The 56,999-nt window shown below is 58.4% G+C and carries 56 protein-coding genes (1 of these 56 cut by a window edge); 18 read left to right on the forward strand and 38 right to left on the reverse strand.

All coding sequences use genetic code 11. The features are described from left to right. The 6 genes from hslO to GTQ55_RS01030 form a co-directional block, all read right to left on the reverse strand. Positions 1-756, reverse strand: partial view of an Hsp33 family molecular chaperone HslO gene (gene hslO, locus GTQ55_RS01005; protein ID WP_161857038.1) — the 5' portion only. 123 nt of this gene lie to the left of the window's left edge; 756 of the gene's 879 nt are visible here — the first part of the coding sequence; the start codon lies at positions 754-756; its stop codon lies off the left edge, out of view. Between the two features lie 109 nt (positions 757-865). Beyond that, positions 866-1,318 (reverse strand): DUF4124 domain-containing protein, encoded by a 453-nt coding sequence (locus GTQ55_RS01010; protein WP_161857039.1) that lies wholly within the window; start codon positions 1,316-1,318, stop codon positions 866-868. Positions 1,319-1,355: 37 nt separating this feature from the next. Next, on the reverse strand, positions 1,356-2,879 hold the full coding sequence (locus tag GTQ55_RS01015) for a S1C family serine protease (RefSeq protein ID WP_161857040.1): 1,524 nt from the start codon (positions 2,877-2,879) through the stop codon (positions 1,356-1,358). A gap of 120 nt (positions 2,880-2,999) precedes the next feature. Further along, positions 3,000-3,380 (reverse strand): RNA-binding S4 domain-containing protein, encoded by a 381-nt coding sequence (locus GTQ55_RS01020; protein ID WP_161857041.1) that lies wholly within the window; start codon positions 3,378-3,380, stop codon positions 3,000-3,002. A gap of 208 nt (positions 3,381-3,588) precedes the next feature. Continuing rightward, complete coding sequence (gene yrfG, locus GTQ55_RS01025) at positions 3,589-4,251, reverse strand: GMP/IMP nucleotidase (protein ID WP_161857042.1); 663 nt, start codon at positions 4,249-4,251, stop codon at positions 3,589-3,591. A 61-nt stretch (positions 4,252-4,312) separates the two neighbouring features. After that, positions 4,313-5,002, reverse strand: coding sequence for a lysoplasmalogenase (locus GTQ55_RS01030; protein WP_161857043.1), 690 nt, complete (start codon positions 5,000-5,002; stop codon positions 4,313-4,315). Positions 5,003-5,170: 168 nt separating this feature from the next. On the opposite strand from GTQ55_RS01030, the gene cysK reads away from it, so the two are divergent. The 5 genes from cysK (at position 5,171) to GTQ55_RS01055 (ending at position 8,531) form a co-directional block, all read left to right on the forward strand. Then, positions 5,171-6,088, forward strand: a complete 918-nt coding sequence (cysK, locus tag GTQ55_RS01035; RefSeq protein ID WP_161857044.1) for a cysteine synthase A — start codon at positions 5,171-5,173, stop codon at positions 6,086-6,088. Between the two features lie 99 nt (positions 6,089-6,187). After that, positions 6,188-7,024 (forward strand): 3'(2'),5'-bisphosphate nucleotidase CysQ, encoded by an 837-nt coding sequence (gene cysQ / locus GTQ55_RS01040; RefSeq protein ID WP_161857045.1) that lies wholly within the window; start codon positions 6,188-6,190, stop codon positions 7,022-7,024. A gap of 94 nt (positions 7,025-7,118) precedes the next feature. Next, a complete protein-coding gene (locus GTQ55_RS01045) occupies positions 7,119-7,337 on the forward strand; it encodes a hypothetical protein (protein WP_161857046.1) in 219 nt (72 codons plus the stop codon). A 242-nt stretch (positions 7,338-7,579) separates the two neighbouring features. Next, entirely contained in the window at positions 7,580-7,855 is a 276-nt protein-coding gene (locus GTQ55_RS01050; RefSeq protein ID WP_161857047.1) for a type II toxin-antitoxin system HicB family antitoxin, read from the forward strand. A gap of 85 nt (positions 7,856-7,940) precedes the next feature. Then, the gene (locus tag GTQ55_RS01055) at positions 7,941-8,531 is read left to right on the forward strand and encodes an outer membrane protein (RefSeq protein WP_161857048.1); all 591 of its coding nucleotides are present in this window, start codon (positions 7,941-7,943) and stop codon (positions 8,529-8,531) included. Positions 8,532-8,563: 32 nt separating this feature from the next. Here the strand turns inward: GTQ55_RS01055 and GTQ55_RS01060 are convergent, their stop codons facing one another. From GTQ55_RS01060 to GTQ55_RS01090, 7 genes are all read right to left on the reverse strand, one after another. After that, a complete protein-coding gene (locus tag GTQ55_RS01060) occupies positions 8,564-9,892 on the reverse strand; it encodes a DUF58 domain-containing protein (RefSeq protein ID WP_161857049.1) in 1,329 nt (442 codons plus the stop codon). After that, the gene (locus GTQ55_RS01065; protein ID WP_161857050.1) at positions 9,889-10,908 is read right to left on the reverse strand and encodes an AAA family ATPase; all 1,020 of its coding nucleotides are present in this window, start codon (positions 10,906-10,908) and stop codon (positions 9,889-9,891) included. Before GTQ55_RS01065 ends, GTQ55_RS01060 begins: the two co-directional genes overlap by 4 nt. Further along, positions 10,905-12,245, reverse strand: coding sequence for a DUF4350 domain-containing protein (locus GTQ55_RS01070; protein WP_161857051.1), 1,341 nt, complete (start codon positions 12,243-12,245; stop codon positions 10,905-10,907). The genes GTQ55_RS01065 and GTQ55_RS01070 overlap by 4 nt, the downstream gene beginning before the upstream one ends. Next, positions 12,242-13,840 (reverse strand): DUF4129 domain-containing protein, encoded by a 1,599-nt coding sequence (locus GTQ55_RS01075; protein WP_161857052.1) that lies wholly within the window; start codon positions 13,838-13,840, stop codon positions 12,242-12,244. Before GTQ55_RS01075 ends, GTQ55_RS01070 begins: the two co-directional genes overlap by 4 nt. Beyond that, positions 13,837-14,841 (reverse strand): stage II sporulation protein M, encoded by a 1,005-nt coding sequence (locus GTQ55_RS01080; RefSeq protein WP_161857053.1) that lies wholly within the window; start codon positions 14,839-14,841, stop codon positions 13,837-13,839. The genes GTQ55_RS01075 and GTQ55_RS01080 overlap by 4 nt, the downstream gene beginning before the upstream one ends. Then, complete coding sequence (locus GTQ55_RS01085; protein ID WP_161857054.1) at positions 14,838-15,620, reverse strand: RDD family protein; 783 nt, start codon at positions 15,618-15,620, stop codon at positions 14,838-14,840. Before GTQ55_RS01085 ends, GTQ55_RS01080 begins: the two co-directional genes overlap by 4 nt. 78 nt (positions 15,621-15,698) lie before the next feature. Then, the gene (locus GTQ55_RS01090; RefSeq protein WP_161857055.1) at positions 15,699-16,448 is read right to left on the reverse strand and encodes a DUF2189 domain-containing protein; all 750 of its coding nucleotides are present in this window, start codon (positions 16,446-16,448) and stop codon (positions 15,699-15,701) included. Positions 16,449-16,669: 221 nt separating this feature from the next. On the opposite strand from GTQ55_RS01090, the gene GTQ55_RS01095 reads away from it, so the two are divergent. Both GTQ55_RS01095 and GTQ55_RS01100 read left to right on the forward strand, forming a co-directional pair. Continuing rightward, positions 16,670-17,287, forward strand: a complete 618-nt coding sequence (locus GTQ55_RS01095; RefSeq protein WP_161857056.1) for a DUF2939 domain-containing protein — start codon at positions 16,670-16,672, stop codon at positions 17,285-17,287. A gap of 2 nt (positions 17,288-17,289) precedes the next feature. Further along, positions 17,290-17,679, forward strand: a complete 390-nt coding sequence (locus GTQ55_RS01100; RefSeq protein WP_311736355.1) for a DUF2237 family protein — start codon at positions 17,290-17,292, stop codon at positions 17,677-17,679. Positions 17,680-17,903: 224 nt separating this feature from the next. Here the strand turns inward: GTQ55_RS01100 and GTQ55_RS17815 are convergent, their stop codons facing one another. From GTQ55_RS17815 to GTQ55_RS01175, 15 genes are all read right to left on the reverse strand, one after another. Further along, positions 17,904-18,698, reverse strand: a complete 795-nt coding sequence (locus GTQ55_RS17815) for a helix-turn-helix domain-containing protein (protein WP_161857057.1) — start codon at positions 18,696-18,698, stop codon at positions 17,904-17,906. Positions 18,699-18,799: 101 nt separating this feature from the next. Continuing rightward, positions 18,800-19,597, reverse strand: a complete 798-nt coding sequence (locus GTQ55_RS01110; RefSeq protein WP_161857058.1) for a LuxR C-terminal-related transcriptional regulator — start codon at positions 19,595-19,597, stop codon at positions 18,800-18,802. A gap of 344 nt (positions 19,598-19,941) precedes the next feature. Beyond that, on the reverse strand, positions 19,942-20,970 hold the full coding sequence (locus GTQ55_RS01115) for an AgmX/PglI C-terminal domain-containing protein (protein ID WP_161857059.1): 1,029 nt from the start codon (positions 20,968-20,970) through the stop codon (positions 19,942-19,944). Between the two features lie 17 nt (positions 20,971-20,987). Continuing rightward, positions 20,988-21,509: an ExbD/TolR family protein gene (locus GTQ55_RS01120; RefSeq protein ID WP_161857060.1), complete on the reverse strand. Its 522-nt coding sequence runs from the start codon at positions 21,507-21,509 to the stop codon at positions 20,988-20,990. Position 21,510: 1 nt separating this feature from the next. Then, the gene (locus GTQ55_RS01125; RefSeq protein ID WP_161857061.1) at positions 21,511-22,029 is read right to left on the reverse strand and encodes an ExbD/TolR family protein; all 519 of its coding nucleotides are present in this window, start codon (positions 22,027-22,029) and stop codon (positions 21,511-21,513) included. A gap of 50 nt (positions 22,030-22,079) precedes the next feature. After that, positions 22,080-22,766 (reverse strand): MotA/TolQ/ExbB proton channel family protein, encoded by a 687-nt coding sequence (locus GTQ55_RS01130; RefSeq protein WP_161857062.1) that lies wholly within the window; start codon positions 22,764-22,766, stop codon positions 22,080-22,082. A gap of 54 nt (positions 22,767-22,820) precedes the next feature. Continuing rightward, complete coding sequence (locus GTQ55_RS01135; RefSeq protein WP_161857063.1) at positions 22,821-23,105, reverse strand: hypothetical protein; 285 nt, start codon at positions 23,103-23,105, stop codon at positions 22,821-22,823. 3 nt (positions 23,106-23,108) lie between these two features. Then, positions 23,109-23,762, reverse strand: a complete 654-nt coding sequence (locus GTQ55_RS01140) for a tetratricopeptide repeat protein (protein WP_237567761.1) — start codon at positions 23,760-23,762, stop codon at positions 23,109-23,111. Next, on the reverse strand, positions 23,749-26,646 hold the full coding sequence (locus tag GTQ55_RS01145) for a tol-pal system YbgF family protein (RefSeq protein WP_161857065.1): 2,898 nt from the start codon (positions 26,644-26,646) through the stop codon (positions 23,749-23,751). Before GTQ55_RS01145 ends, GTQ55_RS01140 begins: the two co-directional genes overlap by 14 nt. Further along, complete coding sequence (locus tag GTQ55_RS01150) at positions 26,643-28,736, reverse strand: tetratricopeptide repeat protein (RefSeq protein ID WP_161857066.1); 2,094 nt, start codon at positions 28,734-28,736, stop codon at positions 26,643-26,645. Before GTQ55_RS01150 ends, GTQ55_RS01145 begins: the two co-directional genes overlap by 4 nt. Positions 28,737-28,743: 7 nt before the next feature. Beyond that, positions 28,744-29,283 (reverse strand): AraC family transcriptional regulator, encoded by a 540-nt coding sequence (locus tag GTQ55_RS01155; protein WP_161857067.1) that lies wholly within the window; start codon positions 29,281-29,283, stop codon positions 28,744-28,746. 111 nt (positions 29,284-29,394) lie between these two features. Beyond that, positions 29,395-30,423 carry an FAD:protein FMN transferase gene (locus GTQ55_RS01160; protein ID WP_161857068.1) on the reverse strand — a complete coding sequence of 343 codons (1,029 nt, stop codon included), beginning with the start codon at positions 30,421-30,423 and terminating at the stop codon, positions 29,395-29,397. Between the two features lie 18 nt (positions 30,424-30,441). Continuing rightward, complete coding sequence (locus tag GTQ55_RS01165; RefSeq protein WP_161857069.1) at positions 30,442-32,013, reverse strand: general secretion pathway protein GspF; 1,572 nt, start codon at positions 32,011-32,013, stop codon at positions 30,442-30,444. 32 nt (positions 32,014-32,045) lie between these two features. After that, positions 32,046-34,562: a LamG domain-containing protein gene (locus tag GTQ55_RS01170; protein ID WP_161857070.1), complete on the reverse strand. Its 2,517-nt coding sequence runs from the start codon at positions 34,560-34,562 to the stop codon at positions 32,046-32,048. Between the two features lie 4 nt (positions 34,563-34,566). Continuing rightward, positions 34,567-35,787 carry a hypothetical protein gene (locus tag GTQ55_RS01175; protein WP_183946620.1) on the reverse strand — a complete coding sequence of 407 codons (1,221 nt, stop codon included), beginning with the start codon at positions 35,785-35,787 and terminating at the stop codon, positions 34,567-34,569. A 315-nt stretch (positions 35,788-36,102) separates the two neighbouring features. Between GTQ55_RS01175 and GTQ55_RS01180 the strand changes: the two genes are divergently transcribed. The 10 genes from GTQ55_RS01180 (at position 36,103) to GTQ55_RS01225 (ending at position 47,946) form a co-directional block, all read left to right on the forward strand. Then, positions 36,103-38,793 carry an HzsA-related protein gene (locus GTQ55_RS01180; protein WP_161857071.1) on the forward strand — a complete coding sequence of 897 codons (2,691 nt, stop codon included), beginning with the start codon at positions 36,103-36,105 and terminating at the stop codon, positions 38,791-38,793. Positions 38,794-38,823: 30 nt separating this feature from the next. Next, positions 38,824-39,624 (forward strand): SH3 domain-containing protein, encoded by an 801-nt coding sequence (locus tag GTQ55_RS01185; RefSeq protein WP_237567762.1) that lies wholly within the window; start codon positions 38,824-38,826, stop codon positions 39,622-39,624. Then, positions 39,594-40,256, forward strand: coding sequence for an outer membrane beta-barrel domain-containing protein (locus tag GTQ55_RS01190; RefSeq protein ID WP_183946618.1), 663 nt, complete (start codon positions 39,594-39,596; stop codon positions 40,254-40,256). Before GTQ55_RS01185 ends, GTQ55_RS01190 begins: the two co-directional genes overlap by 31 nt. A gap of 36 nt (positions 40,257-40,292) precedes the next feature. Then, positions 40,293-40,778 carry a TlpA disulfide reductase family protein gene (locus GTQ55_RS01195; RefSeq protein WP_161857073.1) on the forward strand — a complete coding sequence of 162 codons (486 nt, stop codon included), beginning with the start codon at positions 40,293-40,295 and terminating at the stop codon, positions 40,776-40,778. Between the two features lie 63 nt (positions 40,779-40,841). Further along, the gene (locus tag GTQ55_RS01200; protein ID WP_161859950.1) at positions 40,842-41,012 is read left to right on the forward strand and encodes a DUF4266 domain-containing protein; all 171 of its coding nucleotides are present in this window, start codon (positions 40,842-40,844) and stop codon (positions 41,010-41,012) included. Between the two features lie 61 nt (positions 41,013-41,073). After that, positions 41,074-42,159 (forward strand): DUF3570 domain-containing protein, encoded by a 1,086-nt coding sequence (locus GTQ55_RS01205; protein WP_375791544.1) that lies wholly within the window; start codon positions 41,074-41,076, stop codon positions 42,157-42,159. A gap of 215 nt (positions 42,160-42,374) precedes the next feature. Continuing rightward, positions 42,375-43,214 carry a 23S rRNA (adenine(2030)-N(6))-methyltransferase RlmJ gene (locus GTQ55_RS01210; protein ID WP_161857075.1) on the forward strand — a complete coding sequence of 280 codons (840 nt, stop codon included), beginning with the start codon at positions 42,375-42,377 and terminating at the stop codon, positions 43,212-43,214. 297 nt (positions 43,215-43,511) lie between these two features. Then, on the forward strand, positions 43,512-46,208 hold the full coding sequence (locus tag GTQ55_RS01215; RefSeq protein ID WP_161857076.1) for a TonB-dependent receptor: 2,697 nt from the start codon (positions 43,512-43,514) through the stop codon (positions 46,206-46,208). 146 nt (positions 46,209-46,354) lie between these two features. After that, positions 46,355-46,903 carry an RNA polymerase sigma factor gene (locus tag GTQ55_RS01220; RefSeq protein WP_161857077.1) on the forward strand — a complete coding sequence of 183 codons (549 nt, stop codon included), beginning with the start codon at positions 46,355-46,357 and terminating at the stop codon, positions 46,901-46,903. After that, positions 46,903-47,946, forward strand: coding sequence for a FecR family protein (locus GTQ55_RS01225; protein WP_161857078.1), 1,044 nt, complete (start codon positions 46,903-46,905; stop codon positions 47,944-47,946). The genes GTQ55_RS01220 and GTQ55_RS01225 overlap by 1 nt, the downstream gene beginning before the upstream one ends. Positions 47,947-48,028: 82 nt before the next feature. On the opposite strand, the gene GTQ55_RS01230 is transcribed toward GTQ55_RS01225, so the two are convergent. The 3 genes from GTQ55_RS01230 to GTQ55_RS01240 form a co-directional block, all read right to left on the reverse strand. Then, the gene (locus GTQ55_RS01230) at positions 48,029-48,523 is read right to left on the reverse strand and encodes a hypothetical protein (RefSeq protein ID WP_161857079.1); all 495 of its coding nucleotides are present in this window, start codon (positions 48,521-48,523) and stop codon (positions 48,029-48,031) included. 277 nt (positions 48,524-48,800) lie between these two features. Next, on the reverse strand, positions 48,801-50,183 hold the full coding sequence (locus tag GTQ55_RS01235; protein ID WP_161857080.1) for a DUF1214 domain-containing protein: 1,383 nt from the start codon (positions 50,181-50,183) through the stop codon (positions 48,801-48,803). Between the two features lie 252 nt (positions 50,184-50,435). Further along, on the reverse strand, positions 50,436-51,155 hold the full coding sequence (locus GTQ55_RS01240; RefSeq protein ID WP_161857081.1) for a methyltransferase family protein: 720 nt from the start codon (positions 51,153-51,155) through the stop codon (positions 50,436-50,438). 383 nt (positions 51,156-51,538) lie between these two features. Here GTQ55_RS01240 and GTQ55_RS01245 point away from each other — a divergent pair, with 383 nt between their 5' ends. Further along, positions 51,539-52,570, forward strand: a complete 1,032-nt coding sequence (locus GTQ55_RS01245) for a DUF1254 domain-containing protein (protein WP_161857082.1) — start codon at positions 51,539-51,541, stop codon at positions 52,568-52,570. Positions 52,571-52,898: 328 nt separating this feature from the next. Here GTQ55_RS01245 and GTQ55_RS01250 read toward each other — a convergent pair whose 3' ends face one another. From GTQ55_RS01250 to GTQ55_RS01280, 7 genes are all read right to left on the reverse strand, one after another. After that, a complete protein-coding gene (locus GTQ55_RS01250; RefSeq protein WP_237567764.1) occupies positions 52,899-53,297 on the reverse strand; it encodes a hypothetical protein in 399 nt (132 codons plus the stop codon). Between the two features lie 132 nt (positions 53,298-53,429). Next, positions 53,430-53,852, reverse strand: a complete 423-nt coding sequence (locus tag GTQ55_RS01255; RefSeq protein ID WP_161857084.1) for a hypothetical protein — start codon at positions 53,850-53,852, stop codon at positions 53,430-53,432. A 32-nt stretch (positions 53,853-53,884) separates the two neighbouring features. Next, positions 53,885-54,382 carry a hypothetical protein gene (locus tag GTQ55_RS01260; RefSeq protein WP_161857085.1) on the reverse strand — a complete coding sequence of 166 codons (498 nt, stop codon included), beginning with the start codon at positions 54,380-54,382 and terminating at the stop codon, positions 53,885-53,887. Positions 54,383-54,536: 154 nt separating this feature from the next. Continuing rightward, positions 54,537-54,884, reverse strand: a complete 348-nt coding sequence (locus tag GTQ55_RS01265; protein ID WP_161857086.1) for a ribonuclease E inhibitor RraB — start codon at positions 54,882-54,884, stop codon at positions 54,537-54,539. A 38-nt stretch (positions 54,885-54,922) separates the two neighbouring features. Beyond that, positions 54,923-55,492: a hypothetical protein gene (locus GTQ55_RS01270; protein WP_161857087.1), complete on the reverse strand. Its 570-nt coding sequence runs from the start codon at positions 55,490-55,492 to the stop codon at positions 54,923-54,925. A 240-nt stretch (positions 55,493-55,732) separates the two neighbouring features. Beyond that, complete coding sequence (locus tag GTQ55_RS01275) at positions 55,733-56,125, reverse strand: hypothetical protein (protein WP_183946616.1); 393 nt, start codon at positions 56,123-56,125, stop codon at positions 55,733-55,735. 97 nt (positions 56,126-56,222) lie between these two features. Further along, positions 56,223-56,669, reverse strand: a complete 447-nt coding sequence (locus GTQ55_RS01280) for a hypothetical protein (protein ID WP_161857089.1) — start codon at positions 56,667-56,669, stop codon at positions 56,223-56,225. Positions 56,670-56,999: the final 330 nt, after the last annotated feature.

Raw genomic sequence — 56,999 nt, forward strand, 5'->3', positions numbered from 1 at the left:
GTAGACATCCTCGGGCCCCATGGCGATCAGCGCGCGCGCGCTGCGCTCGGCGGAGCAGCTGCATTTGAAGCGGATATTCGCCGTGCCCAGGCTCGCCGGCTCCAGCTGGTGAAACAGGCGTACCAGCAGCTCTTCGTGGGGCAGGCTGTGCAGCTCTTCCGCGGTAACCGTAGAGGCCAGGTGCACCCCGGTCTCCCAGGCATCGTCGTTTTCCGCCGGAGAGGCGGCATTGTTGCCCGGCAGCACCTGCAGCATGATGCCGCCGACGGTGTCCTCACTGGATTCGATCCAGAAGCGGGTCTGCAGCTGCTCTGACTGGGTAAAGTAGTCCTCCAGGCACTCGGCCAGGGTGTCTTTTTCCAGCGGCACGATACCCTGGTAGCGCTCGCCCTCCTGCGGGTCCACGGTAATCACCAGCGCACCGCGGTTGCCGACCAGCTCACGCAGGGTTGCCCCTTCCTTGATATCCGCGCCTTCCTCCACGCGCGCCAGACCGCGCACATCGCTGTGATGGGTACACTCGGCCACCAGCAGGGGAACGTCGCCCTCGCCGCGCGCCTGCAGCATCAGGATGCCCTCAAACTTGAGGGTGGTGGAAAGCAGGCAGGCAGCGGCGAGGAACTCACCCAGCAGGCGCTGCACCGGCAGCGGCAGCTGATTGTGCTCCAGTACCTCCCGGTAGGCATCGGTAAGCGTGACCAGCTGGCCACGGATATCGTGCTTGGAGAAGATGAAGCGTTCCAACTGGTCGGACATGATTGAGTGCCTCGCTGAAAATTTGGGGTGGCGATTTTAGAGCCTGCCGCGCCCAAATACGATGGCCTTATATGATAGTGACTGCAGGCTGGCGATGGTCAGGGCCGGCCTAGCCGCAGTATTGCCGGACGCGGGCTTCCAGTTTGCGGGCCTCGACCTGTCGCTGGCGCTCGCTGATGGTGGACTCGTTGCCCTCGGCGTCTACGAAGTACACCGGCCCCTTGAGGATTTTGAGCTGCTTGCGTGCGCGGGCGCAGGCGATCTGCCGCTGCTGACGCGCCTTTGACTGTTCAGACTGTTTGCGCGCGGCGTATTCGCGCTCGATCTGGCCGGCGCGGCTGCGATCGGGGAAGTCCTGTTTGCGGGTTGGCGCTGCGCTGTTGACCGGCTTCAGGCGGCCCTCGAGAGACTCCGCCTTGGCTTCCACCGGTGGCCGGTCACCGAAGTGTACCTTGCCGTCTTTGTCCACCCAGCGGTACAGTTCCTCCGCGCTGGCGTTCAGCGCCAGCAGGGCAATGCCCATCATCACCAGTCGGCCCACCATCTGTATTCCCCCAAGCATCCCCAGTTTCTGTCCTTATAAATGCGCCGGTTACCGGCTACTGCACCTGGCCCAGCTCCGCCTCGGACCCGCTCCGCTCGGCGAGGGAGCTGAACAGCCCCCGGGAGTGGCGGTCGGGAATCTGGTAGGTTTGCAGAATAAACGGTTGCTGCTCGAGGGCGGAAGCGGCATCCAGCACCATGCGGTACCCGGCGCTGTCTTTCAGCTCCACGAAACCCTCGTCGGAAGCTTCCATTAATTGTGCGAACTGCTGGAAGTCCTGAATGGCCTCACCATTGACGGACTCGATGATCCAGTTTTTCCAGTCGTGGTAGCCCAGGTTGACCGGTGCCGGCAGCACCTTGAGGGCCACGACCAGTTCCTGCTGGTCGGGGCTGGACCACTGGTTGCGGGCGTAGAGATATTCGATCGGTGCCTTGGAGTGCCAGTTGTTACCCCAGCGTTTGATCAGGTTCATATTCAGCGGCACAAATACCACGCCGCCATAGATGTAATAGCGCGGACGCTGGTCGAATTTCTCACCCTGTACCAGCGAGCGGGATGGCGGTGTCGCCGCGAGGGTAATCTCGGCGTCCACGATTTCGCCATTGCGGGCAATACGTACCGGGAGCTTGTCTCCCACATGGTATTTGTCCACAGCGTAGTGGTAATTGGTGCGCTGGTTTTCACGCCATTCGATGGTGCGGTCGGCGGCGATATCGAAGCCGTCCACCTGCAACAGCACGTCCCCGGGCTGCAGTACCTGCGCGGCAGAGGCGTCTTCAAATACCCGCACCACCAGTGCCCCTTCCTGATCTTCCGTGAGGCCGGCGGCCGCTTTCATCGACGGGCTTTCCAGGCTCTGGGTGACCGCACCCAGTTCCGGGAACCCCTGATGTACGCCGTCTTTTGCGTCCTCAAGCACGTGGCGGATCACGCTGGGTGGCACAAAGTAGCCCAGGTTTTCCGCGCCCTTGCTGTGATTTGTCTGCATCGCCACGCCAACGATACGCCCATCGGAGATCACCGGCCCGCCGCTGTTACCGGGATTGATGGCGGCGTCGATCTGGCCTGCCATCAGGTAACTTTCGGCGTGCGCATAGTACTGGTGCTCTATACGGGAGAGTACGCCGCGGGTGATGGAGAGGGACTTGCCGCCAATGGGGTAGCCGTAAACCGTGACTTCTTCCTGCAGGTCCGGCAACTTGCCGAGGGCGAGGGGCCGGGTGTCATCGAAGAAATTCTCGTCTTCCACCGTGAGCAGGGCAAGGTCGGCGTCGTGAGAGACGAACTTGACCCGCGCGCGGAATTTCTGCGCGTCACCGTGGCGCTGCACCTGGATAAAACTGCCATTGGCGACCACGTGGGCGTTGGTGAGGATCTGCTGCCCCTTGATCACCGCGCCGGAGCCGGACAGCTGCTGGGCGTTGAGCAGGGCCCAGGGATTGAAGTAGTCGGGGGCGGCGGCGGTGGTGTAGATCTTGATGATCGAGCGCTTCAGCTGCTCCCGCTCGCGGTTGTCGGCACTGGCGGCCTGGGAAAAACAGAAGATCAGCAGGCACAGAGTCAGCAGGTGTTTCATTGCGGCTTCTTGGTTATTCGTTGGTTTGGGGCAGTTTAGCACTTTGGCAGCTAAGTGCTTTCGGCTGCGGCGCTCCTGAAAAGATCCACCCAGCCCCCGGCCTTAGCGCCGAGCATTCACTCAGTCCTGTGATTCGCGGATGAACCTGTGAATCTGGCGGCGTTGCTTTTTGTTCGGCCGCTCGTGGGTAATCGTCGCGTTGCTGGCCTTGCGCTCTGCCGCGAACTGCTCGCGCCTGGCGATGCTTTCCTCGGTCTCCCGGTACAGCGTCTGCGCGATGTCTGCGCCGCGACGCTGGTCGGAGAGCGCAATCACTTCCACGACTTTCTCATCAAATCCCTGGCGGATGGTGAGAAGCATGCCAGTGGAGATGTCCTTGCTGGCCTTCACCCGCTGACCATTGGCATGCACCTTGCCGCCCTCGATGGCCTGTTTGGCGATGCTGCGGGTCTTGAAGAAGCGTGCGGCCCAGAGCCATTTGTCGATACGTACTTTTTCCATCAAAACTCTAAAACAATGATGATTGTGAATAGAACCAAGAATTGGTTCGAAGCAAATAAGTCGATGTGAAGGGTGGGTGCCGGGTGCAGCTTTTCAGGAGCGTCAGCGACAGGATGTCGCTGCCGCAGCGCCCAGGGATGGGTTCACCGCGGTCCTGAAAAGCTGCACCCGGCACCCGCCCGCCACAGGGGCCAAGCGTAAGCTCGGGCTAGGATTTGCGGACCCCGACGATTTCATCGAAATCGTGAATCGCCGGAAACTCGGTAATTTCGCGCGCGGGGTTCTTGCTGTCCGGCTGGCGGATACACAGCAGGTGCTCGATACCGTATTCCCGCGCGGCGCCCAGCACATGCAGGTTGTCATCCACAAACAGCGTGCGCGATGGGTCGAAGGGCTGGCATTCCTGCAGGGAGTGCCAGAACAGCACACTTTCTTTCGCGTGACCGAGGTCGTGGGAGGAAATTATTTCATCCAGCCACTGATCGATACCGGTAATTTCCAGTTTATGGCCCAGGCCGTCCGGGTGCGCATTGGTCACCAGCAGTGCGCGCTTGTCCATTTCCCGCAGGCTGCGCAGAAAGTTGTCGGTATGCGGACGCAGAGCAATGCGGTCTTCGATTTCGCGGTAGATGGCGGGGACATCCAGCTTTAGCACGTCGGACCAGTGGTGCAGGCAGTACCAGTCCAGTGTCCCGCGCAACTCGTCGGTCATCTGGATCACCAGTGCCTGCGCTTCGGACACCGGGATACCATTGGCCTCCGCGTAGCGTTGCGGCAGGTGTTCCATCCAGAAATGGTTGTCGTAGTGCAGATCCAGCAGGGTGCCGTCCATATCCAACAGCACCGTATCGATCCGGCTCCAGTCCAGCATAACTCTATCCACTTGCTGCCCGGCCGGGCAGCTGTACAAAAAAACGGCGCCCATTATGCCCCTAAGCCCGGCGTACCACCAAATCTGCGCGGATCAGGCCAAACACCAGCAGCGCCTGGGCGCCATAGTAAGTCAGCATGATCCAGGTGCCCGCCAGTGGTACCGGACCGACGAAGCGGTTGATGGCAATCAGCGCGTCGGAAACCATAAACGTCACCGCGCCCGCAAACAGCAGCGACGAACCGCTGCGGTGGGCTGCCGCTGACAGCGCCATGATCACAATCGCCACAATGTAGAACACGACCGGCAGCGCCAGTTCGCCGGCGCCTGGCAGTACCTGTCGTGCCAGTAACAGCGCCGCGAGTATCACCGCGGTCCCGCGCAGGGCAAAGCGTCGGCTGCTGGCGTCTGCCGCGCGCAGAAAATTGCCGGCGTAGGTCAGCTGTGCCAGCAGAAAGGCGCCCAGGCCGAAGACAAAATGGTTGTTGAAGGGGATTGCCAGCAGCACATCACCGGTGGCGGAAAAGGCCAGTGCGGCCACGGCCAGCGCACGGCCTGTTCCCCGGAGGTCCCTCGCCGCCAGCGCTGCCAGCGCGAGGATTGGCACGATCTTCAGTGCCGCCATCCACAGCGCGTCGGCACCGGACGCGTCCAGCCCCATATACACAACGCTGCCCAGGATAAACAGTGCGATGAGGGGGAAATTGCGGGCGGAAGACTCTGGCTGTGTGGTCATCGCGGCGTCGAGCATGTTGAACTCCGGTGTCTTTCTTTATTTATGTCTTTTTATCTTTGTAATGCTTGCGGGTATTCTTGACCGAGTATTCGTCAAAGCAGCTGGCGGTTCAATCCACAGGATCGAGATATTCTAACGATTCCAGAAGCCGCCGACCCAACCCATCACCTCACGGAGTGACAGATGAAGGCCAATAATATTCTCGAAACCATCGGCAATACCCCCCATGTGCGGCTCAACCGCCTGTTTCGGGACGATATCGAAGTGTGGATGAAGGTCGAGCGATTTAATCCCGGTAGCAGCATCAAGGACCGGATTGCCCTCGGCATGGTAGAGGATGCCGAGGCCAGCGGTGCGCTTAAGCCTGGTGGCGTCATTGTCGAGCCGACCTCCGGCAACACCGGTATCGGCCTTGCCATGGTGGCAGCGGTAAAGGGCTACCGGCTGATTCTGACCATGCCGGAGTCCATGTCCGTGGAACGCCGCCAGATCATGAAGGCCCTGGGCGCGGAGCTGGTGCTCACACCCAAGGAAAATGGCATGCCCGGAGCTATCGCCAGGGCGGAAGAAATTCTGGCCGAGCATGCGAATAGCTGGATGCCCCAGCAGTTCAAAAATCCGGCCAACGTGACGGCGCACAAAAATACCACCGCGCAGGAGATTCTCGCCGACTTTCCGGAAGGTCTCGACTATCTGATTACCGGGGTGGGTACTGGTGGCCATATCACCGGTTGCGGTGAAGTGTTGAAGGAGTCCATGAAAGACCTGCAGGTGCTGGCGGTAGAGCCGGAGAAATCCCAGGTGATTGCGGGCAAGGAGAAGGGCATGCACCGCCTGCAGGGAATTGGCGCCGGTTTTGTGCCGGAGGTACTGAACCGGGAGGCACTGGACGGCACCATTCCGGTCAGCGAAGAGGACAGCTTTGAAATGGCCCGCCAGTGTGCGCTGAAAGAGGGAATCTTTGTGGGTATCTCATCGGGCGCATCCCTCGCCGCGCTCAAGCAGCGGGAAAAGGACCTGGCACCGGGTAGCCGCGTACTGGTGTTCAGTTACGACACCGGCGAGCGCTACCTGTCCATCGAAGACCTGTTCAGCGCCTGACCAAATGCGAAGGGTCGCGGCGGGATCGGCCAACAATTCCTGCCGCGTCGCGCGTATAATCATTCGCTTCAGTATTTTAAGAGCTTTTTAGGGGGAATCATGGATAACGTAGTAAGCAGGGAGCTGCTGGATCAGGTCATCGCCATTTCGGTGAGGGCGGGCGAGGCAATCCTCGAAGTGTATAACGCCAGTGGCGAGATCGAAGTGGATACAAAGTCCGATGATTCCCCGGTCACCGCGGCAGATCTGGCGGCGCACAAGATTCTCGCCCCGGCCCTGGAAAAGCTGGTGCCGGGTGTGCCGGTACTGTCCGAAGAAGGCGAAATGCCCTCTTACGACCAGCGCGGCAAGTGGGCGCGCTACTGGATCATCGACCCGCTGGATGGCACCAAGGAATTCATTCGTCGCAATGGTGAGTTCACTGTGAACGTGGCCCTGATTGAAAATGGCGAGCCGGTCCTGGGGGTGGTGCACGTTCCGGTGCTGGATATTACCTATGCCGGAGCCAAATCCCTCGGCGCCATCAAGCGCGATACCACAGGGGAACTACCCATCTCTGTACGCGCGATGCGCCCACGCCTCGATGCCAAACAGCCAATTGAAGTGGTTGCCAGCCGCAGTCACGGTGCCGGCGCAGTGGATACGCTGCTGGCCCGTATCGAGGGAAGCCTGGGCGAGACCGGCCTCAAGAACATGGGTAGCTCCCTGAAACTCTGCCTGGTGGCGGAGGGTGCTGCGGACCTCTATCCGCGTCTCGCTCCTACCTGCGAGTGGGATACTGCCGCTGCCCAGGCGGTGGTGGAAGCCGCGGGCGGTATTGTCGTGGACGACCAGTTTGAACTGCTGCGGTACAACCAGAAAGAAGCGTTGCTGAACCCCTTTTTCTACGTGATTGGCGACCGCTCTTTTGACTGGAAATCCCTGCTGCTAGTGTAAACCGGTAGAAACCAGAAAACTGGTCTAGGCTTACCCTTATATCTCGGCTGTTGTGTGGTTTTTGACGACGGCCGACAACCGGGAGGTAATGCCTATGACCAGTTTCCGCGGTAACACCGGGTATTCACACGTCAATATCAGTGAACCCGAAACCCGTCACCTGCGCCAGCGCCTGGAAGTGGAAATCACCTGGCTTTCACGGCAGATGAAAGAACTGCAGGGTGCGGATGCCTCTCTCGACATATCCCTTCTCCAAACCTACCGGGAAATGATTTTTTCCCGCCGTGCCCTGCTCGGGCGAATTCCTCGCTAGTCAAACATTTCTGGGGCGCTGCGGCTTTGCACCCGGTTATTAAAAAATCGTAAAGAACGTTTGCGGAGTGATTAGCTCCCTGTCACATGCTTTTGCGCAATGTGTAGGAATTTTTTCGCGTGAATTGCGGAGAATTCTGCAAACGTCGCGTAAATATTTTCCTCGCTGAGAATTTTGTTCAAGTCTCGGTAATTGGGTCTACGCTTGGTGGGATAAAAGCTTAACTTAAACGAGAAATTCCCATGCGCTACCCGGTTGTGGTCCACAACATAGAATTTGCCGGTTACGGTGCCATCGCGCCGGATCTCCCACACTGCCACTGTCATGGCGAAACTCTCGAAGGTGCCCTGCAAAAAATGGCGGAAACCATTGTCGAGCGGCTGGATGAACTCGAGGCAGCCGGAGACCCACCTCCACAGGCCGGTGAGCTGGATGTTCTGCGCAAGAACCCGGCTTTTGCGGGTGGCGTGTGGGCGATTATCGATATTGAACAAAATGAAGTGAGTCCGAAATCCTGAGCGGTTTGAAAGGCGTCAACTGCTTCCGGCATTTATCAAGTGACACAGTGCATTTCTGAACCAGTTAAAACCAAGGACGGTGACAATGAAAGGTCTGGTATTCCTTCTGGCCCTATTCGCTTCCAGCGCAGCACTGGCCCAGTGGAACAATCCGATCGACGGCTACTGCAACGGTGAATATCACATCGTGGGTACCGTGGGGCTCGGTGTTGGCGAGCTGCAGATCAATGACGAACAGGACTTTGCCGGTTACGCGAGTATCGGTGTAACCCCCGACGTGGGTATCTGGCAGGTAGAGCTGCGCTACACCGGTTTTGATGATGGTAGCGTCTCGGTGGACCAGTGGGGCATTGGCGCCAAAGTGGACTTTACCGTGTCCTGCGACGTGCAGTGCCTGTACTGGATGGTGGGCTGGAACTACGGGAATTTCGATGTTGATACCATCGAAAAGCGCGACGTACTCTATGTCATCGACGATGATATAGATGACAATTACTGGAATGCGGGTGTGGGCTATCGCTACAAATGGACCCAGGATTTTGATACGTCGATCGAGTACAACTATAACGATGTGGATGCCAGGTACCGTTTCTACGACGCCGTGGCGGATGAGGATGTGCGCCTCAATTTCGGACACCTGCGCACACTCACCGTGAATTTCAGCTACCGCTTCTAGTCGCGCCTCACTCAGTGGCTTTGGCAGAATCCCTAAAGCCTGCCGCTGCGCTTTAATTGCCAGTAGGTTTCCACCAGAGACATATGCATTTCAGACGGCAGTGCGTCCGCCAGAATGGTGTTGCGGGCGCGCAGTTGTTGCAGCAGCCGGTCGCGGCGCTGCACAAAATCCTTTCCTGCACAGTTCAGCAGTGCACTATCAAAATCCGCTACCGGCTTTTCCAGAAGTTCATCCAGCACCCGTTCCCGCAGACAGGCAACCATTACCAGGTGATGGCGGGACAGTTGTTGTACCGCTGCGGTCAGGTCTTCGCTGTCCTCGTCGCGCACATTAGTGAGCAGGATTACCAGGGCGCGGCGCTGCTGACGGGCAAGCAGTTGCTCCGCAGCGGCGGTGTAATCGCTGTGGGCGGTACCCGAGTGCAGATCGTACACATGGTTCAGTAACAGGTTGATGGCACCTTCCCCTTTTACCGGTGGCAACCGGCTGTGGTTGCCGGCAAAACATTGCAGGCCAACCGCATCGCCCTGCCGAATTGCCACATAGGCGGAAAGTAACAGCGCGTTGAGCGCGTGATCGAAATGGCTCAGGTCGCCGTCGCGGGCACGCATACGTCGACCACAGTCCAGCAGGAAAATGATCTCCTGGTCCCGTTCGTCCTGGTATTCCCGGCTGATCAGCTTCTGCATCCGTGCGCTGGCCCGCCAGTCGACCTGACGCTGGCTATCGCCCCGGCGATATTCCCGTAGTTGCCGGAAATCCAGGCCCTCACCGCGGCGCTGCTGCTGATGCACACCCATGTAACGCAGGGACTGCTCCGTGGACAGTGCCTGCAGGGAAGAGATGCCGAGAAAGTTCGGATACACCTTCGCATCCTGGGGCTCCCCGAGCAGCACCCGGCATTGCCACAGTTGCCAGGGGGAGCTCACCAGCGCTTCCATCCGGCCGAACGCCGCGAGTCCCCGGCGCACCGGGGTGGCTTTATAACCGGTCTGGATTTCCTGCCCGGGATGTAACTGGACGTGCAGTGGCAGCTCGGTGCTGCGCAGTTCCGGCGGCAGCTGATCGGAAGCCTGTAGTACCAGCGTGCGGGACCCCTGATTGCGCAGTGCGAGGCCGATCTCCTGGTCGACCCCGAGAGCCAGGTTGCCGGGCAGGCTGCGGTGCCCGACAAGGCCGTCGCTGCGCCGGCCGGTGACAAAATCCAGCAGCGCGGCGAACCCCAGGACGCTCATCCCCAGCCACCACAGGCTGGTGAACAGCTCGGCCGCCGTCGGCCACCAGATACGCGCGGCACTGACCACCAGTGCACTGGTGGCGGCAATCAGCAGCAAACGGATCAGTAGCGGAGAGGGCTTCACAGCCGCGGCGCCTCCACGGATTCAATGATCTGGGCCAGCACCGAGTCGGCAGTTTCGCCGTCAATTTCCATATCCGGTGATACGGCGACCCGGTGGCGCATCACCGGAATGGCCATGGCCTTGATGTCGTCAGGCAACACGAACTCACGCCCTTCCAGCAGGGCATGGGCGCGGGCAGCGAGGATCAGGCCGATGCTTGCGCGCGGTCCCGCGGAGCGGCGCAGCTGCGAGGATTCGCGGGTTGCGCGCACCAGCCGCACGGCGTATCCCAGCACCTGCTGGTCCACCTGAATCTGCGGTACCAGCGTCTGGAGTTGCTGCAGTTCCCCGGCATCGAATACAGCCTGGACGCTATCGCGCAACGTCTTTTCGATATGCCCGCCACTGGCCGCGGCCGCCAGTTGCTCTTCCGCCTGCTGGCTGGGGAAGTCGATCAGTACCTTGAGCAGGAAGCGGTCGAGCTCCGCCTCCGGCAGCGGGTAGGTGCCTTCCTGTTCCACCGGGTTCTGCGTGGCCAGCACCATAAACGGCCGAGGCGTCGCGTGGGTTTCACCGTCAATGGTGACCTGGTGCTCCTGCATTACTTCCAGCAGGGCGGCCTGTGTCTTGGCGGGTGCGCGGTTGATCTCGTCGGCCAGCAGCAGGTTGGTAAATACCGGTCCGCGGCGCACTTCAAAGCGGCTTTCCGCCATGTGGTAGATGGCGTGGCCGGTAACATCGGCGGGCATCAGGTCGGGAGTGAACTGGATGCGGCGGAAGTCGCCACCAAAGCCTCGTGCCAGGCTGCGTACCAGCAGTGTTTTGCCGAGCCCGGGTACGCCCTCGAGAAGAACATGGCCACCGGCGAGCAGCGCGATCAACACCTGGTCCACAACCGCCTGCTGGCCAATCACGACCTGGTTGATGCGCTGGCGCAGCTGGTGTACGCGTGCGCTGGCCTGCTGCCAGCGTGTGTCCGCTTGGACTTCGGTATCTGCGTGGTTGACCGGGTTCTGGTCCAGGGTGGAATCGCTCATAGGGCGGCCTCAATAATCTGAATGCTGCGCAGTCGCGCGGTAAAGTCGTCTTCGTTGCGGGGTGCTGGCCCCCACAGGGTGTCATGAATTTCCCGGGCCGCGAGCCCGGTCTTTTCCGCCACGGACTCGGCAATCTGCCGCTGCCTGTCCGCGTTCAGGTTTCTGTTTCCGCCAAGCTTTGCCAACAGTGGCTTGCGGGCGCCGTCGAACAGGGATACTCCCCGGTTCTGGCGCCAGTAAAAGTGCCCACACGCGCGGATGTGTTCCAGCAGTGAGCGGCGCTCGGCTGCGGGTGGTGGCGTCAGCGGCCCGAAGCGGCGGCTGCGGTTGGCGATCCACGCGGCCAGCGCGAGTAGCCCGGCAAAGAAAAGCTCAAGGGCATAGCGCTGGATCAGCGTGCCAAGGGTGTCGAACCTGGGCCGCGTAATCATCACCAGTTCGCGATCGCCAACAAGGTGTGCAAGAAAGTAGGCGTGATCGAATTCGCCGATGCGGTCGTTCTGCCACAGGCCCCCATCCGTCATCAGGGTGAGGCGACCGCGTCCGCGCTCGTAATACACCAGTGGCGACTGCGTGGGCATATTCTGGAAGGGCACCCAGTGCAATAGTGCGCCGTTCACATCGGCATCGGTACCCTTGCCCATCATTTCGTGGGCGAACACCTTTTCCGGGTTAAAGTAAATCGCGTAGCTGGGGCCACTATCGCTGGTAAGGTTGACCAGTCGCTCCGGATCGACATCCGGGTTGCGCGGAGTTGATACTGAGCCCTCGATGTCTGGTTCCGCGCTATCTGGTGATTCTCCAGAAGTATTTTCTGAATCTTTTTCGTCGAGCTTGCGGTTGTGATCACGCATGAGCTCACTGATGGTTTTGTCCTGCAGCTCCGAGGCTTCTTCACCGAAGACTTCGCGCACCTGGCGGTTGAAGTACAGGTCCAGATCGCCAGACGTGACCTCCAGTTCCAGTGCCTCGAGCAGCAGGTCCTGCTCGTTGTCGCCACGACCCCGGTGAGCGATCACGATGGCGTGGCCACCCGCATCGACCCAGTCCAGCAGCTCCCGCAACCGGTCGGGGTTGTAGATCTGGCTCGAGCTGGCCAGGAACAGGGCATCGCGGTCATCGAGAGTCGTGATAACCGAGATATTGTCCGCGCGGCGGTGGCCGATATCGAGCCGGTCGAGAAACCGCTGGGCGGCAAGGTAGGGGTTGCGACGCGCTTCGGGGCCAAAGCCAAGATCCACCTCTTCGGTGTGCCGTTCGAAGAAGTACAGAAACAGCGCACAGGCAGCGGCGAGCAGCAAAACGCCCCAGACGATGGCGATACGGCTCAGCTTCATGGCTGTGCCTCCCCATCGCGAAAAACCTGTTGCCACTGGTCACACAGGGACTCCAGTTGTGTGCTTGCCGGCGGTCGGTGCGCATAGGCCTGGCGCTGCCATGTCGCGGTGAGCACACTGAAAAACTGTACCAGTGCCGGTTGCAGGCGTGGATCCGCACCCGCTTCTTCCCGTACAAGCTGGGCGCACTCCGCTTCCGTGTGGTGGTCCCGGAAGGGGCAGTCAAACTGTGAGATCAGGTTCGAAAGGCTGGCCCGATACAGCAGTCCCATCGACTCGCGCTGGTTGCCGGCATGCCAGAGGCGCAGCACCTCCGCGGTGACATCGTCGGGCAGGCTCTCGCGGCGCACATCCAGGCCGAAAAGGGTTTCCGGCCGCGGGGCTGGCGCGACCTTGCGGCGTGGGCGATAACCGAGCATCTCGCGCAGGTGACTGCGAAAGTGCCACAAAAGGTAAGCGACCAGACTGAGGGCGGTGACCCACAACAGTACTTCGATAATTCCTGCCAGAAGCGGCCAGAAGCCCGGCTCGCCCTCGTTCATTTCAGCCTCGTCGTCATCGTTACCGAGCCCTTCGAGCCACTCGATGAACGCGATAAACCAGTCGGGGAAGTGGTATTCACGGGATTCGAAGTCCTTCAAGCGCCAGCTGCTCACCTCTTCGCGCTGGTGGAAATCATCCCCCGCAAGTACTTCGTCGATCTGCTCCTCCGCCTGTGCGGGTGTCGCGACCCCGGCCTGTACCGGCTGTGGTCCGGCCGCGATGGTCAGCAGTAGCAGGCCGAGTGCACACACCAGCGATGTGGCGGTGCTTGTGCGGGGCTTGGCTGCCGCGGCTTTAGGTGTGCGCTTTTTGTTTGCATCCAGGCGCGCGCGCATTTTACGGAAGTGAATTTCTATGTCCCAGGCCTCCAGGTCCACGCGCCGACCGATGTACAGCATAAATCCGGCGCACACATAAAACGGCGCTACCGCAGCCATGATCATCAGGGAAAACCCGTTGGCAATCCACGCATAGACCGGATTGTTATCGTTCAGAATCGGCATCCAGTCGATTTCGAGGTTCTCGGGCAGCATCAGGTAGAAAAGTGCCGCGAGGCCCATTCCCAGAATCATCTCCACGTGCACGCCGACAATGTGCAGCCAGCTGGCGGTACTGGCCGCTTTGCGGTGCAGCAGGGACACACGAGTTGCCCGTGTCTTGCCGTGCGCGTTTTCGAGCACGGTTACCGGCAGGTCGAAAGCTCGGGTGAAACTGAGGCGACGCCAGCTCAACCAGGCGAACCAGTCGCGGCGGTTGGCGCGGCGAAACTGTGCAAGCGCCTCCCGGTTGTTCATCGGTTCGTTGAACAGTTTGCGGCTCGCCACCAGCAATGGCAGGCGCTCGAAAGCCGGCTTCAGCCACCAGATGGCGAAAATCGCCCAGTTCGGGCTGCCGGGGAACAGCAGGGCGAGCACAATAAACAGGCTCGCAGCGGGCAACAGCCAGAGCACCATCAGCTGCAACCAGTGCCGGCGCGCCAGCAATATGCCGAGATCGACGGATTCCCAGCTGGAGCGCTGGCGCGCGCGAACGGCGAGGCGGTCGAGATTCACCGGTGGCCTCCCATGGCCGGGGGCAGTTGCTGGTCGCGCCCGGCAAAGAAGCAGTAGGCGAGCACCAGCAGCCAGAAAAAGCCACCCACGGCGAGTTTTACGGTGATGCTGACCTCGGTACTGGAGGACCAGAAGGCCTCGAGAAACGCGGCAATAACCAGCATCAGGAAGGTTCCATACATGATTTTCATCGACTCGCGTCCGGCTTCGCGCAGAGACTGGCGACGGCTCAGGTTGCCCGGACTCACCAGGGAATGTCCGAGGCGCAGACCCGCGGCACCGGCGAATACGATGGCGGTCAACTCAAAGGCGCCGTGGCCGATCACGAAGGGATAAAACGTGGCGACGAAGCCCACCCGGGTGATATGTCCAAATATCGCACCGAGAAAAATCCCGTTGAATACCAGGAAGAAAATAGAGCCGATCCCAAACAAAATCCCGGCCGCAAAGGTGCGGAAGGCGATACCAATATTGTTCTTGATGTAGAAACCGAACATCTGCAGGTCCGTATCGGAACCTCGTTCACGGCCGAGTACCCGGTTTGCCGGGTCGTACATGGATTCGATTTGCAGTACCTGTTCTGGCGACATCACGGCGTAGATCAGGGCATCATTCCAGTAGCTGCCAAGCCCCATAACCAGTGCCGGAGCAAGGAACAGTCCGCAGGCCAGCCAGACAAAACGGGCCTGCTCGCGCAGGGCGCGGGGGAAGCCGGCAAAAAGAAATTCCAGCCAGCGGTTTCTGGATACCGATTTCTGCTGGTAGAGACGCTGGTGACAATGCATCACCAGCTGATTCAGCCGCGCAACCAGATTGCTGGTGTACTGGCGCTCCTTGGCGACCGCAAGATGCTGACACAGGCGGCGGTAACTGGCCGGCAGATCATCGGTGGTTGCCGCTCCGTCAGCGTCAACAGACTGGTTTTTACGGTAACCCGAAAGTGTGTTTTCCAGTTGTAGCCACAGGCTCTGGTGGCGCTGCTCAAAATCGCGCTGCTTCATTGGATGCCCGCCTGACGTTGCGCGCCCGTGGGCGTGGGAGTGTCTTCTGGTGTGCGCGCACCGAGCAACCAGCGGCCGATCGCGTGCAGTCGGTTGAGTCCTTCTTCCCCGGATCTTTCGGTAATCGGCTGCAACAGGTCGGCCAGTTCCTGCTGGCGTGCACGGCTTAATTCACTGCTGCGTTCCGCAAGACTGATGATGGCCTGCTGATCTTCCAGGCGTAATCCCCGGGGTGGTGGAACCGGGGCAACCTGCGGCAGGGTGGCTGAGGCCGCGGTCTGTTCGCGATACACCACCAGAGTGCCAGCGGCATGGTCGCCGAGGCGCTGGAAATGGCGGCTGCAGGTCATACTGATGATGCCGGTGAAATAACCGAAGGGAAGAAAGTCGGCAAAGCGCAGCAGGTTGCGCATGATCGAGGGGCCCCAGCTGATGGGGGTGAGGTTATCGTTGACCACCGCCAGGGAAAACGCTTTTTTCCCCGGGGTCTGGCCGCCCCGCATCACCTCAAAAACCACCGGGTAAAACCATTCGAGCAGAAATGACACGAGCAGCCAAAGCCCGACGCCCGCAGCGCCCGCGATATTCAGGGCAATGCCGAGCGCTATCAGGATCAGGGTTCGATAAAACAGGTCCACCGAATACGCCAGTAACCGCGGCACCGGGCCCGCAACCTGGGTGGTGAGATCAATACCCTCGGGGGTTTCGATTTCGTACAGGGTGTCCAGGCCGGTGACTTCGGCAGAGGGCGGCGATGGTGCGGGGTCGGTGTTGTGCATCAGACAGGGCTACGGCTATAGCGGCAAAATAGATCGGCAGAAAGGCTTCATGATGAAGCCCTTCTGCCTGTGTGGAAATCACATTTCCGGGTTGGCCTCATGGCCACCGAACATATTGCGGTACAGGATACCGTAGGCAATGCTGAGGGTCGGAACCGCCCAGATCAGGCCGATGATCAGTGCCAGGAAGCCGGCAAGGTAAAGCAGACCGATTACGATCATGAAGCCGAAAACCGCGAACCAGTGCTTGGTGACCGCCTTGCGCGAAGTTTCCAGAGCCTGCCACGGGCCCAGGTTCTTATCCACGATCAGCGGAAGACTCAGGGCGTAGCCGATCATCAGATAGATACCTGGCAGTATCAACAGAACGAAGCCGAGGGCTACCAGCAGGTAAGTGAGAACGATGGCTACCGCCAGTGGCAGCACCTTGTCGAAGTGGGCGAAGACTTCGGTACCGGAGACCTCTTCTTCCCGCGCGATTTTTACCCCGATCATCATCATACCGGCGGCCAGTGGCGCAGACGCTGCAGCAATAATCACATTGGAGAGAATGGCGCCGACGCCCTGGTTGGCGTCCGGGTCGGTGAAAGACTGTCCGGTTAGCAGGCCGGCCACCAGCGAAATGCCGATATAGGCCACAAAATACAGCAGTACCCCCAGCCACACGGTGCCCTTGTTGCCCTTGGTTTTGGCCCACGCCTCGCTCAGGGTATCGCCGATGGCGACCTGGTAATCCCCCGCCAGCGCTTTGGGGATGGAACCCATATCACCGCTGGTGCTCTGGTTACCGGCCAGCTCGGCCTGGGGCGCGTTATAAATATCAGTCATGGTCGAAATTCCTTCATCGATCTTTTTTTGTCTTTCTTGATGCCGGCGATAATTTCGCGGCCGGTTCTTCATAAAAACCGTGAACGGCAACAGGGTCTGCAACGATAACACAGGTCCAGCCGCTGTTGGCGCGGTATACACTTCGGTGTAAGCGCCTGTAATTGGGGGTGGCGGAACGCTACTATTGCGCGAAGCTGTCTGATAGAAAAGGTGGATGAAGCATGGGAAAGTGGCTGCTGCGTGCGGGGTTGGTGCTGATTCTGCTAGCGGGAAGTTATGCCGCGCTACCCTGGTATTCCGCCAGGCAGCTGATAGAGGCCGCCCATCATGAGGATATGGCCGGGCTCGCGCGCTATGTGGACTTCCCCCGGTTGCGCATGAATATTCGCGCCCGGCTCAAGAGCGAATTGCAGGAATCCATGGGCGCTGAGCTGCCACCGGAGCTGGGCGGGTTATTCTCGGCCGGGGCCGATATGCTTCTCGGGCCGCTGCTGGACAGGCTGATCAGTCCGGAAGGCATTTCCGACCTGATACAGGGGCGCAAGGACTGGCGGGAATTCGAGCGGGATCTGGAGCGGGCTTTCGGAAACACCGGGCGTACACCGGCGCCAACGCAGCCGCCAGAAACACCGTCGATCGGAGTTGGTGGTGCTGGAGCGCACGAGCATGGCCACCGCTGGAAACTTAGTCACTGGCATTTTAGCGGGTTAAACTCGGTCGAAGTTATCTGCGGTAATCAAGGCGACGCGTCCAGTGTGAAACTTATACTGCAGCGCAAAGGCTTGCGCTGGCAGCTGGTCGATTTGTACCTGATCAATGGACAACAAACGGAGAGGTGAGTGTGGCGATTACTATGGAAATGCACGAGTCAAAAAACGTATTCGGTGAGCCGCTGGTCCCCTGCAGTACCGACCCGCTGACAGGCTTTTTCCGCGATGGCTGTTGTAATACCAACGATCAGGATCTGGGCTCCCACACGGTGTGTGTCGAGGTGAGCCGGGCTTTCCTCCAGTTCTCTCGCGAACGCGGTAATGATCTCAGCACCCCGGTGGAGGAGTTTGGTTTTCCCGGGTTGAATCCCGGAGATCGCTGGTGTCTGTGTGCTGCTCGCTGGCTCGAGGCTCAGAAGGCTGATATGGCGCCGCGAGTGTTTCTTCAGCGCACTCATGTGCGGGCACTGGAAATTGTTCCGCTGGCAGTATTGCGTGAGTACGCCGCGGATCTCAATTGAGCGGGGGTCGAATCTGGAAAGATGCCCTGGGCGGGCCATCCTGGCTTACCCAGAGCCAGCCTTACGGCTGATTACCAACTCACAGGATGAGTATTTGTTGGTGGGCGCGGTCTCCGTTCCAACCGATTCTCCGCGAAGGAGTAAACCGGATTGCCCAGAGGTAAGCATGCGCTTACTTCGCAAAGCCTGCAATAGCCACTTCGGGTCAAAGCCTCGGCCTAAACTTAAATCAGCCCCTCACTGACGCACTTGGATATCAGCTGTCCAGTAGTGCGACACTCGGCCTTTCTGAGCATATTTTTACGGTGATTCTTTACGGTGTTAGCCGAGATTTCCAATGCGCTGGCAATATAGATACTCGTCCTTCCCTCTGCCAGTAGTCTCAATACCTCGACCTCCCGCCGTGTAAACGGCGAAGGTGTGGCTTGAGGCTTGGCATCTTTTTTGAGTACATCGATATTCAGAAGACTTTCGCCACCAAGAATATTCAGTAGTGACAATTTGTAATTGTTTTTATCGATCAGGTGGGAAATATCAGTGTGAATGCGCAGGGACCGGGTCACCCCCTGCGTCTGGTCTGCATCCAGTATCAGGACCTGCTGATTGAAAAGCCGATAGCTGTTGTCGCGGATCTTTAGGCGAGCGCAGTACGAGATTTTATAGTTGCTTGCCTGATCCATGCCGATATCTCGGTCCAGGATGGTCATTGCCATTTTTTCTGCGCGGGCCACGAAGGCGAGATCGTCGGGGTGGATTCTGTCGGTGATGCACTGAATGGTCGCCCCGGCAGGGTCGAGCCCGAGGATATCCTGCACAGATTGGCTTAGCTGTATGGGCTGCTCGATCCTGAGCAAGTCCAGGACATAATAGTAGGATGTGCCGGTAGTGAAGGCCGCGCCGATAAACTGGTCGACACCCTGCACCGGCAGAGGATTATCCCGCTGGACCGACGTCGCTGGCGTCTTGTGCGATTCGGGCTGGATCCGACGTGGTTCTGGCTGCAGGTCATCTCGCGCCATGTGTTTGCCTGAAATTGTTATTGGTATTTTGTGTGCATTGTGGGCGATCTGTCGTCACAGCTGCATCGATTTATTGATTGGCGATGCTGCCGAATTTCTGTCTATATCAATCCTTCGGTGATACAGGAGGCTACCAGCTGGCTCATATTCTGGCAGTCGGCTTTCTTGAGAATACGCTTGCGGTGGTTTTTCACCGTGTATTCAGACAGGGACAGCTCGCGACCAATTTCGGCACTGGTGAGGCCCTCTGCGACCAGCTTGATCACGGTAATCTCGCGCTCGGTAAAAACCGGCCGGCTCGGTTGCCTGTGACCAGCGCTGTCATCCACCTTAATATCCAGATAGGAAGGCTCACCATTCATGCCAATCAGTGACAGCCGGTAGTTGTTTTTGTCGGTGAGGTGGGAAATGTCGGTATGGACGTTGAGCGCCTTGCCAATCCCGCCCTCTGGATCCGTGGTCAGCACAATTGCCTGGTGGTTGAACAGGTGGTAGGTGCCGCCTTTTACCCGAGCCCGAAAGCAGTAGGAAACCTTGTAGTCTTTAATTTTTTCGACGCCCAATTTCTGTTGGAAAAACTGGATCGCCGTTGCCTCGGCGCGTGCGACAAAATCCATGTCGTCCGGATGTATCTGGTTGAGGATGTCATGAAATGTGAGGGTCTCGGGATCCAGATCGTGGATATTTCCTACATTCTGGCTGACGTAAAACAGGTCGAGATCAAACACGTCAAATACATAGTGGTAGAAGGGGCCGTTGCTGAAAACGGAACTGACCAGCTCATCGACCCTGAATTGCGCCAGCTCTGTTTTGCGCTTGGCAAACAACTCGCTACGGGTTGCCCATACTCCCGTCAGCAACTTGGTTTGCGGGTTTTCTTCTAGTGTGTCATCGGCCACGCCTGAACGTCCTTCTGTTTCATGCAATCCAGCTTCAGCGACGGCGTTGGTGCGGGTATCGCTATCGCGCGCAAACCACCGACCTGGAAACGTTGTGACATAAATCACATCTTTGATGAGACTTTTTTATCAGCTTTGGCGTGGAATTCCAATCTTAATTGGTACGTTCGTCACATATTGCTCGCAACAAGTTGCGTTAAGACAGGAATGCATGTTTTGCGGCTGGGTGGGCGTGGCGCTCCAGGCAGGAGGGAGGGGAGAGAGTAAGACCCGGTCAATCGCGCCGGGTATTGGCTGGGGTCCTACTCTTCGTAGCTATGAACAACTGGGCAGCGCCCCTCCCGTCAGGAGGGGAGGAAGTCAATCGAGTAATTGAGTGTGGACTTCTCTACGTTGGCTGCGCCAAAGTTGATCAGGCGAATACGGGCGAGCAGCTTACGCTCCAGATCCGCGTTATCGAGTTCGCTGCTTACCAGGCTTACCCCGGAAATGGTGCCATTGGCCTCGATCACCAGTTTTACGGTCACCTTGCCTGCCAGTGTCGGGTCGCGGCGCAGTGCGCGGTTGTAGATGGCGAAGATGGCCCCTTTATTGGCCTCCATGACCTGTCGGATGGACTCTTCACCACGGGTACCGCGCTCGCGTCGGGCCTGTTTGCCGCTGGATTTCGCGGCCGCGGTCGCTTCCGCAACTTCCACCTGCGTGGTTTCGCGGCCAGACAGGGCTGAGCCGCCGGTATTGCGACTCAATTGTCCGGTGTTGATGCCTCCGCTGGACGCCTTGGACTTGTCACTGATAAGGGAGCGGTCGATTTTTTGTGCCTTCGCCGCGCCGCTGGCGAGGCTGTTGGCACTGGCGACTTCCGACACATCCAGGCTGTCGCGCATGTCCATCAGGTCGTCCTGTAGCTGCATGAGCCCGCTGTTGGCTGCTTTCTCACGGGCCCTGGCGACCTCCGCGGCCGGCGCCTTCTCGGTAAGTGGCTTTGGTTTTACCGTCTTTATTGGTTCCGGCTTGGGCTTTTCGACGGGTTTTGGCTTTTCCTTTTTAACTGGTTTTGGCTTTTCCTGCTTCTTCTCCAGCGGTTTGGGCTTTGGTTTTTCTACCGGCTTGGGAAGCTCCTTCTTTTCCAGGATCACCCGCGCCAGCTGGGGTGGCAGTTTCTCAGCCTGCTCGCGGGTAAGCTCCGGTGCGGGAATAAACGTGAACAGGGCCCCTATTACCACGAAAGCAGCAATACCGCTTTTCAGGAACCGGTTAAAACGTTGGTCTTCTTCCTCCGTTGAAGCCCACGGCAGCAGCGAGTTGTAGTAATGCCACGGCATCATTGCCGGGCGCCCCTGAGGAGCTGAACTGAAGGTGGCTGTCGTCATTGCTTTGGCCCTCCTTTTCAGCGGCCGGCGGCCGGTGCGGCCGGATCCTGTGGTGCTGCCTGCGTGACCGCGAGATCAATGTCGCGGAAGTCTGCTGCGGCGCAGGTATTCATGATCTGCTTCAGCAGTGCGTAGGGCACCTCCTCATCGCCGAGGATGGTAACCGGGCGGCCCACTGCCTGCTTTTCTTCCGGCAGCGGCTCTGCGCGACTGGCCAGATACTTGAGCTCATTCAGCAATGGGTCAATCTTCTCCTGATCTGCCGGGATATCCGCCACATTCGCGATCATACGATTGCCCACCAGCAACTGGTCCCCGTTTACCCGCACCACGGTAGTGGTCTCGGGCTTTTCTGTGGAGGTGGATTCGGGAAGGGTAATGGTTTTGTCTGCCTGCAGAACTTCCACGTCCGAGGAGTTCACCAGCAGGAAAAAAACCAGGATGGTGAAGATATCCATCAGGGAAACCAGGTTCAGCTTGGTCTGCTTGTGCCGACGCTGTTTGCGCCCTTTCAGCTTTCCGCCGATCGTCGCTTTCATATCACTTGCCTGCCAGCTGTTCGTCTTGTACCGGCGCATCGCCGAGGGAAATCTGCGGAAACAGTTCTGCATCCACGACCGAGGCCGCGACCACTGCGCGGAAAGAGCGCGCGGTATCCATGGCCGACACCAGGGTGCGGTAGGGCGTGCCAGGTTCCGAGAGGATCACCAGATCCTTTTTGTCGATATCTTTCTCGCGCAGGCTGCGCTTTATCTCCTGCAATACATCAGACACCAGCTTGAAATCCGGCTTTCCGTCCCGGTTGGCAATACGTTTTACACGAATTCCCGCCGGATAGTTGATGTCGATGTGGTCGGCGCGCAGCACCATTTCCAGTTGCCGGTTTTCTTTCTGCTCGTCCACACTCGGGTCACTCATTCCCGGAAGGTTGAGGTTGAGTACGGATATATGGGAAAACACCATATTCAGCAGCAATACAGGGACCAGCACGGTCATCAGGCTCATAAACGAGGTGATGTCCAGATCCGGGTCGGTTTCCAGCCTGCGTCGGATAGCCATGGCTCTCTCTTGTTATCTGATTACGCTTTGGATCTCGGTGATGCGTGCACTCACGCCATTGCGCCGGCTTTTGCGGCCGGGCGCGCGGTGCCTTCCGCTTTCTGGCCACGAGTCAGGGTAATCAGGTTGAGGAACTTCACCCCGGCCATTTCCAGGCTGTCGATGATTTCGTTGGTTTTGTTCTGCAGCATTGAGTAGGCCAGCAACAGCGGGATGGCGGAGATCAGGCCGAATGCTGTGGTGTTCATTGCCACGGAAATACTCGAAGAAAGCATCGAGGCTTTCTCTGACGGGTCGGCATTGGCTACGGCGGTGAATGCCGCGATCAGGCCGATGATGGTGCCGAGCAGACCGAGCAGGGTTGCGATATTGGCCAGGGTCGCGAGGTAATTGGTGCGCTTCTCGAGGCGCGGTACCGCTTCGAGAATACTTTCCTCAATGGCCATGGCGATGTTCTCGTCTTTACGTGCGTGCTGCGCGGTGGAAATACCGGCGGCGACGATCTGGCCCATCGGAGCCTTTTCACCCTGGGAAAACTTGAGTGCAGCGGCAAAATTGCGCTGCTGCATCATCGGCAGCACCTGGCCGTAGGCGCGGCGATTGGCGAGTTTGGCGCGGGACAGGAATACCCAGCGCTCAACGATCAGTACGATGCCGATCACCAGCACCAGTGCAATGGGGTACATGAATGGGCCGCCGTTCTGGAAGAAGCGCAGCAGTGTATTTAGGAATTCCATGGTCAAATCTCCGGGACGTAAAGATTTCTGGTTATAAAAATTGTGAACTTGCAGTTATGCATCTGAATCGTCTTGCTGCAGCAGTTTTATTTCCCGCTGCAATTCCGAGTACTCCTGATGCTGGAAGGTATGGTTGATTGCATTGGGCAAGGTGCTTTCAATTTTCTCCAGGCTGTTGGCCTGCTTCCAGGGGATGATGTACAACACCTTGGGCTGCTCCTGGCTGCCGATAATGGTGGATTCGAGGGTGATGACCTCACCTTCCGTGTCCTGGGTATAACCCGGTCCGGAAGCGAGCACGGTAAAAAAGAACAGTAGTGCCGGGATGATTCTGTTCACGATTTACAACCTCCTCTCCAGATCCATGATCCACCCGAGCAGCACCCGATCCTCTTCCGGTTCCAGTGCACGAGCTTCGCGGTAGTGATGTAAGGCCTGTTCCGGCTGGTGCAGGTACAGGTCAAAAAGGATGCCGAGGTTGCGGTGGGCAACCGCAAAATCCGGCCAGTGGCTCAGGGCATTTTCGTAGGCCGATCGCGCCTCGTCGAACCGACCCTGATCGCGCAGCAGCACTCCGAGCGTGTTCCAGGCAAACACATTGTTTTCATTGACCGCTACCGCCTGTTTAAGACTGGCTTCGGCCTGTTCCGGCTGGTTCAGTTTCAGTTGCACTTTTGCCAGGTTTAACCAGGCTCCGGACAGCACCGCCCACTGCGCCACCACCTGCTTTAGCTCGGCTTCCGCTGCGGGGTATTGCTGTTGCACGAAGTGTTCGCGTGCGCGGGCAAGCCCCTGCTTCGCGCCGCTGGGTACGATGCCGGAATCCGCGAGATAGGGGTTCGGGCTGGCAATCCGCTTGCCGGATTCGTCCGCGGTGGCTTCTGCACTGCCTGTCGTATCCGGTACTGTGGGGTTCCCACTACAGGCGGCAAGCAGCGCGCTGCACAGGACGAATAGCGTGAGTGGTTTACAGAATTTCATATCAATAAGCCGCATCGCTCCACTCCACGGTTGATTCCGGTTTGCGGTAACGTGCCGGTAACAGGTTTTCCAGTGACGAGAAGCTGTGCTTCACCCAGTCGTCGTAAATGCCGTCTGCGGTACGTTTTATATTGGCCTCGTGCAGCTCGATGGCTTTCTCCTCGAACGGGTAGGCCTGCTCTTCCAGCAGGATTTCATACTGTTCCAGTTCCAGCGGGCTCAGGCCATTGGGCCGCTGGGAGTCCATCAGGTCCCGGCTTAGCTGGCGGTAGATTTCGGCGAGGCGGAAGTTGGCGGCAGTGGTGAATTCGGCAATGCCCAGATCCAGTACTTTTTTATAGTCGGAAACCGTCGCCTCCATGGCCTGCTTCTTGTTCTTCAGGCTCTGCTTGAGCGGCAGCGTCAGTTTCTGTCGTTCGAAGCGGGCAAAGCTCTGCTCGGCCAGTTCGTTGCGGGCATAGGCGGCGAGGTAGCGACCACGTGGCTCCGCAACCCTGTTGCCGGCAAGGCTGTTTATCCACAGGTTGCGTTCGCGCGCGTTGCCCGATTTTTCATACAGGGATACCAGCTGGTACTGAGCTTCCAGGTTCTGCAGCGCAGGTTCGCGCCACTGGCGAGCATACTGACGGTAAGCATCGATTGCGCGCTGGGTATTGCCGGAGGTTTCAAACTGCTCTGCCGCAAGGTACAGGGAGTCCCGGCGTACCCTTGGGTCCGGGTCGCTGTTGGCCAACGCCATCAGCTCACTGGCTGCGGCTTCTGGCATATCCAAACCCTGGTAAATCGCGACTGCCTTGGCCGTGAGCGAGGGCGTCAGCTGGTGGTCCGGGTAAAATTTGCGGAAGTCCGCCAGCTCGGCCTGGGCCTGTGGCCAGCGCTTCAGGCGCATCAGCTGATTGATCGCGTCGAACTGGGCAGTGGCCGCGATCGCTGATCGGCCGCTTTCACGCACGCGCAACAGCAGGGCGATGGCCTCTTCGGTCGGCGCCACGAATTCCATGCTGTCGGTGGTCAGGTGAACCTGCTTCAGGATCACCTCTGCCTGCTTGTAGATGGACGACTGCAGCCGGTCGCGGGTATTCAGATATTCCTGGTCGCTGGAAGCCATGCCTGCGAGCAGCTGTGCATAGGCATTTTCCGCCGCGGGGAAATTCTCGGTTTCGAAATGGCTGTGTCCGAGCAGGATCAGAATGCTGCGACGCTGCCGGGCGTCGGGGGGCGGCTGCCAGCCCGCGGCCTTTTCGGCGGCGGCAATGGTTTCCGCATGACGATACTGTTCAAACAGATTGTGTGCCGCGTCCAGCTGCACTGGCAGCGCACGCTTGTCGGTCGGCCAGGTTTCGGCAAAGTGCAGGCTGGTTTCGGTTTTGCGGTCGAGCCACAGATTTGCCAGCTCCGGATCCTTTTCCAGCTTGTGCATCTGGCCGGCCATCAGGATGGCGGCATAGCCGGCTTCGGTAGCGTTGGCCTGGGTATGCCGGGTCTCTTCGGTGAAGCCCCAGGCAACCCGCGAATACGCATCGAAGGCGCGCGCGTATTCACCGGCATCGTTGAGGCTCTCTGCCATCAGGAAGGTAAGCGGTGGTTCTTTGTCATCGCCGGGAAACGTTTGGATAAATTCCCCGTACAGCCCTGCGGCAGCGAGGAATGCGGAGCGTGATTCACGCCGCGCGTGCGCGGCGGCCTTGGCACTGTTTTTGGGGCTGCTCGCTTCTTTCGCCAGCGCCTGTGCACGGGCGTGGTCGAAACGCGCGAGTTCTTCCAGCCAGGGTTTCAGCCGACTCCGCAGCTCGCCGCGCTGCGCATCGTCAGCACTTTGCCAGTATTGGCTGCGTATGCCGTAGCGGGTGACGAACTCCCGTTTTGCCGGCACCACTTCGCTGGGGAAATTGCCCTGCTGCAGAATTTCCACTGCGCGCACATGCATACCCGGTGCTTGCCGGCTTTGCGGGTTGCGTTCCACATAGGTGAGGAAAGTCTGGGCACCGTCGCGGTAGCGCTCACTCTCGGCGTACCAGTCGCCGAGGGCACGATACAGAAGGTGCTGGTAGCTGCGGCCTGTGTCGATACCTGCCTCGCTACCGGTGTTGAACGATTCAATCACCTCGGCGCCGCCGAGATAATTAAACCCCAGGGCAAGCACCCGCAGGGTGTCGTCGGCCAGGCGGCGTTCGCCTTTTTGCAGTTGATCGAGCGGACGCTTTTCGGGTTCCTTCTCCGCCAGTAACAGGTCCATCAAAGTAAGGAAGGTGTTGCCGGCATCTCTATAGCGGGCGTCCTTGAACTGGCTCCAACCGAGCATATAGCGCGCATTCCGGGCAAAGGGCGACTCGCCCTGCGCAAGCACTGCGGCAAAGTCGCGCTCGGCCGCGCGATACCGTTTCTGGCTGAATGCCGCTTCGCCACGGCGGAACAGGGCCTCGGCGATAAACGGCGATTCCGGGGCGGTCTCGACAATATTCTCCAGCGCCTGCAGTGAGCCGGGCAGATTGCCGTCCAGCGCGCGGGCACGGGCAAGCCGGTACGCCAGGTAATCGTCATCTGCGGAGGTCTGCAGCAGCGCTTCGTAGTGGCGCACGGCCTCGCTGTAGGCCACCGCCATTTCGGGGTTGTCCGCCTGCAGCTGTTCGAGGCGTTCCATTTCAAGGTCAGCGAGACGCAACTGGATCTGGCGGCGCGTTCTCGGGTTGCTGTTTGCCGCCAGTGCCTTTTCGTAACTGGCGATCAGTACTGGCAGCTCGACCTGCGGAAGCTCCACTTGCGGTTCCGGTGGCAGGGTTGCCGCGGGGAGGTCGGCGAGGGTCGTGCCGGGATCAAACTGGCTGGCGCAGCCGCCCAGGGTGGCACTGGCGCAGATCGCGAGGGCGAGAAACTTTTTGCGCGGCGAGGTGAACTTCACGGTTGCTCCTCCGCCGCCGCACGCTGTTGCTGTGCCGGTTCGGGCTGGACTGGTTGTGCGCTTTCGCCTGCGGGACTTTCTACCGGAATATCTACCGGACTTTCTGTGGGCGCCGCCGGGGCTGCATACATTCCCTGCATGGCCGCATCCTGGATGCGCGCAATGGCAAGACGGGTGTGGGCCATATACTGCGCAACCCGCTGTTGCGCGGCGCTCAGTGCGGCTTGCAGATCCTGCCGGATTTGATTCTGGATGGCGGCGCTCGCCCGCTCCACGGCTGTGTGCTGTTGTGCCAGGCGCTGGCCAGCCTCGTCCACACCGCCGGCCAGCAGATTGAGTTGCGGTGCCTCAGCGGCGATCCGGGCGACATTACGCTGCCGGCGGGCGGCTTCCGTGAGCTGCTTTTCCAGGGTGTCGATCGCTTTGCGCTTTTGCCACAGGTTTTCGTGATACTGATCGGCCGCCTGCCACTGCAGAATGCCGCGGGCGCGGGCCAGGATCTGTTGCTGGTATTTACTCGTCTTGCCGGCCTTGCCCAGGCGTTGGTAGCGCGCTTCGGCACCGCGCAATATGTCGAGATACTCGGACTCCTCGCTGCCGGCGGCAGAGAGCATGGCGAGGCCATCCCGGTCTGCCTCGATGCGCGCGAGGGAAGTCTTGAGCCGCTCCAGTTCCCGCTCGGCGATCTGTACCTGCTGATCGTACTGGGCACTGTCATGCTGCTGCACGAAGGCGATGCGGCGCTGCTCGCGCTCGTCGATCAGGTTGTGGAATTCCGGCAGGCGCTGTTGCCAGCGCTCGAGTACGCGGCTCAGCTGATGCAGGTCGCGCAGCTCGGAAAGCTGCAGTTGCAGGCGGTCACTCTGCATCATCTGCAGCAGGTAATGCTGGTTGTTGCGAATCAGCGCCGGGGTTTCCGCGTCCTCGAGCCACCCGTAACGTTGCAGGTCCAGTGGGCCGTCTTCGGCCGGCAGGGGGAATTGCAGGTGTGTGGATGCCTGTTGCAGTGCTTCCAGGTCGCCCAGTGCCTGCTGGTACTGTTGCTCCGCGTGCAGGTAGGACTGCAGGGCCAGCTTGGGCCGCGCGAGTTCCTCGTAGCTGTACGGCAGCGCCAGCAATGCTTCCTGTACTTGCGGGGAAAGCGGGTTTTTATTGATCAGATAGCCGAGCGCATCCACCGCCTGCTGATGGTGACCACCATTGACGGATACCCAGCCGAGCCCGAGCAGGGCATCACCGGACCAGGGGGTGTCCAGGCGTACACCGCGGAACTCCCGTGCGGCGCCGGTGAAATCACCGTGAAGGGCAAGGGCATAGCCGGCTCCGATGCGCGCCTTGTCGCGCAGGATGCGCAGCTCTTCATCGGCATCCAGCTGCTGTTCGACCAGCGCCGCAGCGCGGCGGTACTCCGCCGCGGCGGCGGGCAATTGCTGCTGTCGGGCCAGGGCGGCGGCGAGGTTGCTGTGGCCAAGTACCTGTTCCGCAAGCGGCAGGTCGGCCATCGCCAGTAACTGCTGTGCCTGTGCGAGGTCGCCACTGCGAATAGAAAGGTTCAGCGTGAGCGTCGACTGGTGGATGGCGCCGGACTTGTGTAGCTGGGTAGCGGCGGTGTCCCAGTTTTGATGGCGGTAGTTCAGCTCGGCCAGCTTGAGCCAGGCGATTTCACGAAAGCGCGCGATACGCTGCTGGTTAGTTTTGCCTGCCGTTTTGTGCAGTTGCTTTTCAAACAGCGTGGCAGCCTGGCGCTCGAGACCAAAGGCGAGGCTGATGCCGCCGCGAATAAGGTCGGCGTTATCTGCATGATGGGCGATGCCGCCGCGCAGGTCGGACACCATCAATGTGCTCAGCGCATCAAAGGTGTTGCCCTGGAAATAGTGGTACAGGGCCGCGCCGTAGCGCATGTCCTGTGCCTGCCGGAACTTTTCGTCAGGGTGCTTTTGTGTCGGCGTTGTTTCATCCGCGAGGGATTTTGCTCCGCGCGCCAAGGGCATTTCTTCGGTCGATGCGGGCAGTGGGGCACCGGCGATCAGTGCCGCCAGGGTGAGCGCCAATCGTGTTGGTGATGTCCTTTTCACAGCGGAAAACAGCATGGCGAACTCAGGGCGCAGGCCACTGTACGACGGTGAATTCCGGCTGTTGCTTGCCGCTGGAATCGGAAATGCGCAGTTCGAGCACGGCGGGTTCGTCAGTCTTTTTCAGTTCCGCGGTGGCGGCGCGCTTGAATGCGCGCTGTTCGGGGCCGGTGCCGGTGAAGTAGGCGGTGATCGTGTGTTCGCCGGACTTCAGGTTGCCCTTGAATAGCGGTTGGATGCCGCCGCGGTACAGCGCTTTTTTCTGATGCTCAGTGTAGAGATGCGTCTCTACCAGCTTGTTGTCGATATGTAGCTTGACGGTGTCCAGGTCGAAAAAGTGCCCCACGTCCATGGAGACATAGACGGCGACCTGGCTCTGCGCCGGGAACAGCAGGTCTTCTTCCAGTACCAGCAAGTCCCGGTTCAGTTTCAGGACCTCCTGCTTCAGGTCTTCCAGGTCACCAGCGGGGAAGTCGCCACTCTGTGCGAACGCGCTGCCGGTCATGGCCAGGGTGAAAGTGGCCAGCAGGGTGCGAAGGAAGTTGGACGGACGCGGGGAAAACATGGTGAAGCCTGAGAGTTGTTGAGTCTGAAATTCAAAAATTCTAAAAAGTGCGCACAGTATGCCCTGTGATTATGTCAGGGCGCCTCGTTTCCGGTGTGACCCAGTTGGCAATTACTGTTGTAACCCGCTGGTAAAAAACATCCGGTGATTGGCATCGATAACGACTGCCTCGAATCCGGTCAATTCTTCGATCAGTGCCATGCCCTTTTCCTTGCCGAGTACGAATACGCTGGTAGAAAGAGGGTCAGTATCAAACCCGTTGGGGCCAATGACACTCACACTGATCAGCTTGTTGCTGTCGGTTGCATCTCCGCTGGAGTCTGTCGCGGCGGGCATTCCGGTGGCCGGGTTGAATATATGATGTACCCGATGATTATCGTCATCGATAAAAAAGCGTTCGTAGTCGCCGGAGGTGGAGATCGCGGTGTCTTCCAGCGGGATCACTGCGGCGTTCTTGGATTTCTGCCGCGGGTGGCGAATACCGATCAGCCAGGGTTTGCCGCGCTTGTCACCCAGTAACCGTGCATCGCCACCGGCGCTGACGCTGGCATTCTGAACGCCGTGTTGTTTCAAAATGGCCACGGCTCGGTCCACCGCATACCCCTTGGCGATTCCGCCGAGGTCGATCTTGGTGCGCGGGTCGGTAAAGCCCATGGTGTGCTTTTTCCGGTCGAGCTGGATATGCCGGTAGTTGACTGCCGGCAGCAGGGTATCCGTGGTCTTCTGGTCTGCGCGCTCTCCCGCGCGAAAATCGTACAGGCTGCCCACGGTCGCATAGGTGATATCGAATGCGCCCCTGGTTTTGTCGCTGTACCACAGGGATTTATCGACAATCGATGCCAGTTCGCTGGAGACCACAATTGGCCCCTGCCCTGCCACCCGGTTTACCCGCGACAGCTCGCTGCTTTCCTTGTAGGGCGAGAGTGCCGCATCGATCCTGCGAAACTCACCCATTACCGCGGCAGTGATCGCTGCGGCTTGTTCCCCGTCTTCATGCCAGAACTGCAGGTGTACCTCGGTTCCCATAATCGCCTGCTTGTCGTAATGCCATTCGCAGTGGGCAAAGCCGGAACTAGCCAGGCCAACAAGCGCGGCGATCAACCGGGCAGCAAACAGGACACGGGCGCGTGAGAGGTACATCGGAGCTTCTTTTGCTGGTTATCGGATCGGGGCAAATGCGGTCAGGCTGTCCATCAGGCTGGCGTTCCCCAGGCCGTGATTGGGGAACAGACTGGCAAAATTACCCTGCTCATTGTGCAGTGCCATATAGTTCAGCACCACGGTCTGCACCAGCTGGTTGACGTTGTTGGCAGCGGGACTGCCGGCGGTTTCCACATCCCCGGACGGGCGCATGTAGCCCAGCTGCTGATGACGAGCCTGTTCGTCGGCGGTGCCGCCGAGTAGCTGCGGGCGGCCCGTGGGGTTGTAAACCAGGAAATAGGAGGCGGCGGTCTGCTGGTTGTCACCGGTCCACACGCCCTTGCCGCGGCCCTCGACGGAGTCATCGATCATGCCGTTACTGAATACGGATCCGTCACTGAACACATACACCATCAGTGGCTGGCCGACGCGAGCGGCATATTCCAGGCAGGCACCGATACAGCGGCCCGCGCGCAGGTCGCGGATCTCGCCGGTCGCGCGGTCGCCGGTGTGGTAGTCGTATCCGCCCATGGTGATGGTGCCCGCACCGGCATAACCGTTGACCACCAGCTTCATGGTGGAAGCGGCTTTCTGGAATTCGCGATCGCCGAAGAATTCCTCGGAGGAAAAAATCCCCGCGGGACCGACGATGTCCGGGTCCAGCGCCGGATCCAGCGCGGTGGGGTCGCCAAAGCGGTCGGCGAGGTCGGCGCTTTTCATATAGCCGCACTTCACCAGGTCCTTGATCACCGCATCGTTGCTCACGCGGGTGTTGACCTTGCCGAGCTTGGCGTTGGATATCCGGTACATGGATTCCATGACCGCGACGGTATCCTCCTGGCTCAGCAGGCCTACAAGGTCGCCCACGTCCACCAGCCCGGTTACGTCGGAAGGGCGGTCGATTTTGGTGGGCCGCACTTCCGCATTAATCAGGTCCGCCGGCGCCATGGAGTTGCCGCCGGATTCGCTGGTCTGGGAGCCGATCAGCGCCAGCAGTGAGCCATTGGCGCCGGCACGGTTGATGCCGTACATTGGGTTGTGTGGATTGTTGCCGGTATCGTTTTCGGAGCGTGCGGGAATCACCGCACCGTTGATGGCATTGGCGGTGCCGGCAGCGACCTTTTCCAGGATGCCGCGCAGCATCTGGCTGTCGCTGTGGAAGGAGAGCCCGAGGTCATTGTTAACGAAGGGATTGCCGGCGGCGTCGGTCAGTGAAGGCACCATATCGCCGGGCAGGCCCTGCTTGCTGTAGCCGGCGGTGCTCAGGAAATCGAGTTGGCCACCCTGCTTGCCCACCAGCACGTTGGAGCCAGCGATATTGGCTCCACCGGCAAGGTCGAAGCAGATAAACGGGATTTTGCCGGCGCCGTTGGCGCTGACCCCGCAGGTTGCCCGCATTGCCTCCAGGTCGGAAGACAGTGCGGCCTGGGCCATGCGCGGATTGGCAAACAGGCTGAAGATGGAGCCGCCGAGCACGGTGGCCATCCCGGCGCGAAAACCCTGGCCGAGAAAGTCACGTCGACTCACCGGCCGGTGGTGGTCCGGGTGGCGCAGCGGTTGATCCAGCTCGAAATGTTTTTTCTTGGTCATGTTTTCATTCTCCGGTGCCAATGCTCCGGTTATCAGTGAATCAGAATCATCGCGCTGCCCATGGCCGCCGCGCAGGTTGCTTTTACGGTGGTCGGGGTGCGGTCAGTGTCGCAGCCGGTGCCGCATGCAGTCATGGTGTCGATCAGCCCATCCAGCTCCGCGCGCACGGCGGCCTCGTCCGGTGCAGTGGCGAGCTGGGCGGTGTGTCCGCCCACTGCGACGGGCCAGGCGATCGGTCGGCCCAGGAGTTTTTCCAGCAGTGGGTCGATCACCAGTGCGCGCTCGGCATCGGTGTCAAACGCTTCGGCGGCACTGGCTGAGAAATTGAAGCCCGGGAAATAGCTGGCGCGGGCACTGGTGTCGTCCACCAGGGTGCTGCAGTACTTCACCGCCAGCTGGGTAATACCCATCTGCTGGGCCGCGAGGAATCCGCGCACATCGGCTTCCACCGGCAGCTGTTGTTTGACCTTTTCCCAGGTGTCCACCACTGCGGGGTGCGCGCTGGATACGCCGGTGGCCGCCGACAGAGCCGCGTGAATCTGCTCGAAGCGCCGAATGCCGATGCGTGGCTGCGGGGTGAGATCCGCGGGCGCGGCAGGGGCTGCCGGGGTGGCTTCCACGCGCACGAACTCTTCGTTACCCAGGCGCTCGAACGTCAGGAAAAATTCGTCGGAAGTGGGGCCCTTCTCCAGCGTGATTATGGTGCCGAGGGGGGAGAGTGCCTGGCCATTTTGCGGGTCGTACTCGGTGGCGGTGACCGTGGTGTCCAGATTCGCCCAGGCCTGGCCAACCACTGCTTCGCGGCCATTGATGCCGATGCGCATGCCTTGGATTACCACCCCTTCCGGGGTAACGCCGTCCTCGAGGGTGATGAATTTCGGTTCGCTGAACAGGTAGCCGTGGTTGTCGTATTGCTGTACTTCGAACATCACGTAGCCCTGCGGGACATCGGTCTGTTCTTCCACCTTGAACAGCAGCAGGAATTTCTCACCCACGCCGGCCTCATAATTGGTCAGGATATCGTCCTGGGTGAGCGCGCGGGAATGGATGGCGAGCAGGCGAACGGAGCCCTGCCACACGTTGTCCCCGGAAACTTCGCTGCCGATCGCCAGTGCAAACGAGTCGTCCCAGGTGGATAGCAGGCCCGCCTCAACAGGGTCTGTATCCCCGGTATATTCGCCATTTACGTACAGGCGGCGGCCATTGATCGGATCGAACGTGGCCACCACATGCTGCAGGGTTGCCTGCGCGCGTTCGGCCATATCGTCGGTGATCAGTGCCGGCATGCCATCGGCGTCGGTGCTGGAATCATTGCGGTTCTGGAAGGTGTAGTTGTACATCGCCTGGCCGAGGGTGAAGTTCCGGCTTTCGTTATTACCCGAGTAGGTAACAATCCGCGCGGGCCCTTCCTGCACCACGTTGGCGGGCGCCACCCAGGCCTCCACAGTGTACTCGCCGGTGCCGGTGAGGGTGTCGAACAGGCGCTTGCTGGTGGCGGTCGCTGCCTGCGCCTTGCCGCCATTGAGCTGGATACCCCAGGAGCCGAGCCATTCCACATCGCCGGAAAGGTTGAGGTCGATGGCCGGGTTTACGCCGGAGGTGTCGTAGGCAATGGTGCCGCTGCCCGACTTGAACTCGTACAGGGCAATGGCGTTGTTCTCAATGCGCCCGCCACCACTGGCGACGACGCCATCGGTGAGATACAGGGCCTTGCTGATCACCCAGCTCGGGTCCACCTCGGTCACCGCGATACCGTCGACAAAGTTGCGGATCGCAGCGGCCATGGTATCGGCGTTATCTGCGCAGTCGCTCCAGCAGTTGTGGAAGTCGTTGCCCAGCCGCACCACAAAACGGGAGTTCTCCGGGTTATCCAGATCCATCCGCGCCTTGGATGCTTCGTAAGCCTGGTCGATATCACTGCTGGCAAAGTACGGCTGTTGCGCGGTATCTGCATCTTCGCTGTGGCAGCCTGCGCAGTATTCCTCGAGTAACGGGTACACGGTGGTGGCGAAGTTGCCACTGGACGCCGGGAAGCTTTTGCTTGCGCCCACTTCCCGCTCGGTCGGCGGCGTCAGGGTGATGGTGCTTGCGACCGATCCCGCCGCGGCGGCCCACTCCTCGATATAGTTGGTAATGATTTCGCCGCAGGTGTCGGCGTTGGCCAGCCAGCAATTGTGGCCGCTGGTCACTTTGGTGACCAGACGGGAATCTTCGGGGCTGCCGAGGTTGACCAGGTCGCGGCCCTCATCGTGGGCCAGGTTGATGTCGTCCCCACGCACAAAGCGCGGGCTCTGGTTGCCTTCGACGTGGCAGCTGCCGCAGCGGTTTTCCGCGGCCAGGTTGTCCCAGATATAGCGCTTGTAGTTCTGTACGTCCTCACTTTCCGGCGCGGGGCCTGAATAGCTGGTGTCGCCGGTGTCGGGGTTTGTATTTGGCAGGTCTTCCGTGGACTGGCCACTGCCGCCGGAGCAGGCCGTCAGCAGTGCGGAAGTGACCAGCGCAAAAAACAGTGCGGTTTTTTTATGCGAGGGGGTGAATGTACATTGCATTTTCTTATTCTCCCGCACAGTAAACCGCGGCATCCGCGTAGACCTGTTTCAGCTTGTATCCGTTGCCGGTAAAGCTGTCAGTCATGTTGGCAATGCGATTGCGGTCGGTGCTGTCTTCCGGTGCACGCAGGCACACCTGCTCAAACACCTTGGTGACCTGGCACTGGGCGAAGGCTTCGCTGTTGGCGAGTTCGCGCCCCATGGACTTGGCACCGTTGCCGGAGCCCGGCAGCTCACTGCTCCAGCCCAGGTGCAGGTTGGGCCCCTCGCGCCAGTAGTTATCCCATTTGTCATCGGGTATGACGTAGCCGTAGGGGAAGGTGGCGCTGTTGATATGGTTCTTGGCCTGTACGCGGGTACCGGTGCTGGGATCGGTCTCGCCGGCGCGGTTGTAATCCAGCCGGCCGTCTTCGCCGGTGGGGTCATTGTCCACATCGTACTCAAAGTTGTAGTAGGCAAACGCCTGGGCCATGGGGTCCATACCGCTGTGGCAGCCCACGCAATTGTTCTGGAATACACGGCTGTCGCCACCGGGGCTGCGGCTCACATCCTGGCGGATGCGGTCCGGCGGTCGTGAAGTATCGTGCACCTGTTCCAGGTCCCGACACAGGTGATTCACCAGGGTGAATCGGAACATGGCGCGGTTGGTGCCAGCGTAAAAGAATGCTTTTGCCCCACCGCGGGTTGTCATGACGCCGGCAGTGGCATCGCCGGGGAGCCCGGTAACGGAAGACTGGGTCTGGCGTTCGAGCGCCGTCTGCAGCGGGTAGCCGTTGCGCTCGAGTTCCTCGTAATGGTTGTTGTTGCTGTTGCTGTAAGCCGGCAAACCCAGCCCGGAGGCACCGGTGTAGATAATGTCGCCGGACAGTATCTCCCGGAAGTCCACGTCGTCGCGCACCATGCCGATGACGGTCGCGGTGTAATCATTCAGGGGCGCAAAGTTGTCACCGTCGCGATTGGTCCAGGGGGTGACCAGGTTTTTCAGGGTCACATCGTAAAACGCATCGTTTTCCATGGCCCGGTAAGCCGCCGCATCGGCGTTGCCGTTGGCGATGTCTTCCGCCATGGCGGTAAGGACGCCGACACTGGGCTTGACGCCGGTGATCCGGCTGTGGATACGGGCCGCCTGCTCTTCCGGGCCGGCAAAAGCCGGAGCGCAGAGCGAGGTGCTGACACAGGCGGTCGCCACGAGCAGCAAGCGCGCGGCGGACGAATTTATTTTCATGGGCAGATTCGCGTTGGGTTCTCGTCGCGCATACGGGGCTGCGCGGTTATTTTGCCTATTGACCGGCCACTGATACTAAAGAATGCGCAATGATTCGCCAGTATTAAAAAGATAAAGCGTGTGCTGGTTGGCAAAAACCTTGTGCGCAGCTTGAGGCTCTGCGGGGCAATCGCGAAAATCGTTGCCCAATACATCAATCACGGTTGCTGGACGGTGGTGCCAGTTATGCTGCGACATTGGCAGTAAGTGACCACTTGTAAACAGCGAAGGCATACAGGGAGTTGCCGGTGATGGAACTGAAACGAGGATCGCCCTTTGAATAAATTTTGTACGCTGGCACAGGTTGCCGGCGGACTTTTTTCGCTGCTACTGCTCGCCGGCTGTTCCGGTGGCAGTGGTGAAGGCTCCAGCCTTGGTGGTGGTGAGCAGGCGGAAGATCCGGTGGTGGTGGACTACCCGGTGGTGTATGTACGTCGCACCCTGAACCGTGACGAAGATGGCGGGCTGATGGTCGATGACCTGTATGCGCCTTCCGCTTTCAACCCCGGTGCGGAACTGGTGCTGCGCGACCGCGCTACCGCATCCGCGGCCGAGCGCGTGCTGACGGAAGAGCTTTTTGTCAGCGACGAGGATGCGGGCATTGTTTTCGAGGGTGGCTACGACGTAAAGGATCTCGCCGTATCCGCGGACGGAGCCCAGCTGGCCTTCGCGATGCGCGCCCCCAATATCGAAGGGCTGGATGATGACGAGCAGCCCAGCTGGAATATCTGGCTGTACGAGTTTGACTCCGCAGAGCTGAAGCGTGTAATCCAGTCTGACCTGATTGCCGAGGAAGGTGACGATATCGCGCCGGCATTCCTGCCCGACGGCCGGATCGTGTTTACCTCTACGCGCCAGCGCCGCTCCCGCGCGCTGCTGCTCGACGATAACAAACCCCAATTCTCCGCCCTGGCCGAAAACCTCGATGAGCCCGCTTTCGTCCTGCATGTTATGGAGGCCGATGGCAGCGACATCCAGCAGATTTCCTACAACCAGAGCCACGATCTCTCTCCGACCATACTGTTCAACGGCCGCATCCTGTTCAGCCGTTGGGACAATATGGGGGGCATTGACCGCCTGAGCCTTTACACCGTCAAACCGGACGGCACCGATCTGCAGTTCCACTACGGCTATCACAGTCAGGCCACGGGGACCGGCACCGGCCCGGATCCGGTTCCGGCAGCCTTCAGCAAACCACAGCAGATGCCGGATGGACGGATTCTGGTCACCCTGCGTGCGCCGGAAGGTATTACCTGCGGCGGCGATATGGTGGTGATTGATGCGGAAAACTTTACCGAGGCCTACAGCGAACCGGAGCAGCAGGGCATTTTGCAGGGGCAGGAGTCCCTGTCGGTCGAGCAGGTGATCACCGATGGTGGCCTGTCGCCGCACGGTCTGTTTGCCAACGCCTGGGCATTCCACGATGGCACCAGCCGCCTGCTGGTGAGCTGGAGCGAGTGCCGGGTGATCGACCCGGAGACCGAGCTGCCCCAGCCGTGTACCGATGAATGGCTGGCGACCCCGGATATCGTGCCCGCCGACCCACTGTACGGGCTGTGGATCTACGACTACGTCGAAGGCACCCAGCGCCCGATCATCCAGCCTGTCGAGGGGCAGATGATCAGTGAGGCGGTCACTGCCGACACCCGCCCGGTGGCGGAATTTATTCCCCAGCCCATTCCGGGTATCGATATCGACCGCGACCTGTACGACGAGGGTATGGCGGTTCTGGATATTCGCAGCGTGTACGATTTTGATGGCACCGCCGCGGTGGATATCGCCGCGGTGGCCGACCCGTTGCAAACCACCGCCGCCGAGCGCCCCGCGCGTTTCCTGCGCGTGGTAAAAGCGGTGGGCATTCCCGACGATGACACCCGCGACTTCGATCGCTCCGCTTTTGGCCGCAACCGCTCGCAACTGATGCGGGAAATCATCGGTTATACCCCGATCCAGCCGGACGGGTCCGTGCGTGTGAAGGTGCCCGCGGATATGCCGCTGGCGATTTCCGTGGTGGATGCCAACGGCCGCCGCATAGTCGGTCGTCACAATAACTGGCTGCAGTTCCGTGCCGGTGAGGTGCGCAAATGCCAGGGCTGCCACAGCCGCGATAGCGAGGTGCCCCACGGCCGCACCGACAAAGAGCCCGGATCCGCATGGGCCGGTGCGCCTACCAGCGGTGCGCCCTTTGCCAATACCGAGCCGGCGCTGAATGCCGAAATGGGCGAGACCATGGCGCAGCTGCTGGCGCGCATCGCCGGGCACCCGGTACTCGAGGGCGATCTGAAATACGCTGACCTGTGGACAGATGCCGCGCTGCGCGCGAAGGATCCGAGCAGCGAACTGCTGATGAGCGAGCTGATTACCCCGTCGCCGACCAGTGTCGCCTGCCAGAGCGACTGGAGTGCGGCATGCCGCACCATCATCCACTACCAGGAGCATATTCAGCCGATCTGGGACCTGCCGCGGGAGATTATCGATGCCGATGGCAATGTGCTGGAGGACCGCACCTGCTCCAGTTGCCACAGCAACCGGGATGCCGCGGGCATGGCGCAGGTGCCGCCGGGGCAGCTGGACCTGAGCGCAAACCAGTCCGGGGTGAACACCAACTTCAGCACCTCCTACGTGGAGCTGATCTTCGACAACCCCACACAAGAGCTGCGCGATGGCGCGGTGCAGAACGTGCTGGTGCAGGATACGGATGATGACGGCAACCTGCTGTTCGAGACGGATGAGGAAGGTGAGCTGATCCTGGATGCCGATGGCAACCCGATTCCTGTTATGGTTACCGTCGATATTCAGCGGATCATGGACACCGGCGGGGCCAACGCCAGTCGCTTCTTCAGTATTTTTGAGGCGGGCGGCTTTCACCAGGGTGAACTGTCCGCGGCAGAGTTGCGTTTGATTTCAGAGTGGCTGGACATCGGTGCGCAGTACTACAACAACCCCTTTGATGCACCGGTCGATTAAACAATGAACTGCCAGTCCGGAAAACGAATCATGCATCTGGCCGCACTGCTGGCCGGACTGTTTGTGGCCGGTTATGCGAGCGCCGAGCAGGAAGAGCCCGTGGTGGAGAGCTTTTCTGCCCGCCAGTTCGGCGAGCGCACCCCGCAAGACCTGCCCGATGACGCCGAACAGGTGTTCAACGGGGCCGAATTCCTCAACCTGTATACCGGCCCCGGTCGCGGCTATGTGATCGACCATGTGGTGGAGTACGGTGAACGCCTGTGGTTGCTGAAGCGTCGCACTGACTGGGTCAAGGTGATGACCCGGAGTGGTAAAACCGGCTGGGCAAAAATTTCCGATCTGGACGAGATTTTTGCCATAGACGGGGAGCAGGTAGGAGTGCCGACCCCGGGCATCGACGATTACCGCGAGCAGGGTTTTCGTCTTGGCTTCGCCTATGGGGATTTCGAGGGGGCGAATGCGCTGGGGGTGTCCCTCGGCTATCGTTTCACCGGCAATATCTCGGCCGAATTGCGCGCGGCGCAAACCATTGGTGCCTATTCCGACAGCCAGACCTACCAGGTGGCACTGTTGCACAAGCCTTTCCCCGAGTGGCGACTCTCGCCCTACTTTATGCTCGGCACCGGCATCAATATCACCTCGCCCAATGCCACCATCGTCGCCACCGAAGATCGTCAGGACACCACCATGCTGACCGGCATCGGCGTCACCACCTATCTATCCCGCCGCTTTGCCTTGCGCGCGGAAGTTGCCAATCACTACCTGCTCACCTCGCGGGAAAATAATCAGGAGATAGTCGAATGGAAATTGGGATTCGACGTATTCATGTAACCCTGGCCGGGCTGTTGATGGCCGCGACCATACCGTTTTCCGTTGCCACGCAGGCGCAAGGGGATGCGGAAATTGATGAAATCATTTCCCCGGATCTCGAGCGCCGCGAGATCCGTGAGGCCAGGATCGATAGCGAGGATTTCGAGTTTACCGCGTACCTTGGCGGCATCATGAATGTGGAAGATTTTGGCAGCAATGCCCTTTACGGCGGTAGCCTGGCCTACCACATCAATGAAGATTTCTTTATGGAGGCGGGCTACGGGCAAACCAAACTGGGCGAGTCCAGTTACGAGCGCCTCAGTGGTTCTGCGCCACTGCTTACCGATGAAGAGCGTGAGCTCTCCATGTATAACCTGTCACTGGCCTGGAACTTTCTCCCCGGTGAGATCTTTATTTTCGACAAGTGGGCGCTGAACAGTAACCTGTACCTGATTGGTGGTGTGGGCAATACCAGCTTTGCCGACGAGGAACACTTTACCTACAACGTCGGCGTCGGAGTGAGAATGCTCGCGCAGGACTGGCTGGCATTGCGCCTCGATGTGCGCGACCACATATTTGAGCATGAGATTTTTGGTGAGCCGCTAACCACCAATAACCTCTCCGCCCAGCTGGGCGTTTCCGTCTATTTCTGAATGGTATAAACAAACAAAAACAACCGGAGAATCCCGATGCGTAAACTGATTGCCGCTCTCTGTACCAGTGCCGCTTTACTGGCGGGCGCGCCAGCTTCCGCCAATGCACCCGCTGCGGACTTCACCCTCGCCTCCCTCAAGGATGGCAACCTCAAATTGAGCGAGCAGCGCGGCGAAGTGATCATGCTCAACTTCTGGGCTTCCTGGTGTGGCCCCTGCCGGGAGGAAATGCCGCTGCTGAACGATCTGCATGCCCGCTACGAGCCGGTCGGCTTTCAGGTATGGGGTGTCAATGTGGATGCGAACCGCGAAGACGCGCAGGCGATGCTGAACAAGATTCCGGTAGAGTTTCCGGTGTTGTTCGACGCCCAGAGCGACGTCAGCAAACTGTTCGGCGTGGAAGCCATGCCCAGCTCCGTGTTTATCGACCGCGATGGCAAGGTGCGCTACGTGCACAAGGGCTATCGCAGTGGCGACGAAGCCGAGTACAAAAAAATCATCAAGGAACTGATCCGGGAATAAACCATGACCAGACGCGCGCTTCTTTTATTCCCTGTCCTGCTGTTGCTGGGTGGCTGTGAAACCATGATGCCCGAGCCCTGGGTCAAACCTTACGAACGGCATTACCTGGCGGACCCGATCATGAGTTTTGAGCGGGACCCCGTCGCTGCCGGGTATATGAACCATGTGTACGAAGCGCGCGAAGCTGCCCGGGGAGCAGAGGGCGGTTCCGGGGGCGGTTGTGGGTGTAACTGAGTTGAAGAAAATTCTGGGCCTCGTTGCCGCTTCCCTGTTTGCCGGCCATACCTTTGCGGCGGTGCTGCCCGAGGAACGTGCGGATACCATGTACCACGCCTACAGCGGAGGTGGTGTCACCATTGACGGGCCCTCGGTGCTGGTGCGCAAGAATGTCGGCAACAAGGTTTCGCTATCTGCCAATTACTATGTGGATATGATCTCCGGTGCGTCGATTGACGTGCAGGCCACCGCCAGTCCCTATTCCGAGCAGCGCGACGAATTTTCTCTCGGCGCTGACTACCTGGTGGAAAAAACCACCATGAGCCTGAGCTATACCAATTCCAGCGAGAACGACTACCAGGCGGAAACCGTCGGCTTTGGCATCAGCCAGGATTTCTTCGGCGATCTCAGTACCCTCTCCATGCGCGTCAGTCTGGGCAGCGATGATGTGATGCGCAACGGCGACGAAGATTTTCTCGAGCAGGCGGAGCACCGCCGCTATTCCCTGGGGTGGAGCCAGATCCTGACCACCAGGCTGATTGCCGAGTTGAGTGTGGAAACCGTGGCGGACGAAGGGTTCCTGAATAATCCCTACCGCAGTGTGCGCTATCTGGATCCGGGCTCCGGCACCGGCTTCAGCTATCAGGCGGAACTGTACCCGACCACCCGCAACAGTGATGCCGTAGCACTGCGAGCCAAGTACCGGCTGCCGTATCGTGCCGCCATCAAGAGTGAATACCGTCGCTACGCCGACAGCTGGGGGATCAATTCCGACAACCTGGAGTTTCGCTACACCCACCCGCTGGAGGCGAAGGATCTGGTTCTTGAGGGCAAGCTGCGCTTTTACAAACAGAAAGGCGCGGACTTTTACAGCGACCTGTTCCCCTATGTCGACGCCACCAACTTCCGCGCGCGCGACAAGGAGCTGAGCGATTTCACCAGCACCGCCATCGGTATCGGCGCCTCCTATCAACTGCCGGAGCGCTGGGCGCTGTTCGATCGCAAGAACACCCTGAATCTCTACTGGGATTATGTGCTGTTCGACTACGACAACTTCCACGATGTGCGTGTGCACGACGGTGGCTCCGACGTCCTGCCAGGAGAGGAGCCTGCCTATCACTTTAATGCCCATGTGGTGCGGCTGTTCTGGTCGATGTGGTTCTGACCCCGGCAAGGCTTGGTGGGGATAAAACCGCTCAAAAAATGATTTACAGGGGCCGCAAAGGCCCCTAAAGTTCGCCGGCTTCCCGGTGAGCCCAACAGTCCGGGCCCTCTCCGCCTCCTCGAGGATGCTCACCCGCTGCTGCCAGCATCTACCTCCAGCCCTGGCAGTGTTTTTCCCTGTTTGACTCTTTTTCACGGTCCGCCCGGGTGGGTTTCATGCTCAGTTATCGTCACGGTTTTCACGCCGGCAATTTTGCCGATGTGCTCAAGCACTGTGTGCAGGTAGAAATTATTTCCTACCTGCAAAAGAAAGAAGCCCCTTTTGACTATATCGACACCCACGCCGGTGCCGGCCGCTATGCACTGACGTCGGATATGGCGCAGAAAAACCGCGAGTACATGACCGGGATTGGCCGCCTGTTCAAAACGTGTGATCTGCCCGGTTTGCAGAATTACCTGCGTCTGATCGAGGCATTGAACCCCCAGCAGAGCCTGCAGCATTACCCCGGTTCGCCGTTGATAGCCACGAGCATGTTGCGCCCCCAGGACAAGGCGTGGCTGTTCGAGCTGCACCCCAGTGATGCGGAAAAGCTGCGTCACTGTGTCCCGCGCGGACGGCAGTGCCAGGTGCGGGAGGAGGACGGTTTTGCGGGGCTCGCCAGCCTGCTACCCAGCCGCGCCCGCCGCGCCCTGATCCTGATCGATCCGCCCTATGAACAGAAAGCCGACTACCAGCGGGTGGTTGATGCCCTGCGGCTGATCCACCGCAAGATGGCCACAGCGACGGTGGCCCTGTGGTATCCGGTGGTGGAGCGTCGCCGTATTGAGGCCCTGGAAAAACAGCTGGTTGCCAGCGGCATCCGCAATATCGAGCTGTATGAACTGGGTGTTCGCGCGGATGCCTGCGGCGGGGGTATGACGTCGTCAGGGATGATCGTTATCAACCCGCCCTGGACTCTGCGCGCGCAGGTGCAAGCGTTGTTGCCACCATTGGCGGCAGAGCTCGGTGTCAACGGTGGTGGCCACTACCGCTGTGAGGTCCTCGTAGCAGAATAGGGGATTGGATTGGCCGAGCCCGCGCGTCTCAACTTGTCAGGCCGCAGTCTGTTGTTGTATGTTTTCCAGCCACAACAATAAGCAATCGGGCGCGTGACAAGAGCGGCAATTCTCCAGTGGATCACACACCGCCCTGGGGATTGATCCAGACCGTCATCGCGTAACCGGCCCTGCGGCCCGCACAGCGGCAGTCGTGGGAACAGCGATGACGACTAGCCTATGCCACAGACCTGCCACAGGTCCCTCTGCGCCCTACTGTTGGCGACACAGCTGAGTGTCGTGCCGGCGGTGTTTGCTATGGAAGGCTCTTCATCAGATACCGGGGTCGCTGCAGTCACATCGGATGCAACCACCTATTTCTTCGAGATCCCCGCCCAGCCCCTGGACCAGTCCCTGCTGGCCTTTTCCCGCCAGACCGGCCTCGCGGTGATGGTTGCCACGGCCCAGAACCAGTCCGCCAATACCCCCGACGAGCCGGCACCCCTGGTGCGCGGCGAATACACCGCGGAAGCCGCCCTCGAACTGCTGCTGGCACACACGGACTTTCGCTATCGCCGGGTGGATGGCCAGGGCGTGGTGATACTGCCGCCCAAGAGCGGCACCCCAACCCCGCCGGCAGAGCCGGATGAAGTACCGGTAGCGCGGGCGCTGCTGGAAGAGGTTGAGGTGGTGGCGAGCAAGCGCCGCACCAATCTGCAGCAGACCCCGATGACGGTGACTGCGATCAGCGGCGGCACCCTGGAGGAGCGCAATATCGACAGCCTGCAGGAGATGGCCGCGGAAGTGCCCAGCCTGAAGGTGGCGCGCAATGGCGACCACACGGCCTCAATGCTGTACCTGCGCGGCGTGGGCTCGGACAACCACACCGAAGCCGGCGACTCCGGCGTTGCCACCCATGTAGATGGCATCTTCAGCAGCCGTGTGCAGGGCTCCGCGGTATTGCTCTACGACCTCGACCGGGTGGAAGTATTGCGCGGGCCCCAGGGCACCCTGTTCGGGCGCAATTCCACCGGCGGCGTCATCAACTACCACACCGCGCGACCGCAGCAGGACTGGTCTTCAGCGCTATCGGTTTCCGTGGGCAATTACGGCCTGCGGAAATTCACTGCGGTGGCGAACGCCCCGCTCACAGACGACTGGGCTCTGCGCTGGGCGGCGGTATCCGAGCGGGCCGACGGCTATACCGACTACACCGACGATTCCCTGTACGCAAAGCGCGCCGACCGCTACAACAATACCGATCTGTACAGCCACCGGCTAAGCTCCAGCTGGCAGATCAATGATGAACTCGACTGGTGGCTCAGCTACGAGCGGTTTGAGGACCGCGGTGCCGGCAGCCTGCCAGTGGTGGATTACGATACCCCGGTCACCATCGACACCCCCGGACGTACCACGCTCAACCAGGACGCTCTGCGCAGCCGTGTCGAGTGGGAACTGCAGGGGGGGAACTCGCTCGTCTATATCGCCGGCTACGGCTTTACCCGCCGCAGTCAGGACTGGGATGCCGACCGCACCGGTGCCGTGGGCAGCGAGACAGACCCGGCCATCTACCACCAGAGCAACCGTACCGTGTGGTCCGAATACCGCGCGCGCCAGCACGAACTGCAACTGAAGAGCAGCGACGACGAGCGTCTGCGCTGGTTGATCGCCTACTTCAATTTTGTCGAGAGAAACGCCATCCGCTTCGACCTGGAGCACCAGGATCCGGACGGCAGTGGCTGGGGCGGCGCGCCGGCGCACAGTTTCCAGCAGCCCAACCGGGGGACCCGTCTCGACGCTTTCTACGGACAGCTGGACTACGACCTCACACCCCATTGGCAGGTCAGTGCCGGTGCCCGCAGCGGGCGCGACCAGCGCTATGACCGGGGCGGCCGCAATATCGCCTGCCCGGACCTGATCCGCAGTGATCGCGAGGGTGTGCTGGGGGCCGTTGCCGTCAACCGGGAGTCCGCCGCACCGGGCCAGTGTTTTGTGGCCAACTACAACGACGTCGACCAGACCTGGCGCAGCACCACGGCGATGGCGCGGCTTTCCTATCAGCCATCGGATCAGACCCTGCTCTACCTCCACTATGCGGAAGGCTTCAAACCCGGCATCGTGCAGGATGGCGCGAGCCTGTCCGGGGTCTACGCGGGCGCTGAAGACCCCGCTTATCAACGTGCCCTGCAGACACTGATCACCCGTAACAACAACGGCGCTGCGTTCGTGGGCCCGGAAACCAGCGCCAATGTCGAGCTGGGCTTCAAGCTCGGCCTGCTGGGTGGCGGGATGACCCTTAACGGCGCCCTGTTCGATACCCGCTATCGCGACCTGCAGGTATCCGGCATCGCGGTGGAAGAAGACGGCACGGAGTTGATCCGCTCCACCAACGCCCCGTCCGCGACCATTCGCGGTGTGGAGCTGGAGCTGAACTGGGCCAGCAGCCTGAACGGCCGCGTTACAGGTTTTCTCTCCCTGCTCGATGCCCGCTACGATCGTTTTCTCGCCGTCGACAACGAATTCCCGCTGTATGGTCAGACCTGGAATCCCGGCGCGGCGACCCCCGAACTTCCGGATCTGGTGGACTTCAGTGGCAATCGGCTGAAGCAGGTGCCCAAGGTCAGCCTCGGACTCAACTACCGCCACGGCCTGTCCCTGGGCAGCTGGGGGCGCGCCACCGCCAGGGTGGGGCTGCGCTACGCATCCAGCATGTATTTTGACGAGGCCAACCGTGGCAATCGCAGTGGTATGCTGCTGGACAATCGCACCGGCCAGTGGATCGACGATCCCGCCGGCCCGGCGCCAGACGTGGATCGTCAGCCCGCCTACAGCCTGTGGAATGCGGGTCTGAAATTCGAGCCCGCGGCGGGCAACTGGTGGCTCGATCTCTACGGTGAAAACCTCACCAATACGGCCGTCGCCAACGATGTGCAGGAAGCGGATATCGCCGTGCCCGAATACTATTACGGCGCCCCCCGCACCTTTGGCCTCCGTCTCGGCCTGAATTTCGACTGATTTAGTGACGATTCCCGACTTTTTGCACAAAGGGGGGACGATCGGGTCCCCTTTGCCGTTATATCGGCAAGAGAAGTAGATTCCAGCGCCCGCCAGAGGCGCCAAAATAAACGATAAATACAACAAAAGTATGGTGAAGAGAATCCATGGCGACAGCGTGGACGAGCCAATTGGCGACCGATAACGACAAGGACCTGGATCACTACTACCGCGAATATCACCAGGAACTGTGTCGATATGCGGTGAGTAAATTCGGATTGTCGTACAGCGAGGCCGAAGACCTGGTGCAGGAGGCGTTTGCGCGCATGGCACCACAGCTTCGGGTTGGCGATATCGAGCACGTGAGAGCCTTCCTGTACCGGTCGGTGCACAACGCCACCATTGATGCGTTGCGCAAAGGTCAGGTGCGGGAGAGCTATGCGCAATCGGTTCAGGACGATCCCGAGCGGGATCAGGACACCCTGGGCCCGGAGCGTGTGGCCAGCAGCCGGCAGTTCCTCGGGCTGATCAGCCGCGCCCTGTGGAGCATGCCCCACAAGCGCCGGCGGCTGTTGTTGATGAATCGTGTCGACGGCCTCTCCTACGCGGAAATCGCGCGGCGGGAAGGGCTCTCGGCAACCGTAGTGAAAAAGCACGTAGCGAAAGCCCTGGCCGGGTGCCAGGAAGCGCTGCGCGCACATGGTGGAGAATTGTGATGACGACTGGCAACAGTCACCCGCAGACAGATATCCGGCGCGTAGAAGCCGAGGCCCGCGAGTGGTTTATGCTTCGCGGTGAACGCAGCCTCGATGCCGACGAGCAGTCTGCCTATGACACCTGGATGCAGCAGGTACACAACCGCAGTGCCTACCAGCGACTGGAGCAGATCGACCGCAGCCTCGCCGCCCTGGCGGCTGGCGAGGAGGGCGCGCGCCTGCGCCAGCGTGGGGGGCTCGATGGCTTTATCGAAAAGCTGCGCGGCCTGTTCGGTAATCTGGGGGGCGCTGGCCCGGCGACCGGCGTAGCCTTCGCCTGCACTCTGATGCTCGCGGTAGGCCTCGTGTACCTCGCGCCCGCGCCGCAAGCCCCTGTTGCACAGGCCTATGTCTCTGAGCTTGCCCAGCAGCGTACCGTTACCCTGGAAGATGGCAGTTTTGTCACGCTCGGCGGCGACTCAGCGATCGAAGCCGAGTTCAATGGAGAGCGCCGTAACGTAAGACTCCTGCGGGGCCAGGCGTTCTTTGAAGTCACCAAAGACCCCGCGCGCCCGTTTTTCGTCAATGCGGCGGGAGCGGAAATCCGCGTGGTAGGCACCCGCTTTGATGTGCACGCCGGCAGTCCTCTCAACCCGTCGGTAAAAGTTACCGTGGAAGAGGGGATCGTTGATGTAGCCAGCGAAGCGTCGGCCACAGCTGCTACACCTAAAGTGCGCCTGGTTGCCGGGCAGCAGGTCAGGGTCACCGAGCAGCAGATGAGCCGCGTCCATACCGTGGATGCCTCCCGGGTCGCCAGCTGGCGCCAGGGCAAGTTCAGCTACCGCGACGCGCCCCTTTCCGAAGTCGTCGCCGATGCCAACCGCTATCGCAAAAACCGCATCGTGATCGGCACCCGCGAACTGGAAAACCTGCGGGTGACCACGGCCTTCAATGCCGACCAGGCGGATACGCTAGTGGCGATGCTGGAGCAGTCATTGCCGGTGCGGGTGTTCAAGGAGCCGGATGGGCGGGTGGTTATCTGGCCGGGAACGGTTGAAGATTGATCCGCGGGAAAAATCCAGCGAAACATAAAAAAGCCCGGATATGTCCGGGCTTTATTGTTGTGGCGTCAGGAATTCAGCAAGCTTACTTCCAGAACTGCCACCATTTCTTGCTGTGTTCTTCGCGGGCAGCCTGGCCTTTTTCGGAGCCCTTGCCCATTTCCTTGCGTTCCTGCTCGGCCTTTTTGGCTTTCTGCTCTTCGAATCCCTTGCGCTTGTCCTGGGCTTTTTCGGATTCTTCCTCGATATCCTGCGGCATTTCAGCTTTCGCTGCCGCTTTGGCCGCGCGCTTCTCTTCGGCTTTCAGTCGTTTTTCCTCCGACTTGCCACCTTTGCCTTCGTGCTTACCTTGCTCATGCTTGGCCTTCTTTTCGGCAAATGCCCGCTTTTCTTCTTCGTTCAGACGGTAGGCTTCGGCTTTAGCCTTGACCTTATCATCGGCCTGGGCCTGGCCCGCTTCCCGATGCGCTTCGATCTGCTCCTGCGTGGGTTTTCCTTGACCTGGAACTTCGGGCTTGTCCGCCAGTGCCGGAGCTACGAAAGCGAGGCTGGTGATAGCGGCGATCAGTGTCTTGTTCATGGCTTTGTGGTTCCTGGTGATTATGTGTGGCTGTGCATTTTGCATCATACACCTGAATTTATGCTGAATGCCCGGGTGAAAAACTTGATCCAGTTAACACCTGGGCAGGGGTGGCCACTTCTGTACACGTCTTTGTCGAAATATGGTCACAGCGAATCGCGAAAAATGAGCTGGGTTCCCTTGAAAAATAACTGTGTCTTTTATTGCTTTTGCCGGCGCGCCAGCTCTTTCTGAAAATTCCTTTCCGCTCCCTGCGCCGACCTGTTGTGCCCTGTCATCATGGCATCTTAACCATGTCACTCAGCATCCAGCTATTGTTGTTATAAGCTTCCTCCGGGCCATAGAATCGGAACAGCAGGAAGTAGTTGTCCGCATTGCCGGTGGGCAGGTAGTTCACACCGTCGTTCAATGGTTTGGGGCCAAAGTAAATCGTGCAGGTGCCGTCATCATTCATCTTCGGGCTCTCTGATGAGGCCAGGCCAATGGGATCGGCTTCCCGGATGTAGGAGGCGGTAGCGACGTCATAAACAAGCACCGACCAGAACTGCTTGGCGGGAACGTCCGCGGGGACGGTCAGCATGTAATTTTTATCACCCTTGAGCGGCTCTCCGTCTGCATCCTTGGTCAGCATGAGATAGGCCGTGGACGATCCCAGCTTTACCGGGGGAGAAATATAAGTGTAGTAAGTGAAGGCGCGGTCGTCGATGTAGATCTTGTTCTCGTCTTCGTAGGTCATCTTCGTCGAGATCATCGAATCGGCCACCGGCTGCGTCCACTGGGTCTTGTCTCCCCAGCGACGCGGTGGAATCGTGCGCAGGAAATGTTGCAGTTCCCCGTGGACCCGCTTCAGGACCCGGTCAAGTGCGGCCCGCGACTTCTCGTCCGGTTTAAAGCTGCCGCCGCGATCTATGCCAATGGAGCTGAGCATGCCCATCGCATACTTGTCCTCTTCACGGACCTCTTCGTAATTGATGACCTTCTGGAGTCGCTGGAAAAAGGTGTGATCCCATGGAAACAGGGAGGAGTATTCCTTGTCATAGATATCCATGTGCGGGTAACGCTCATCGCTGCCGTAGGCGTACTGTTGGAAGCCTTTCTTGATGTAATCGACCGCGCCCTCGAGAGTATTCTCTTCGAGATCGGGAGTGATGACGCGGAGAGTGCCATAGCCCCGATAGGTCCGGAGTGGCACTGGGAGAAACCCGTCCGGCACCGTGATCTTCGGATCGCGGGCGTTGTAGAGGAAATACTTGCCTCCTTTGCCCTTGTCGTCGCCCCCCGCGCCAACGTCCACGACAGGACGCTGCCAGACATCAAGAAACGTCCCGAAGACACTGTAAGGTCCCTCGGTGGGCGGAATCTCGACAACGACAGGTCCGTCCTTGACGTCGTAAATCAACTGGACGTAGAGCGTCGAATTATTCGGCGTCGGCTGCTGAAACTTCCAGTTCGGCGGACGAGAGAAAAAAGCGACTTGATTAAGCTTCTGACCGGCGTCAATCCCACCCTCGATCATCTCGTTCCCAGCCACAATGGCCTGCCCCCACAGCGCCGATTCATAGGCGCGACGTTCCAGACGTTCGGCGTCGAAGTCCCTGGCATACGCAATTCCGAATTGCATGCATGCAAGTACGATGTAGAAAAGAACTTTATTTCTCATGTTGTGGCTCCATCTTCGGGGGACATTCCATGGAATTCTAGGAGGTTTTAGCCACAACGCTGCCAGTGACGGCGGCTACCCTGGTTACGTGTGGCGCAAAAATGGGAGTTGTCCTACGCAGGTCCGAAGACCCAAAGCGTGCTCCCGGACATTGGGCAGGGGCGTGACGTCCGCCATGTCCCGTGAACGAAGTGAGCAGCTTGCCCCAACTGGTTAGGCAATATTTATTGAATCCCCACTCTGGTCACCTCTTTAGTAAATCCCCGGTATCAACCGATAGCGTACGCGTCGCGCATAGTCGCGATAGCCCGGTAACTCGTTTTTTAAAGTATGATCTTCTAGCGCGGTTCTAATCACCGTAATGATTAGCGCAGCAGCCGCCGGAATAAGTACCCACATCGAGCTAAAGGCCAGAGCCATACTCGGGAGTGCCAACATATTTCCGGCATAGCCTGGATGGCGCACAATCCGATAGGGCCCACTGTCACACACCACATGCCCCCGATCCAACTCAATACGGACCACGCTGAAGAAAAAGCGATTCTCTATCAATGCCCACGCAGCGAAAGCGTATCCGAGCGCGATCAGGAGGAGGCCGAGCACGATGAGCCACAATGAAAACAGGGGTGACCAGCCAAAGCGATGATCCAGCCCGGCCACAATAACCATTGGGAAACTCACACTTAGCGCCATTAGTGGAGCAAGCACTTTGTCCCAGGCTTTAGCGCTTTGGACCTTTTCTATATTTTGTCTTTCGGCTGTTAATCCGGGGTGCAGGTGCTCCGCCCACATGCGCCCGCCAATACCAGAGGCCAGGAAAAGCAAGGAATATAGCCACGCTTGCCACCAACCAAGGTCGCCACCGCATATAAATAAAGTGAGTGGGATTAGCAGATAGACCACAACTAATCTGAACCACTGGCGAGGGGATGCTGGTTGATCTACCTTCGTTGTATCTTCATTTGATGACATGCTATCCCCTGCAATTACATGACTTTTTTTGAGCGCCTAACGCCTGCAACAGGGGCGCAGCGTTAGCTGCGTCCAGCGACTGAAAGGAGCGACTTGATTGCACTGGTTAGACGGCTGGTGGCACATATTTTTCCGCCAACAACGATGCATAATGTCTACCGCTATCTGATATTTCTGAGCTGTTTACGAGGCTGCTGAGGCAATCCTCAATTGCCGTGACATGAACTCGGCCCTCTAACGTAGGACTTAGAAATTTAGTTACTTTCCCAAGCTGCTTCCAAAGCACTTCATTTTCTCTTAATGCAACGGATACGGTCAGTAGGTCGTTAATATGACCTATACTCTGAAGTCATCATCATATTCAGATAACGCGGGAGAGTAATATGAAACTTTTACCGTCACTGGCTGTAGTCTTGATGGTAGGTGCCGTGGTCAACTCAGCCTGCGCTAGTGGCATCGAGGTGACAGAAGATAATTTTGCTGTCGCAGAAACCGACCGGTATATGGCCGAGCATACGGCGGAGCATGCCGTCAACTCGATCCGCCACTCGCGCGAACCCTCCGGGCCGGACAACCAGTTCGTGATCACCGAGAACAAGGATGTGCTTTACAGCCATGCGGTGGTCGACACGATGGGCGGCGCGACCATCACGAACCCCGACTGGGACTACTACTCCGTCATTCAGGTCATCGACGAGCAGCACTACACGCTCCACGTGCTCTATCCCGGCGAAAGCGTGACCTTGACGCCCGAGGACCTTACCATGGGCCGGTATGTGTTCCTCAACATGCGCACCGGCCTACGTTCCACCGACGCGCGGGGGCTCGCAGAGGCGCATGCGCACCAGAACGCGTTCTCCATCGAGGCCGCGTCGGCAGAGCCCTACACACCTAAAGGCTTCGACACCAAGAGCCTCGATGCCGTGCGAGCGAAACTGGTGGCGCGGGCAGGCGAAGCCAACAAACCTGAGAAATTCTTCGGTCGTCCAGAGGACGTGGACCCCGAGATGTTCCTGATCGCGACGGCGAAGGGCTGGGGTGGCCTGCCGTTCGCGGACGCTGTCTACATCTCCACCATCGTGCCAGAGGGCGCTGCGGCCGAAGGAGCGTGCTCGAAGATGACGCTACCACGCCCGCCACTCAAGTATGACGCGGGTGCATTCTTCTCGGTCACAACCTATAGCGCCGACAGTTGGATCGTAGAGGAGAACTTTGCACTGAACGATCGTGCCGCAGAGGCCAACGACGATGGCTCGGTCACTTTCCGTTATAATTGCCCCGGAAAGCCCAATAATATCGACGTCAAACCGGGCTGGACGCAGGTCATCCGTCTCTACCAACCGGAAAGCTCTGAGGCGATCTCCAAGTATGTCAAGCAGATCACCTCGGACGTGAAGATTACGGCGGTACAGTGAGCGAAAGTCGTAGCGGAACCGGTTTGCGCAAATCTGCGCAGACTCAGCGGGCCTCAAACCCGCATGAAATCTAATCTTTAGTGTTGTGCAGTCTTGCCAAGTCTGACTGACTTTATGCTCGCTGCGGTAAATTCCCGGTAAATTTAAGGGTAAAAATTGACCAGCAAAATGCACTTTAAGGCTTTACTCACCTATAACCCGGTTAGCCCTGCCCCGATAGAAAAACCTCGCTAATGGCGGGGGTCGTTGATCGTTCCAGGTGACTCAGGCTTGCCTTCGTGGCAGTCACCCTAACGCCCAGCGTTGGCTGTCGCTCTGCCGCTGATTGTTAGGCGATTTCATAGCGGTGTAACTCTTGGAATTCAAACTCGGCATCCGAAATATTAGCCATGCTTATCAATTCCACACCATCTAAGGGCTCACCTTGGTCCCCCTCCCAACATACAACCAACCAAGTTGATTCAAGATCTAACTCTTTAAGCAACAAGAGAAGTGATTCGCGATCTTTTTTCTTAAGTACAATCTCTTCCGGCTCATCACAGTAAGAAATAGCTCGCCAACCGCATCCGCATCCCTCATACCCACCGACATAATAAGCGTGATTTTGATCGTGAGGCCAGCGAAGTACAGCTTTGTCTTTTTGTAACTCAACTCTCTGCAGCCACATTTTTGGGTAGGCTTCGCTCCACTTGGACTCTGGAAGTAAGCTATTTGTAAAAAGGTACATTGCTAAGCAAATTTTTTCGCCTAACGCCAAGTTAACCGGCAGCTTTACAGCAACGAAGTTGCGGAGAAGCTGTCCAGTGGAAGCCGCGTGTTTTTGCGGCTGTAACGGTGGTTAAACGCCTTGTTATGAGTATTAATTGCTAAGTAGCCCTGTAACTGATGATTTAACATTGTATATAACACCATCACAACCCTGACCATAATAGATACTCATAGTGATATTTGTAGCTGTGCTTTTACACACCACAAAGAAGCTAAGGCTTGTATCATATTCTGTTTTTTGTTGCGATAAATGATACTCACCTTGGAAGCCTTCAGAACCCTCTAGAGTTACTACTGCCCCTATTAATGGTCTATCTTGACTTTTTAAAGGGCTGTTCACTCTTACGATAGGACAAGCCGGCAGTTCTTCATCTACATCAATGTCAAACTCAATATTATGAACCTTTGCCTCGCCTACTGTGAGTGGAATAACAGTCGTTGTTACACCCATGCAATCAGTGCTTGTTGCAAGAGAGTGTGGCGATAAAAATAGAAGTAAGATGAAATATTTCATTGCGAACTCATAACGCCGCCGGCAGGGGCAGCTTACCTTGTGCGCTTTTTTGCGCGAAAATGGGAGCGCAGCGACCCGCGCAAAATGTGCACAAGGTAAGCTGTCCCGCGGAGGGCCGCAGGCCCGTAGCAAACTGCCCGGCCTTGTAATGCAGTTGTACCTTGCTGCCTCCTGATAACCACCATCAAGTATGCCGAAGCAATAGCAGCAGCAGTAACTAGCAAACTAAATCCCAAATAAACAAAATCTGGGATTACGCCCGTAATGAAATAAAACATACTCAAACTAACGCTAGCACTTAAAAATACTATCGCTACTGCATGACCAATCGGATTTGAGATTTTAAGATTAAATAAAGCGTAGAAAATTGCCAGTTCGATAATGTAGCTGGAAGAAAATTGCACGTAAGCTTGTAACATTGAGCCTATTGGAAGATCGTTTTTGGCGAGGAAATACCCTTCTGCAGCTCCAATAGAAACACCAATAACTAAAGAAATAATTGTAAAAGCAATAATAATTTTAAAATTCATATTACGGCCATAGATGCATAACGCCCACGGCAGGGGCGGCTTACTTTATGCGCGATTTGCGCGAAAATGTGAGCGAAGCGAACTGCGCAAAACGTGCATAAGGTAAGCCGTCCCGCGGAGGCCCGAAGGGCGGGAGCTTCACTGCCCGTGATTGTTAGGTTGCGGTCTGAGCCACGCAGCCCCAACCATTTAAAGTACCGTCAAATAGACTTGCAACACAGAGCATAAATCCAGCCGTTGAGCTAATAATGTGCTGATTTATTGGCATATGGATAATCACCTGGACTCGGTGCAATCCGTCATGCTCTGCCAATACGGATGCAGTTCCATAGTTGTAATCATTGATGAACCCACATATCAACCCAGCTTTCTCCTTAGATGGAGCTTCAATCAAGAAATCTACATCTCGGAAAGTGGAAAAATTATCACCTTGAGCATCGAGAGACCTCAAGACTTGAATGTCTGACTCAGACCCATCCATCAATTTATCGATTATTGCCATACTTGAAACCTAACGCCGCCGTAACACGCGGCTGTATTTCAGCCGTCGTAGTTCACGGCATTGTTATAGGGCTTACAGGGCCCCTTAAAACCGAGCCTTGCAACAGATGGCAAACCTTTACCTTTTGTGGCTAGAACTCCGCCTTCGAATGTGACATTTTCTAACCCGAGTTTAGTTAAGCTTTCCATATCCCACGCCCAGCCGTCATAAATGTATGCCGAGTACCATGACATAGAATCCTGGGGGTAGACAGATAACTCCCAACAAGTTCCGGTCTTCTCATATAACGAACGCTCAGCTACGCGCCAATCATTTAATTCCGAGTCAGACCAGACTTCTGGCTCATGACTGTAATCAGACTCGGCTCCTCCATGCCAACCTAACACTGCACCAGACTCGACAAAAACGCTGGCAGCTGAAGGGAGCACATAATTTGCACAGCTTGAAAAGCATACCCTTGAGACAACAACATCAATATCTCTATCATTGATAAAATGGCCGAAAGCTATAGATTCCAATGCGTCGCCTCCGCCACTAGATATCCTAAGTCTTCCGACGTCAAATTTTTTTATCAATTGCTCTGCAAATGCCAGAGATTCACGATTCATGTCGCCTATAAATATAAGCGTATCCCCTTCGATCTCAATGTCATACCAGGTCGAGTCTTTACTCCCAGTCGATGACGAGCATGCAGACATAAATATGAGAGACATTAAGTAAAAAATACTTTTCATAGTCGATTAGGGACAGCCCTATAACGCCCACAGCAGGGGCGGCCGAAGCGTAGCGTAGGCCGTCCCGCAGAGGCCCGAAGGGCCGGCGCATACTGCCTGTGATTGTTAGGTGGCTTACTGGGCACTGAGTTTTCTCTCCAGCGCCATATTATATTCTTTGGCGTAACGGCTAAATTCATGAGTCAGCCTACTATGCTCCTTACTCTCTAATGCGTCTGAGGTGCCCATGATATATCTAGAGCCGTATTTACAGAGGAACTCTTTGTTGGATAGACCTGGATAGCCGATTCCGAAACCGCCAATTGTTATGAAGCGATAGTCTTGATGCTTGACTCTCGCTTCTAAATCTTTTCCAGGTGAATCTAGATTAATTGGCAATAGGTACGTCTTCAACACTGCTAGCTGAGTTGTCTCTGGAACTGTATCAGGATTCATCCAGCATGGAATCTCATCCGAATAAACGGATGTGCTGAATAAAAAGACAAAAATGATACTCAATAGTCTCATGCTGATTTTCACCTAACGCCCGCAGCAGGGGCGGCTGAAGCGCAGCGTAAGCCGTCCCACGGAGGCCCGAAGGGCCGTAGTAAGCTGCCTGCGATTGTTATATTTTTGACCGATGAAGCTCAAAATAAACGCCTTCGATCAAGACAATGAGATGGTCTTTGTCTTTAGAAAACAAAAAACCACCTTCCCACCATTCAGCTCCTTGATCATCGCAAGACACCGATACTTGGTAGATTTCGCTACTAGATATTCCTAACTCGGTAAATGAGTTGTAGGTTCCAGAGAAAAAATCAGATTCATTAATATTGTCTACATTGTATACCGGAGAATTGCATTCTGTAGAACCAAACCGAGTCATTTCTTTTGAATAGAAAGCTTTAGTTCCAATGAATTCATTTGCCTCCTCTTGGGTAAGCGAGGCAATACCACTGGTTGGTATGTCTTTTTCAATGACCCAGCTTCCACTAACGTAGTCTTGCCAATCTTCTCCAAAGGCGGCTACGGGTAGAAGAGCTAACAGTAGAAGTAAACGAATAGAACTCATAACTCTCTCTGAAATATAACAGTTATATCGTGGGCGATATGTCCAGTATCTTCCTGCCCACTATTTCCAGCTCAAATTTTCAAATTTTTGCTCAGCCCAACAAACATCAGGGGTTGCCGGCGATTACAAAATAGGCGGGAATGATTTTGATCGTGGTGCCCACTATCTCGCTATCTGAGCCTTCTTTCAACCGCCTGATTTTTCATGAATTTATACAGTGTTGGATAGGCTTGTGGAGATAGTGGGCAATGGGGGCGATAAGTTGCGGCTGTTTCAGTGGTTGAATGGTGGTTCTTGAAAGGCGGCCTGAGGATAAGAATGTGCGCTGTT

It is taken from the genome of Microbulbifer hydrolyticus (assembly GCF_009931115.1).
Lineage (GTDB): Bacteria > Pseudomonadota > Gammaproteobacteria > Pseudomonadales > Cellvibrionaceae > Microbulbifer > Microbulbifer hydrolyticus.

Bases quoted from the DNA above. Each gene is read 5' to 3' on its own strand.
- GTQ55_RS01010 (WP_161857039.1), bottom strand. From the start codon at position 1,318: ATGCTTGGGGGAATACAGATGGTGGGCCGACTGGTGATGATGGGCATT.
- GTQ55_RS01015 (WP_161857040.1), bottom strand. From the start codon at position 2,879: ATGAAACACCTGCTGACTCTGTGCCTGCTGATCTTCTGTTTTTCCCAG.
- GTQ55_RS01020 (WP_161857041.1), bottom strand. From the start codon at position 3,380: ATGGAAAAAGTACGTATCGACAAATGGCTCTGGGCCGCACGCTTCTTC.
- yrfG (WP_161857042.1), bottom strand. From the start codon at position 4,251: ATGCTGGACTGGAGCCGGATCGATACGGTGCTGTTGGATATGGACGGC.
- GTQ55_RS01030 (WP_161857043.1), bottom strand. From the start codon at position 5,002: ATGCTCGACGCCGCGATGACCACACAGCCAGAGTCTTCCGCCCGCAAT.
- cysK (WP_161857044.1), top strand. From the start codon at position 5,171: ATGAAGGCCAATAATATTCTCGAAACCATCGGCAATACCCCCCATGTG.
- cysQ (WP_161857045.1), top strand. From the start codon at position 6,188: ATGGATAACGTAGTAAGCAGGGAGCTGCTGGATCAGGTCATCGCCATT.
- GTQ55_RS01045 (WP_161857046.1), top strand. From the start codon at position 7,119: ATGACCAGTTTCCGCGGTAACACCGGGTATTCACACGTCAATATCAGT.
- GTQ55_RS01050 (WP_161857047.1), top strand. From the start codon at position 7,580: ATGCGCTACCCGGTTGTGGTCCACAACATAGAATTTGCCGGTTACGGT.
- GTQ55_RS01055 (WP_161857048.1), top strand. From the start codon at position 7,941: ATGAAAGGTCTGGTATTCCTTCTGGCCCTATTCGCTTCCAGCGCAGCA.
- GTQ55_RS01065 (WP_161857050.1), bottom strand. From the start codon at position 10,908: ATGAGCGATTCCACCCTGGACCAGAACCCGGTCAACCACGCAGATACC.
- GTQ55_RS01070 (WP_161857051.1), bottom strand. From the start codon at position 12,245: ATGAAGCTGAGCCGTATCGCCATCGTCTGGGGCGTTTTGCTGCTCGCC.
- GTQ55_RS01080 (WP_161857053.1), bottom strand. From the start codon at position 14,841: ATGAAGCAGCGCGATTTTGAGCAGCGCCACCAGAGCCTGTGGCTACAA.
- GTQ55_RS01085 (WP_161857054.1), bottom strand. From the start codon at position 15,620: ATGCACAACACCGACCCCGCACCATCGCCGCCCTCTGCCGAAGTCACC.
- GTQ55_RS01090 (WP_161857055.1), bottom strand. From the start codon at position 16,448: ATGACTGATATTTATAACGCGCCCCAGGCCGAGCTGGCCGGTAACCAG.
- GTQ55_RS01095 (WP_161857056.1), top strand. From the start codon at position 16,670: ATGGGAAAGTGGCTGCTGCGTGCGGGGTTGGTGCTGATTCTGCTAGCG.
- GTQ55_RS17815 (WP_161857057.1), bottom strand. From the start codon at position 18,698: ATGGCGCGAGATGACCTGCAGCCAGAACCACGTCGGATCCAGCCCGAA.
- GTQ55_RS01115 (WP_161857059.1), bottom strand. From the start codon at position 20,970: ATGACGACAGCCACCTTCAGTTCAGCTCCTCAGGGGCGCCCGGCAATG.
- GTQ55_RS01120 (WP_161857060.1), bottom strand. From the start codon at position 21,509: ATGAAAGCGACGATCGGCGGAAAGCTGAAAGGGCGCAAACAGCGTCGG.
- GTQ55_RS01125 (WP_161857061.1), bottom strand. From the start codon at position 22,029: ATGGCTATCCGACGCAGGCTGGAAACCGACCCGGATCTGGACATCACC.
- GTQ55_RS01130 (WP_161857062.1), bottom strand. From the start codon at position 22,766: ATGGAATTCCTAAATACACTGCTGCGCTTCTTCCAGAACGGCGGCCCA.
- GTQ55_RS01140 (WP_237567761.1), bottom strand. From the start codon at position 23,762: ATGCGGCTTATTGATATGAAATTCTGTAAACCACTCACGCTATTCGTC.
- GTQ55_RS01150 (WP_161857066.1), bottom strand. From the start codon at position 28,736: ATGCTGTTTTCCGCTGTGAAAAGGACATCACCAACACGATTGGCGCTC.
- GTQ55_RS01155 (WP_161857067.1), bottom strand. From the start codon at position 29,283: ATGTTTTCCCCGCGTCCGTCCAACTTCCTTCGCACCCTGCTGGCCACT.
- GTQ55_RS01160 (WP_161857068.1), bottom strand. From the start codon at position 30,423: ATGTACCTCTCACGCGCCCGTGTCCTGTTTGCTGCCCGGTTGATCGCC.
- GTQ55_RS01165 (WP_161857069.1), bottom strand. From the start codon at position 32,013: ATGACCAAGAAAAAACATTTCGAGCTGGATCAACCGCTGCGCCACCCG.
- GTQ55_RS01170 (WP_161857070.1), bottom strand. From the start codon at position 34,562: ATGCAATGTACATTCACCCCCTCGCATAAAAAAACCGCACTGTTTTTT.
- GTQ55_RS01175 (WP_183946620.1), bottom strand. From the start codon at position 35,787: ATGAAAATAAATTCGTCCGCCGCGCGCTTGCTGCTCGTGGCGACCGCC.
- GTQ55_RS01185 (WP_237567762.1), top strand. From the start codon at position 38,824: ATGCATCTGGCCGCACTGCTGGCCGGACTGTTTGTGGCCGGTTATGCG.
- GTQ55_RS01190 (WP_183946618.1), top strand. From the start codon at position 39,594: ATGGAAATTGGGATTCGACGTATTCATGTAACCCTGGCCGGGCTGTTG.
- GTQ55_RS01195 (WP_161857073.1), top strand. From the start codon at position 40,293: ATGCGTAAACTGATTGCCGCTCTCTGTACCAGTGCCGCTTTACTGGCG.
- GTQ55_RS01200 (WP_161859950.1), top strand. From the start codon at position 40,842: ATGATGCCCGAGCCCTGGGTCAAACCTTACGAACGGCATTACCTGGCG.
- GTQ55_RS01210 (WP_161857075.1), top strand. From the start codon at position 42,375: ATGCTCAGTTATCGTCACGGTTTTCACGCCGGCAATTTTGCCGATGTG.
- GTQ55_RS01215 (WP_161857076.1), top strand. From the start codon at position 43,512: ATGGAAGGCTCTTCATCAGATACCGGGGTCGCTGCAGTCACATCGGAT.
- GTQ55_RS01220 (WP_161857077.1), top strand. From the start codon at position 46,355: ATGGCGACAGCGTGGACGAGCCAATTGGCGACCGATAACGACAAGGAC.
- GTQ55_RS01225 (WP_161857078.1), top strand. From the start codon at position 46,903: ATGACGACTGGCAACAGTCACCCGCAGACAGATATCCGGCGCGTAGAA.
- GTQ55_RS01230 (WP_161857079.1), bottom strand. From the start codon at position 48,523: ATGAACAAGACACTGATCGCCGCTATCACCAGCCTCGCTTTCGTAGCT.
- GTQ55_RS01235 (WP_161857080.1), bottom strand. From the start codon at position 50,183: ATGAGAAATAAAGTTCTTTTCTACATCGTACTTGCATGCATGCAATTC.
- GTQ55_RS01240 (WP_161857081.1), bottom strand. From the start codon at position 51,155: ATGTCATCAAATGAAGATACAACGAAGGTAGATCAACCAGCATCCCCT.
- GTQ55_RS01245 (WP_161857082.1), top strand. From the start codon at position 51,539: ATGAAACTTTTACCGTCACTGGCTGTAGTCTTGATGGTAGGTGCCGTG.
- GTQ55_RS01250 (WP_237567764.1), bottom strand. From the start codon at position 53,297: ATGTACCTTTTTACAAATAGCTTACTTCCAGAGTCCAAGTGGAGCGAA.
- GTQ55_RS01255 (WP_161857084.1), bottom strand. From the start codon at position 53,852: ATGAAATATTTCATCTTACTTCTATTTTTATCGCCACACTCTCTTGCA.
- GTQ55_RS01260 (WP_161857085.1), bottom strand. From the start codon at position 54,382: ATGAATTTTAAAATTATTATTGCTTTTACAATTATTTCTTTAGTTATT.
- GTQ55_RS01265 (WP_161857086.1), bottom strand. From the start codon at position 54,884: ATGGCAATAATCGATAAATTGATGGATGGGTCTGAGTCAGACATTCAA.
- GTQ55_RS01270 (WP_161857087.1), bottom strand. From the start codon at position 55,492: ATGAATCGTGAATCTCTGGCATTTGCAGAGCAATTGATAAAAAAATTT.
- GTQ55_RS01275 (WP_183946616.1), bottom strand. From the start codon at position 56,125: ATGAGACTATTGAGTATCATTTTTGTCTTTTTATTCAGCACATCCGTT.
- GTQ55_RS01280 (WP_161857089.1), bottom strand. From the start codon at position 56,669: ATGAGTTCTATTCGTTTACTTCTACTGTTAGCTCTTCTACCCGTAGCC.